The sequence below is a fragment of the Sphingomonas ginsenosidimutans genome (assembly GCF_002374835.1).
GTDB lineage: Bacteria > Pseudomonadota > Alphaproteobacteria > Sphingomonadales > Sphingomonadaceae > Sphingomonas > Sphingomonas ginsenosidimutans.
This window is the reverse complement of the sequence record NZ_NWVD01000001.1, coordinates 57,672-115,342: the sequence shown is the minus strand read 5'-3', so window position 1 is coordinate 115,342 and position 57,671 is coordinate 57,672. Positions and strand designations below refer to the sequence as shown.

The window sequence follows — 57,671 nt, the reverse complement described above, 5'->3', positions numbered from 1 at the left end:
TATTATGCGTCGGCGGCTCGCGCAATCGCTATCTGACGCACCGCGCCGTCATGCCTGCCTGTTGCAGGCGCCAGATGAGCTGGTCCAGCCGGTCTTGTCCGAAAAAAGGTTCGTCTTGAAACGCCATCAGCGGCACCCCGTAATGGCCGGCGGCACGCTGATCGACCTCGTTCGCGACGATCGCCGCCGCCAGCCGCTCGCCTTCCGTCGCAACCACGGCGTCCATCTCCGCCAGATCGAAACCCAGCGGCGCGACCGCGCGTGCCAGATGGTCGCCGACATGCCAGTCGTCGGTGCCGCCGTCCCACAACAGCCGGCTGACCGCCGCGGCGAAGGCGACGCCGGCCCCGCGCTCGCACGCCAGTTGCCCCAGCCGGCTGAGACGGTGGATGTACGGCTGTTCGGCCAGATAGGTGCGCGTGGCGCGATCCATCACCACCGGGTCCGGGCGCGGCCAGCGGAACGGCATCCCCAGGAACTCGGCGGTGCGCAGCGTGTCGCGCAGCAGATAGCCGGTCCACAGCGGATCGGCGTTGCTGAAGAACGACGCCTGCCGCACCGCGATCGGGCGCACGATCCGCATCCGACACGCCACGTCGTGATCGCGCAGCAACGCCTCCAGCCGCGGCATCAGGAGATAACTGTAGGGCGAACGGAACGACCAGAAGCAATCGAACGACAGCATCGCGGCACCTCTCCTGTTTGGCATCAGCGGTCACCGCAATCGGCGGCGCTGTCAATGACGGCGCATGCGGGTCAGGCAGCCAGCAAACGGGCGGCACACATCTGGACATGTTCGGCGATCAGCTTGAACGCGGTGTGCATCGGCGATTGCCGGCGCCACGCGATCGCGATCGAACGATAGGCCTGCCACCCCTGCACGTCGAGGACCTGCACCCCCGTCGCCCCACCGATCGTGGAGCGCAGGTACAGGCCCGGCAGCAGCGCCAACCCCAGGCCGCTTGCCACCATCTGGTGCAGGCTGCCCAGGCTGGTGCCGGTATAGTCGGGGGCGATTGTCATCCCATAGGCTGCGGCGATATCGCCCGCCTGCCGCGCCAGATGGTGGCGCGGATCCAGCGTCAGCAGCGGACTGCCCGCCAGACCGTCGCGCGTCACGACATCGTCCGCCCCCAGCGGATGGTCCAGCGCCGCGACTAGGTGCAGCGGTTCGCGGAACAGCGGCTCGATCACCAGATCGTCCCCCGCCATGGGCAGGGGGCCCAGCACGACGTCGATGTTCCCGCGCGACAGCTCCAGCATCTGTTCGTCGGGAATGCCTTCTCGCACATGCAGGCGCAGCCGGGGGGCGTTGCGATGCAGGTCGGCGATGATCGGCGACAGCAGATACGGGCCGAGCGTGGGCGTCGTGCCCAGTTTCAGCGTCCCGGTCAGGCTGTCCGACGATCCCGACGCCAGCGCAACGATATCGCGTGCGTCGGTGAGCATCCGGCGCGCGGTGGACACGATGCTGCGACCGACCGGGGTCAGCACAGCGCCCGCGGTGCTGCGTTCCAGCAGCGTGATTCCCAGCCGCTCCTCCAGCGCGCGGACCTGCTGGCTCAGCGTCGGCTGCGACACGTTGGCGACACGCGCGGCCATCGCGAAGGAGCCAGTATCGGCAACCGTGACGAGATACTCGAGCTGACGCAGCGTAGGCATAATGGGATATAGCCCCTGCCTATAGCCAGGACGCAAGCATTCCGATTGGCCTTGTCACGCGGAACGCTGTAGCGCTTCGGTATCGCTACGATACCGGAACGCCGGCCCGCGGCAGGCGGGCGGCGCGGATTGCGGTAGCGGCGGCGATGATCGAGGCGGATTGGGAGCACGCGGTGGCGGCGAAGCGACTGGGTTTTCGGGACGCGGCGGCGTGGCTGTCGCAGATCATCGGTCCTGACGCCGCCTATGTGCGGCTCGGCATCGTCTATACCGTCGCGATCAGCCTTCTGTCGCTGGCCACGCCGATCTCCGTTCAGTTGCTGATCAACAGCGTCGCGAACACCGCGATGCCGGCGCCGTTATGGGCGTTGTCCGCGGTGCTGCTGCTCCTGCTGCTGCTGGTCGCGGGGCTGAGCGCGCTGCGCGTCTGGATCATGGCAGCGTTCGAACGGCGTGTCTTCGCGCGCGTCGTCGCCGAAGTGACCGTGCGGGCGGTCCATGCGCAGGATCCGTTCTTCACCGATGCCAAGCGCGGCGACCTGTTCAACCGCTATTTCGATCTGGTGGTGATCCAGAAGGCGGTGCCCAGCCTGGTCATCGGCGGCTTTACGATCGTGTTGCAGGCCGTCGTCGGGCTGACGATCACCAGTTTCTACCACCCGTTCTTCCTGGCCTTCAACGTCGTGCTGGTGGCGGCGGTGCTGCTGGTGTGGCTGATCTGGCAACCGGGCGCGATCACCGGAGCCGTGGCGATGAGCCATGCCAAGCACAACGCCGCCCGCTGGCTGGAAAGCGTTGGCGGGTCGAACGGTTTCTACAAATCGTCGCGCCATCTCGACTTCGCGATGGACCGGTCGGAGGCGATGACCGCCACCTATGTCGGCGCTCACCGGCGCTACTTCCGCTACCAGTTCGCGCAGACGGTGACGTTCCTGCTGATCTACGCTTTTGCCGGCGCTGCGCTGCTGCTGCTGGGCGGGACACTGATCCTGCGCGGGCAATTGTCGCTGGGACAGCTGGTCGCGGCCGAGCTTATCCTGTCGGGCGTGTTCTACGGCATCTCGCAGCTGGGCTGGTATCTCGACACCTTCTACGATCTGGTCGCCAGTGCGGAGGAAATGTCGCTGCTGTTCGCGATCCCGCAGGAACCGAACGTGCGCGGCGAAGGCGGGCCGCGTGACGGCGCGGTGGCGTTGACCGATCTGGTGCTTGACGGCGCGCGCTACAATCTGACGCTGGCGGCGGGCGAGCAGCTGGTCACCGTCGCGGAACCGGGCGCCGAGCATCGGCTGGCACGCCTGCTGAAACGGCATGTCCATCCCGAACGCGGGCTGATCCGGATCGGCGGTGCCGATCTGGGCGCGCTGGACATGTATCACCTGCGCTCGGACGTGATGGTGCTCGAACGCTCGACCATCGTCGAGGTGACGATCCGCGAGTATCTCAGCCTCGCCTCGGGAAGCCGCTCGGGCGAGGCGATGGACGCCCTCGCCGCGGTCGGGCTGGAACGCCGGCTCGCCAGCCTGCCCCTCGGCCTCGACACGCCGCTCGGCTCGTCCGGCTATCCGCTCAGCATCGGCGAGACGATGGCGTTGAAACTCGCCAATGCGTTGCTGGTACGCCCCAAATTGCTGCTGCTGGGCCAGGTTTTCGACCTGTTGCCGGCCCATCGGCTGCGCGATGCGCTGCGCCTGCTGAAGGCGCATGGCACCACGACACTGCTGTTCACCGGACGTCCCGAAGATCTCGAACTGGACGGTTTCCTTCACCTCGGCCTGGCCGAGCAGCGCCGCTTCACGAACCTGGCCGATCTGACGGCGGCCGTCCGCCAGGGGAGCACCGATGTCGTATCAGCCTGAACATCTGACGCATTTTCGCACCCTCGCCACGCTGCGCCCGCCGCGCGTCGGCGTCGCGATCGCGTGGCTGGTGACGGTCGGCATCGCCGCTGCGGCCGCCATCCTGTTCCTGGTCCCGTGGCTGCAGACCGCGCAGGGGCGCGGACAGGTCGTCGCGCTCGATCCGGGCGACCGCGCGCAGGACGTCACCGCATTGGTGCCGGGGCGCGTCGAACGCTGGTACGTCCATGACGGCCAGCATGTGAACCGCGGCGATCCGATCGCGCGCGTCGTCGATCTCGACCCCAATCTGCTCTCCCGTCTCGCCGCCGAACGCGCGCAGGTGGAGGCGGAGATCGCCGCGGTGCGCCAGTCGCAGGCGGTCGCCGCGATCGACGTCGGCCGTACCCGCCAGCTGCTTGCCGAGGGGCTGGCGGCGCGCCGCGATTTCGAACAGGCGCAGATCAAGGTCGCGGACGCCAGTGCCAAGCTGGCGGAATCGCGCGCGAAGCTGAACCGCATCGACGTGCAGCTCAACCGTCAGTCCGCTCAGCTGGTCCGCGCGCCACGCGACGGCCGCATCCAGAACCTGAACGCCGCCGCCGGCGGTGCGCTGGTTTCCGCCGGCACCACGCTGGCGGTGATCGCCCCCGAACGGGTCGAACGCGCGGTGGAGCTGCTGATCGATGGCCGCGACGTGCCGCTGCTGCGCCCGGGCCGCCCGGTGCGGCTGGAATTCGAGGGCTGGCCCGCCATCCAGTTCAGCGGCTGGCCTTCGGTCGCCTATGGCTTCTTCGACGGGCGGGTCCGCACGATCGACCCCAATGCCAATGCGCAGGGACTGTTCCGCATCCTGGTCGAGCCGATGCCCGGCAAGCCCGCCTGGCCCGGCCCGCGCTACGTCCGGCTGGGCGGCAAGGTCTATGGCTGGGTGCAGGGGGAGACGGTGACGGTCGGCTACGAACTGTGGCGCCAGCTGAACGACTTCCCGCTCGAATTCGGGCAGGTAACCACCGACAAGGCGTCGGGCGGGGCCGCCGGCGCGAAGGAAGAGGACAGCGGCAAGATCGCGGCGAAGGCGGGCAAGCCGAAATGATCCGCGCGCTCCTCCTCGCCTCCGCGCTGCTCGCCGCTCCGGCGGTCGCCGGCCCCGCGGGCGCGCAAACGCCGGCGGCCGCGCCGTTGACGCTTGACGAAGTGTTGCGCTCGTCCGCCCGCGCCGCACCGCAGATCGTCGAGGCGCTGGCCAAGGTCCGCTCGGCCGAGGGACGCGCGCTGACCGCCGACGGCGCGTTCGATACCGTATTCGACGTGGAAGGCCGATCGCGGGCGCTGGGCTATTACGACGGCACCGTTGCCAGCGCCCGCGCGACGCGCCCACTGACGGGCAACGGCGGCTATGTCTATGGCGGCTATCGCGTCAGCCGCGGCGGCTTTCCGGTGTACGAGGACGAGAATTACACCAATCGGCTGGGCGAGGTGAAGGTCGGCGCGCTCTATTCGCTGCTACGCGACCGGCTGGTGGACGAACGCCGCACCCGCCGCACGCTGGCGTCGGGCGATATCGACATCGCGCGCTTCGAACGCGAGGCGGTGGCGATCGGGGTGCAGCGGCGCGCGATCGACGCCTACCAGACCTGGGTCGCCGCCGGGCTGCGGCTGCGCGCCTATCGCGACCTGCTGGAATTATCGGAAAGCCGCCGCGGCGGGCTGTCGCGGCAGGTGCAGCTGGGCGCGCGGCCCGACATCCTGCTGGCGGAAAACGACCAGAATCTCGTCCGCCGCCGTGCGCTGGTGGTGCGTGCCGAGGGCGATTTCGCGGCGGCGGCCAATGCCCTGTCGCTCTACTTCCGCGACGATGCAGGGGAGCCGGTGATCGTCGGGCCGGAACGGCTGCCGCGCGATGCCGGCGCGCTGTCGGGCGTAATGGTGGCCAATGTCGCTGACTATGCGCAGCGCCGCCCCGATCTTCAGGTGCTGCTGGCGCGGATCGACCAGGGTTCGGCGCGGCTGGCGCTGGCGCAGAACGACCTGCGCCCGCGGTTCGACCTGCGCGGGGAACTGGGCAAGGACGTCGGCCCGGTCGGGCTGGGGGGCCCGTCGCGCACCCCGTTGGAAGGGGCGATCGGCTTCCGCTTCTCCATGCCCCTGCAGAACCGCGCCGCGAAAGGCCGGATGGCGGAAGCCCGGGCGGAGATGGATGCGCTGTCGGCGCGCAGCCGCTTTCTGCGCGACCAGATCGCCGTCGAGGTGGAGGGGATCAGCATCAATGTCGGTGCGGCCGAGCGGCTGGCCGAGATCGCCGAACAGGAACGCCAGCTGGCCGAACGTCTCGCCGCCGCGGAACGCCGCCGCTTCGAACTCGGCTCCAGCGACTTCTTCCTGGTGAACCAGCGCGAGGAAACCGCCAACGACGCGCGCGTACGGCTGATCGACGCGCAGACCCGCATCGCCGCGGCACGCGCCGAACTGGCCGCCGCGACCGCGGATCGCGCGGCTCTGGGCCTGGACCGCTAGCGGCGTCAGTCCACCGGCGCGAGCACGCGCACGGCGCGGTGCGGCGTGCCAGGGTCGATCGCACGGCACGTCGCCGGGCTGACATGGACGGTGCAAAGCACCGCCACCGCGTCGCGGTGTGTGACCGCGATCAGGCCCTGGCCAGTGCGAGCCAGCCGCTGCGTCAGCCGCTCGACCACCGCGCGTTCGGTCGGCGCGTCCAGCGCCTCGGTCGGCTCGTCCAGCAACAGCCACGGCGCGCGCGACAGATAGGCGCGCGCCAGCGACAGCCGCCGCCGCTCCCCGCCGGACAGCTGCTCGCCATTCTCGCCGATCCAGCTGTCCAGCCCGTGCGGCAGCGCGCGCACCACGCCCGCCAGACACGCAGCGTCCAGTGCGTCCCACAACGCACGCTCGGCGGCGTCGGGGTCGGCCAGCAGCAGGTTGTCGCGCACCGTGCCCGCCAGCAATTGCGCATCCTGCGGCGCCCAGGCGAAGATCGCGCGCAGCGTCGCCGCCGGCAGCGCCGCCAGCGGCATATCGCCCAGCCGGATACCCGGCGCGTCATGGTGGCGCAGCCCGATCATCGCCTCGACAAGGCTGGTCTTGCCCGTGCCGGTCGCGCCGGTGATCGCGATCCGCGCACCCGCGGGGACCAGCGTGCCGACGCCCGGCAGCGTCAGGGCGGCCGAACGGGGCTTGGGGAAAGGTGGCGGGTCGGGCATGAACAGCGCGCCAAGTCGTGCAGCGGCCTCCCGCGTTGCGGACCGTGCCGCGCGCTCGCGCAGCGCCGGCATGATCCCGTCCATCGCCGCCGCCGCGGTCAGCGCGCCGAGCGCCGCCAGCGCCGTGCCGGCGGGCATGGCCAGCAGGAACACGCCGACCGCGGCCGCGCCCGTCGCGAGCGCGCCGATCGCCTCGATCGCGCCGCCGGCCGCCGCCTGCCGCCGCCGCGCATCCGCCAGCGCCGCGTCAGCCGCGGCGATGCGGGCGATCGCGGCATCCTCCATGCGGTAGCAGCGCAACTCAGGTGCGGCGGCCAGTTGCAGACCAAGCAGTTCCCGCAACGCGCCCTGCCGGCGCTGCACCTCCTGCCCCGCTTCGTCGAGACGCCGGCACGACCAGCCCGTCAGCCCCACCGCCATCCCCGCCAGAAGGAGGAACAACAGCGCGGCGACAGGCCGGACGCTCAGGATCAGCAATCCGCCGGCGGCGATCGCTGCCGCCGCGCCGGCGCGCGCGGGCCGGCGCGCGATCGCCATTTCGATGGCACCGACGTCCTGGACCAGCCGCGCGCTCGCCTCGCCACTGGTCAATGCCAGCGCAGCGGCGGGAGGCGAGCCGGCAATGGCGCGGTAAAGCGCCGGGCGGACCTGCGCGAGCACGGCGAAGGCGGCAGCATGTCCGGCCAGCCGCTCCCCGTATCTCGCGCCCGTCCGCACGATCGCGAGCAAACGGATCGTCGCGCTGGGCAGCAGATAGTTGAATCCCGCCGCCGCCCCGGCCAGCCCCGCCGCCCCTGCCGCGGTGATGAACCAGCCGGACAGCCCCAGCAGCATCGCCGTCGCCGCGGCCACCGCGGCCGCAAGCAGGGCGGCGCGCAGCAACCCCGCGCGTTCCCGCCGGATTTCCGCCGCGAGCAGGTCGGCAAACCCGCTCACAACCGCACCACTCGATCGGCGATGGCCGCCAGGCGCGACGAATGCGTCGCGATCAGCGCGGTGCGCCCGGCGCAGGCGACCGCGATGGCATGGATCATCTCCTCCTCCGCCGCTGTATCCAGATGTGCGGTCGGTTCATCGAGCAACAGCAGCGGCGCGTCGTTCAACAGCGCCCGCGCGATCCCGATCCGCCGCCGCTCTCCGCCGGACAGCCCCCCGCCCCGCGCGTCGAGCGGCGCGTCGAGCCCGCCCGGGCGCCGCGACAGCGCCGCTTCCAGCCCCGCCGCAGCTGCAGCGGCGGCGATCCGCTCACGCGGCGCCGCCGGATCGGCGATCGCGATCGCCTCCGCGATGGTGCCGGGCAGCAGCAACGGGTCCTGCCCCGCCCACGCCGCCGCGACGCCCGCACCGGGCGGCAGCCGTGCCTCGCCCACGAAGATCGCGCCGGCCCTCACGGGTGCCAGTCCCAGCAGCGTGCGCAGCAGGCTCGACTTGCCGCTGCCCGATGCGCCGACCAGCGCGACCGTCTCCCCCGGCATGACCGTCAGGCAGAAGTCCGCCACCGCCGCGCGATCGGCATCGGGATAGCGGATCGTCACCCGGTCGAAGACCAGCCGCGGCGGATGCCGGACGACAACCGGCGCGGGCGGCACCGGCCGGTCGAGCATCGGCCGCAGCCGCGCCGCCGCGGTCTCCGCCGCCTGCCGTTCGTGATAGGCGGCGGCAAGTCGCCGCATCGGGGCATAGAATTCGGGCGCCAGTGCCAGCGCGAAGAAGGCGCGCCCCAGCGTCAGCCGCTCGGGAATCGCAACGGGCAACAGCCCCAGCAGCGCGAACCCGCAATAGACCGCCACCAGCGCGACCGACAGCGCCGCGAAGAATTCCAGCGCCCCCGACGACAGGAACGCGACCCGCAGCACCGCCATGGTTCGCGAGGCCAGATCCTGTGAGGCCGTGCCGATCCGCGCCGCCTCGCGCTCCTCCGCGCGAAACGCCAGCACCACGGGCAGCGCGCGCACGCGGTCGGCGAAGAGCGACGACAGCCGCGCGAGCGCGACGAACTGCCGCCGCGACCGGTCGGCGGCCGCTCCCCCCGCGAGCGCCATGGCCGCGACGAAGGGGATCAGCGTCGCGAACAGGATCGCCGCGCTGACCGGGCTGGCGAACGCGATCGCGGTCAGTACCGCTAGCGGGCCGATCACCGCCGCGCCGCGGGCCGGCAGGAACCGCGCGGCATAGCCGTCGAGCGCATCGACATCGTCCACCGCCGTGCCGACCCATGCCGAGGAGGTCGGGCGCGCTTCTGGACCGGCATGGAACGCCGCGCGGACGATCCGTATCCGGGCGGCGGCGACGGTGCCTCGTCCCGCCGCAGCGGCGCAGCCGGACAACACCCATGCGATACCCGCGCGGGCGGCGGCGGCGGCGAGCGCCAGCGTCAGCCACCATGCCGCCCCGCTCACCGCGCCGGCAAGCCCGCCGGCAAAGCCGATCGCCGCCACCGTATCGCCGACCATCAGCGCCGCCGCCGCGCGCGACGGACGGGCCAGGTCGCCCAGCGGAGCGCGGCCAGGGCGGCGGGGAGCGGCGATCGGCGTCATGTCGACCGCCTAGTCCGCGCCTGCCGCCCGCCGAATACGGAGTTTCCCGTATATCGACGGCGCCCCGCGAAGCCGATGAGGCTGATCGAGCCGGCGCCCGATGGCCCGGCATGGAGGAGACTTCAGCGGTGGACCCTAGCGTCATCGACCTGTCGCGGCTGCAATTCGCGCTGACCGCGCTCTACCATTTCCTGTTCGTGCCGCTGACGCTGGGGCTCAGCTTCATGCTGGTCATCATGGAATCGGTCTATGTCATGACGGGGCGGCCGGTGTGGCGACAGGTGACGCGCTTCTGGGGAAAGATCTTCGGGATCAATTTCGTGCTCGGTGTCGCCACCGGGCTGACGATGGAGTTCGAGTTCGGCACCAACTGGTCGTATTTCTCGCATTATGTCGGCGACATCTTCGGCGCGCCGCTCGCCATCGAAGGGTTGATGGCGTTCTTCCTGGAGGCGACGTTCGTCGGGCTGATGTTCTTCGGCTGGGACCGGCTGTCGAAACTGGGGCATCTCATCGTCACCTTCATGGTGGCGCTGGGGACCAACCTGTCGGCGCTGTGGATCCTGATCGCCAATGGCTGGATGCAGAATCCGGTCGGCGCGGCGTTCAATCCGGAAACGATGCGGATGGAGGTGACCGATTTCGGCGCGGTGGTGTTCAACCCCGTCGCGCAGGCCAAGTTCGTCCACACCGTCAGCGCCGGCTATGTCACCGCGTCGGTCGTGGTGCTGGGTATCTCCGCCTTCTGGCTGCTGAAGGGGCGGTGGCTGCCAGTCGCACGCCGATCGATGACCGTCGCAGCGGCGTTCGGGCTGGCCTCATCCCTGTCGGTCGTCGTGCTGGGTGACGAAAGCGGCTACGCGCTGACCGACAACCAGAAGATGAAGCTCGCCGCGATCGAGGCCGCTTGGCACACCGCGCCCGCGCCCGCCGGCCTCACGATCTTCGGCATACCCAGCATGGCGACCCGCGAAACCCGCTACGAAGTGCAGGTGCCGTGGGTGCTTGGGCTGATCGCGACGCGCAGCCTGGGCGGCACGGTCACCGGCATGTCCGAACTGGTGTTGCAGGCGCAGGAGCGGATCGCCTCCGGGCAGGTCGCCTATGCCGCGGTCCAGCGGCTGAAGGCCGATGCGAAGGATGCCCCCGCCCGCGCCGCGTTCGAGGCGCACAAGCGCGATCTCGGCTATGCGCTGCTTCTGAAGCGATACGTCGCCGATCCCGCCGCCGCCACTCCGGCCGAGGTCGAGCGCGCGGCCTGGGACACGGTGCCCAGCGTGCCGGTGATGTTCTGGGCGTTCCGCGTCATGGCCGCGATCGGCTTTGCGATGATCGCGCTGTTCGCCACCGCCTTCGTCCTCTGTTCGCTCAGGCTGCACATGAGCGTGCGCTGGTTCCTGCGCGCGGCGGTCGTCGCGATCCCGCTGCCGTGGGTGGCGATCGAGCTGGGCTGGATCGTCGCCGAACTGGGGCGCCAGCCGTGGGCGATCGACGGCGTGCTGCCGACCTTCCTAGCCGCGTCCAGCCTGACCCCGGCGATGCTGCTGACGACCATCGCGGGCTTCACCCTCCTCTACGGTACGCTGGCGGTGATCGAGGTGCGGCTGATCCTGGCCGCGGTCCGCCACGGCCCGATCGAGGACGAGCCGGCGCTGCCCGCCGACACGCATGCGCCGATCTCCGCGCAACCGCTCGCCGTCTGAAAGGAGCGTCACGATGTTCGACTATGAGATGTTGCGCCTGATCTGGTGGGTGCTGCTGGGCGTGCTGCTGATCGGCTTCGCGCTGACCGACGGGTTCGACCTGGGCGTCGCGGCGCTGCTGCCCTTTGTCGCCCGCAAAGATGCGGAGCGGCGGATGGTCATCAACACGATCGGCCCGACGTGGGAGGGGAACCAAGTGTGGTTCATCCTGGGTGGCGGCGCGATCTTCGCCGCATGGCCGCTCGTCTATGCCGCGAGCTTTTCCGGCTTCTACCTCGCGATGTTCGTGGTGCTCGCCGCGCTGATCCTGCGCCCGGTCGGGTTCAAATATCGCAGCAAGCGTCCCGATCCGGCGTGGCGGAGCCGCTGGGACTGGGCGCTATTCGTCGGCGGGCTGGTGCCGGCACTGGTGTTCGGCGTCGCGGTCGGCAACGTGCTGACCGGCGCGCCCTTCCGCTTCGACGGCGACCTGCGGGTTTTCTACGACGGCAACTTCCTTGCGCTGTTCAGCCCGTTCGCGTTGCTGGCGGGCGTGCTGTCGGTGGCGATGCTGGTGCTGCACGGCGCGGCGTGGCTGTCGATCAAGGTCGAGCACGGCCCGGTGCACGACCGCGCGACCGCCTATGGCTTTGCCGCGGGAACGCTGGCGCTGCTGCTGTTCGCGGTCGGCGGACTGATGGTGGCGGCGATGCCGGGGTTCGAGATCGTCGGGACGGTCGATCCTGCCGGCGCCTCCAACCCGCTCCACACCACCGCGCGCATCGTCACGGGCGGGTGGCTGGCGAATTTCGCACGGCACCCGTGGATGGCGATCGCGCCGGCGCTGGGCTTTGCGGGAACGGCGCTGGCGATGATCGGCATCTACCGGCAGCGGGCGGCGCTGGCGTTCGGCGGGTCGAGCGCGGGGGCGGCGGGGATCATCGCCACGGTGGGCTGCGCGATGTTCCCGTTCATCCTGCCGTCCAGCATCGACGCGCATTCCAGCCTGACGGTCTGGAACGCCTCGTCCAGCGCGCGGACGCTGGGGATCATGCTGGTCGTCACCATCGTCTTCCTGCCGATCGTGCTGGCCTACACCGCCTGGGCATATCGCGTGATGTTCGGGCGGGTCACCACCGCCGCCGTCACCGCCGGCCCCGACTTCTACTGAGGGGAAGCAGTCATGTGGTATTTCACCTGGGTCCTGGGCCTCGGCCTGGCGGTCGGTTTTGGCATCCTCAACGGCATCTGGCACGAGTTCCATCTGCCCGCCGACGAACAGGAATAAGCCGGTGGCGACCTATCACCCCGATCTCGCCAGGCAGGCGATCCCGCGCTACACCAGCTATCCCACCGCGGTCGATTTCACCCCCGCGGTGGGGCCGGAGCGACAGGCCCTGGCGCTGCTGGGCGTCGCGCCCGACACGCCCGTATCGCTCTACATCCACGTGCCCTATTGCCGGGAGATATGCTGGTATTGCGGCTGCAACACCGGCGCGACCGGCCGGCCGGCACGGCTCGACGCCTATGTCGACGCGCTGCTGGCGGAGATCGGGCTGGTCGCCGGGCTGCTGGATGGCCGCGTCCGCTCCATCCACTTCGGCGGCGGCAGCCCGAACGCGCTGTCGCCGGCGCAGTTGCTGCGCCTTGCGGAGGCGATCCGCGACCAGTTCGGCGTCGACACCGCGGCGGAATGGGCGATGGAGATCGACCCGCGCGGCTTCGACACTGCTTATGCCGATACGCTGGCGGCGATCGGCATCCGCCGGGTGAGCATCGGCGTGCAGACATTCGCGCCCGCGATCCAGCGCGCGATCAACCGGGTGCAGCCGTACGAAGCGATCGCGCTAGTCGCCGAGCGGTTGCACGGCGTCGGCATCTGGCACCTCAACTTCGACCTGATGTACGGACTGCCGGGCCAGCGCGCCGAGGATATCGCGGAAACGATCGCCGCGGCGCTGACGCTCCATCCGGCGCGCGTGGCGATGTTCGGCTATGCGCATCTGCCCGCGATGATCCCGCGCCAGCGGATGATCGACGCGGCCGACCTGCCAGATCCGCAGCAACGCTTCGCGCACAGCGCGCTGACGCACGACCTGCTGGTCGGCGCGGGCTATGCGCCGATCGGCTTCGATCATTTCGCGCGCGCCGACGATCCGCTCGCTATCGCCGCGGTCACCGGGCGCCTGCGCCGCAACTTTCAGGGGTTCACCGATGACGAAGCCGAGGCGGTGATCGGCATCGGCGCCTCCGCGATCAGCCAGTTCGACGGGCTGATCGTCCAGAACGAAAAGCATGTCGGCCGATATCGCGCGGCGATCGCCGGTGGCCATCTGGCCACCACGCGCGGTGTGGTGCGCAATGCCGAGGATCGCCTGCGCGGCGCGATCATCGAGCGGCTGCTGTGCGATGGCCAGGTCGATCTGGCCGCGCTGTGCGGCGCCCACCGGCTGGCGCTGACGTCGCTGCTCGATGCGCTGGTCGCGCTGGCGCCGCTGGAGCAGCGCGGGATCGCGCGCTGGTGCGGCGGCCGACTGTATCTCGACGACGGCGATCGCGCCTATCGGCGGGTGGTGGCCGCGGCGTTCGATGCGCGGCGTCGGCGCGCCGCCGCGCCGGCAAGCCTCGCGGTCTGACACGGAACGTGTCACGTAGGTGCCGATGAGCAGCATGGACAGCCGCGAAACGGAGAGGACGGCCGAACAACTCGCGCGCTTCGTCGAGGGGTTGGCGGACCGCGCCGTCCTGCTGCTGACGCCGGACGGCACGGTCGCCAGCGGCACGAAGGGGGCGCGACGGTTGCTGGGTTGGTCCCCCGACGCTCTGGCCGGTCACCCCGCCGCGGTGCTGTATCCCGGCGAGAATGCCGCGCGGCAGTGCGGTGCGGCGCTCCACGCCGCCACGACGCAATCGCCGCTCCGCCGCGAACAATGGCTGGTGCGGCGCAACGGCAGCGAATTCCTAGCCGATGTCACGATCGTGGCGCTGCGCGGCGATGACGCAACGCTGACCGGGTTCGGCATGGAGATCGCCGACGTCACCTCCGGGCGGGCACGCGAACAGGCGCTGCGGCAGAGCGAGCTGCACGTCCGGTCGATCCTGGCCACCGTGCCGGATGCGATGGTGGTGATCGACGATGCCGGATCGATCCTGTCGTTCAGCGCCGCCGCCGAACGGCTGTTCGGCTATGCCGAGATGGAGGTGGTGGGACGGAACGTCAGCGTGCTGATGCCCTCCCCCTATCGCGAACAGCATGACGGCTATATCGCCCGCTACGAAACCACGGGCGAGCGGCGGATCATCGGGATCGGCCGCGTCGTCACCGGGCTGAAGCGCGACGGGACGCAATTCCCGATGGAATTGTCGGTCGGGGAGGCGCGTGACGAGGGGCACCGCATCTTCACCGGCTTCATCCGCGACCTGACGACGCAGCAGTTGGCGGAGCTGCGGATGAAGGAGCTTCAGGCGGAGCTGATCCACGTCTCGCGCGTCAGCGCGATGGGCACGATGGCCTCGACGCTGGCGCACGAACTGAACCAGCCGCTGACCGCGATCGCCAACTACCTCGAGGCGGGCCGCGACCTGATCGACAGCGACGCGCCCGATGCGCAGCCGTTCCTGCGCGAGGCGATGGATGAGGCATCGCGCGAGGCACTGCGCGCCGGGCAGATCGTGCGGCGGCTGCGCCAGTTCGTCGCGCGCGGCGACACCGACAAGGCGGTGCACGATTTGCCGGAGATGATCGAGGAGGCGACCCGGCTGGGGCTGCTCGGCGCGACCGAACGCGGCATCCGGCTGTTCACCGATCTCGATCCTGCCGCCGCGCATGTGCTGGCCGATCGCGTCCAGATCCAGCAGGTGCTGGTCAACCTGCTGCGCAACGCCGCCGAGGCGGTCGGCGACACGGCGCATCGCGACATCCGCATCACCACCCGCCGCAACGGCGGGATGATCGACGTGGCGGTCGCGGATACCGGGCCGGGCATCGACCCCGCGGTGGCCCCGCGCCTGTTCGAGGCATTCGCCAGCGGAAAGGAACAGGGCATGGGACTGGGCCTGTCGATCTCCCGCACGATCGTCGAGGCGCATGGCGGCCGCATCTGGGCCGAGCCGGCGGTCGGTGGTGGCGCGATATTCCATTTCACGGTGTGGAGCGCCGAACCGGGGGACGGCCATGACTGACCGACGCATGGTGCATGTCGTCGATGACGAGGATGCGGTGCGCCGCTCGATCGCGTTCATGCTGAAGACGTCGGGCTTCGCGGTCACGCCCTGGGACAGCGGCGTGGCGTTCCTGCGCGCGGCGCGGCACGAGCGGCCCGGCTGCGTGCTGCTCGACATCCGTATGCCGGAAATGGACGGCCTCCAGGTCCAGCAGGAACTCGCCGTGCACGGCATCGGCTTTCCGGTGATCGTCCTGACCGGCCACGGCGATGTCGCGACGGCGGTGGCGGCGATGCGTGCGGGCGCGGTCGATTTCCTGGAGAAGCCGTTCGAGAAGACCGCGCTGCTCGCCGCGCTCGATCGCGGCTTCGCCCATCTGGAACGGCGCGACACGGCCGCCGCCAGCGCGCGCGACGCGGCGGTGCGGATCGCCGCGCTGACACCGCGGGAGCAGGATATCCTGCGCGGGCTGGTGCGCGGGCATCCCAACAAGACGATCGCCTTCGACCTCGGCATCAGCCCGCGGACGGTCGAGGTGCATCGCGCCAATGTCATGACGAAACTGGGGGTGCACAGCCTGTCGGACGCGCTGCGCCTCGCCTTCGCGGCGGGGCTGGCCGACACTGTGGACAACACGTAGCGACCCGGCGCGCGGCGTTCGTCATCATCACGCTCCCATGATGGACTGGAGCTGCCATGACGACCGATCCGCCCCCCGAACACAGGCGAGCCGCGCTGGTGGTGGAGGACGACGACGGCGTGCGCCGATCGCTTCAGCTGCTGCTGCACTGGCGGGGATATGAGGTGCGCTCGTTCGCGTCGGCGGGGGCGTTGCTGGCGGGCGCCGATCTGGACGACGCCGCGGTGCTGATCGCCGATTTCCGCCTGCCCGACGCGACCGGATGCGACGTGCGCCGCGCATTGGGCGATCGCGGCTGGACGGGGCGCTCGGTGCTCATCACCGGCTATCCCAGCGCGGCGCTCGATGCACTGGCCCGGGACAGCGGCTTCGATGCGGTACTCAGCAAGCCGTTGCGGCAGCAGGCGCTGTTTTCGGCGCTGCGTGAGGATGAGGCCTCGGCACGTCGCTGACATCGGAGTATAACCGTCGGCGACAGGAGGCAGGATGCGATGAGAGGAGCCGTCGTCCGACACGGGGATGCCGTCCATGAGGCGGTCCGGTCAGCCAGCCGTGCCGCGACGTCGGCGATCGCCGCATCATGGTGCCGGTCGGCGCTGAACCATGGGCTCGATCCCGATGGCGCGCCGCTGCGCGACCGGATCGACGATGCGGCACTGGCCGCCGTCCGCGCCGAGAACGACCTGATGCTCGCAGTCGCCGCGCCGGTGCTGGACGAGATGTTCCGGGCGGTGGGGCGGACGGGCTGCGCGGTGATCCTGAGCGACCGGCGCGGCGTCATCCTGGAACGGCGCGCCGGCGCAGGCGACGCTGACGCCTTTTCCGCAGCGGGGTTGGTCGAGGGCGCCTTGTGGGGCGAGGAGGATCAGGGCACCAACGGCATCGGCACCTGCCTGTTCGAAGGCAAGCCGGTGGTCATTCACCGCGACCAGCATTTCGCCAGCCGCAACGTCAACATCAGCTGCATGGACGCGCCCGTCCACGATCCGCACGGCCGGTTGGCCGCGGCGATCGACGTGTCGAGCTGTCGCGACGATCACGGCACCGCGATGGCGGAGATGGTCGCCGCGCTGGTCCGCGATGCCGCGCGCCGGATCGAACGCGACCTGTTCTGCCGCCATTTCGCCGACCGCCGCATCATCTTCCTGCCCGAACAGGCGGTCAGCGGCAGCGCGTTGCTGGCGGTCGATCGCGACGATCTGGTCGTCGGGGCGAGCCGCGCCGCGCGGCTGCGACTGGGGCTGAACGACGCGGCGCTGGCCACGCCGCGGTCGCTGTCGCAGGTGCTGGGCGAGGAGGCGCCGCCCTCGTTCGAGAACGCCGATCGCGCGGTGCTGCGCCAAGCGCTGGCGCAGGCGGACGGCAACGCCAGCCGGGCGGCGCGGCTGCTGGGGATCGGGCGCGCGACGCTGTACCGCCGCATGGCACGCGCCGGCCTGACCGGCTGACGATCGCCGCCGCCAGCTGTCTCGACGGCGAGACACAGCGGCGGTCCCACCTCGGCCCCTCCCCTTCCGCGCTTGCCGACCGGGGGCGATAACGGGGGACAGACGCCGTCACGGCGCCCCACCTCGTAAAGGAGAGGACCATGAGCACCCTTACCCTCGATCGCACGGCCACGACGCTGCGCGCACCGTTCGCGCCGCGCTACGACAATTTCATCGGCGGCACCTGGGTCGCGCCCAAGGCGGGCCGCTATTTCCAGAACATCTCGCCGCTGACCGGCCAGCCCGTGGGCGAGATCGCGCGGTCGCAGGCCGAGGATGTCGAGGCCGCGCTGGACGCCGCGCATAGCGCGAAGGACGCCTGGGGCCGCACCTCGGTCGCCGAACGGGCGCTTATCCTCAATCGCATCGCCGACCGGATGGAACAGCATCTGGAACAGCTGGCGATCGCCGAGACATGGGACAACGGCAAGCCGATCCGCGAGACGATGGCCGCCGACATCCCGCTGGCGATCGACCATTTCCGCTATTTCGCCGGCGTCGTCCGCGCACAGGAAGGATCGATCGGGGAGATCGACCACGACACCGTCGCCTATCATTTCCACGAGCCGCTGGGCGTCGTCGGGCAGATCATCCCGTGGAACTTCCCGCTGCTGATGGCGGCGTGGAAGCTCGCCCCCGCACTCGCCGCCGGCAATTGCATCGTGCTGAAACCCGCCGAACAGACCCCCGCCTCGATCATGGTGTGGATCGACCTGGTCGGCGACATCCTGCCGCCGGGCGTGCTCAACATCGTCAACGGCTTCGGGCTGGAGGCGGGCAAGCCGCTGGCCACCTCGCGCCGGATCGCCAAGATCGCGTTCACCGGGGAGACCTCGACCGGTCGCCTGATCATGCAATATGCCAGCGAAAACCTGATCCCGGTGACGCTGGAACTGGGTGGCAAGTCGCCGAACATCTTCTTCGAGGATGTCACGCGCGAAGATGACGATTTCCTCGACAAGGCGCTGGAAGGGTTCACGATGTTCGCGCTGAACCAGGGCGAGGTGTGCACCTGCCCCAGCCGCGCGCTGGTGCACGAATCGATCTACGATCGCTTCATGGAGCGCGCGCTGAAGCGGGTCGCCGCGATCGTCCAGGGCAATCCGCTGGATGCCGCGACGATGATCGGCGCGCAGGCGTCGGCCGAACAGCGCGACAAGATCCTCTCCTATGTCGATATCGGCCGGCAGGAGGGCGCGGAACTGCTGATCGGCGGCGGCACGGCCGATCCCGGCGGGGCGTTGTCGGGCGGCTATTACGTGCAGCCGACCGTGTTCCGCGGCCATAACAGGATGCGCATCTTCCAGGAGGAGATCTTCGGCCCGGTGCTTTCGGTGACGACGTTCAGCGATGCGGAGGAGGCGCTGACGATCGCCAACGACACCGCCTACGGCCTGGGTGCCGGGGTATGGAGCCGCGACGCCAACACCTGCTACCGCTTCGGCCGGGCGATCCAGGCCGGACGGGTGTGGACCAATTGCTACCACGCCTATCCCGCGCACGCGGCGTTCGGCGGCTACAAGCAATCCGGCATCGGGCGTGAGAACCACAAGATGATGCTGGATCATTATCAGCAGACCAAGAACATGCTGGTCAGCTACAGCCCGAAGAAGCTCGGCTTCTTCTGACGACATGACGCCCCGCCCGGCCGGGCGGGGCGGTTTCCCCCCGAAGGAAGGAAGAACTTTATGGCGAAGACCATGAAGGCCGCGGTCGTGCGCGCGTTCGGCCAGCCGCTCAGCATCGACGAAGTCCCCGTGCCGCAGGTCGGCCCCGGCCAGATCCAGGTCGCGATCCAGGCATCGGGCGTATGCCACACCGATCTGCACGCCGCGCAGGGCGACTGGCCGGTCAAGCCCGAGCCGCCGTTCATCCCCGGCCACGAAGGCGTCGGCTTCGTCAGCCAGGTCGGCGCCGGGGTGAAGAACGTGAAGGAGGGCGACCGCGTCGGCGTGCCGTGGCTGTACAGCGCCTGCGGCCATTGCGTGCACTGCCTGGGCGGGTGGGAAACGTTGTGCGAGGCGCAGCTCAACACCGGCTATTCGGTCAACGGCGGGTTCGCCGATTACGTCCTCGCCGATCCCGATTATGTCGGTCACCTGCCCGCCGCGATCGGCTTTACGGAGATCGCACCGGTCCTGTGTGCCGGCGTCACCGTCTACAAGGGGCTGAAGATGACCGACACCCGGCCGGGTGACACCGTCGTCATCTCGGGCATCGGCGGGCTGGGGCATATGGCCGTGCAATATGCGGTCGCGATGGGCCTGAACGTCGCGGCGGTCGACGTCGACGATGCCAAGCTGGCGCTCGCCCGCCGGCTGGGCGCGACCGTCACCGTCAACGCGCGGACCGACCCCGATCCGGCCGCCACGATCAAGCGCGAGACCGGCGGCGGTGCGCAGGGCGCGCTGGTCACCGCCGTCAGCGAAAGGGCGTTCGCGCAGGCGATCGGGATGATGGCGCGCGGCGGGACGGTGGCGCTCAACGGTCTGCCGCCCGGCGACTTCCCGCTCAACATCTTCGGCCTCGTCCTCAACGGCATCACCGTGCGCGGATCGATCGTCGGCACGCGCCTCGATCTGCAGGAATCGATCGACTTCGCCGCGCACGGCAAAGTGCGCGCCACGGTGGAGGTCGCGCGGCTGGCGGACATCAACACCGTCTTCGATCGGATGCACAGGGGCCAGATCGAAGGGCGTGTCGTCATGGATCTGACCGCCTGACGACGAACGCGGGCGGCGGCAGGGCGATATGCCGCCGCCCGATCACGGGCGACTGATGACGCCTGTGCATCTGAACATGACATAATGTCACTTCCCGTGACGGGCGGAATTCGGGAAACTGCCCCGCGCATCCGCGCCACGATGCCGTCACTGGGGGGTGAACGATATGAATTTCGCTGCAAAATGCCGCTCGGCCACATGCCGGATCGGAATGGCTGCCTTGCTGCTCGGGATTGCACAGCCCTTCCTTGGCGCCTCCGCGCAGGGCCAGACGACGGACCGGATCGACGGTTCGCCGGTGATCGAGCGGCTCGATTCGGCATCCCTGCCGGTCGGCAAGACGCGGCTGTGGCTCCGCGTCGACGACAATGACGTCGGCCAGGGCTATTATGTCCCGGTCATCGTCGTGAAAGGGCCGCGCCCCGGACCGCGCCTGTTGCTGACCGCGGGCATCCATGGCGACGAGTTGAACGGCATCGGCGTGATCCAGCGCCTGGTCGAAGGGCTCGACCCGGCGACGCTGTCCGGCACGCTGATCGCGGTGCCCGGCCTCAACGCCCCCGGGCTGCGCAATTCGACCCGCGCCTTCACCGGCGGGCATACCGGCGCGGGCGACAATCTGAACCGACTGATCCCGCAGGACACGACCGACCATGGCGACGAAGGCGGCGGCGGGAAACGCTTTGCCGCACGGCTGTGGTCGCGACTGATGGTCCACAATGCCGATCTCGGGATCGACCTGCATACGCAATCGCGTGGCGGCACCTATCCCGCCTATGTGTTCGTCAACACGCCCGCCGCCAAGCGGCTGGCCGATATGCTGCGCCCCGACAGCATCTATATCCAGGCCGGTCTGGACGGCGCGGTGGAGGATATGCTCAACGCCAACGGCATCCCCGCTGTCACCTATGAGCTGGGCGCGCCGGAGGTGTTCGACGAAGCGATGATCGCCCGCGCGCTGCGCGGGGTTCGCAATGTCATGATCGATCGCAAGATGCTGCCGGGGACGCCCGATCTGAGCGATCCCGAACCGTTTCTGGGCAATCTTGTCACCAATGTCGACAGTCCGCGCGGCGGCTGGGCGCATGTGCGCGTGACGCTGAACCAGTTCGTGAAGAAGGGCGACGTGCTTGCGGTTGTGACCGACCCGTTCGGCCGCCCCGTCGCGACGCTGACCGCCTCGCTCGATGCGCGCGTGGCGGGTATGGGCACCGATCCGCGCACCCAGCCGGGCGACATGGTGGTCCGCCTGATCTCCTGGGACCCCAGCCTGCCATGCCTGCGCACGGGCTGCCCGCCCCTGCCGCGCAAGAAGGACAATTAACGACGTGTAGGCGCATTCCGCCTACATTCCATTTCCGCATCAGCAGATGAGGCCAATACGTTTGGCCCGTCGCCGATCCTGTCCGATAAAGCGGGTGGCCCGTGGCATGCGCGGGCCGCCACGGCCCGATATCGCCCCCTCCCCAGAATAGGAACCGTCATGACCGATCCCCTGATGAACCTGTACAATCGGGCGCCGATCGCGGTCGCGTCGGGTGAGGGCGTGTGGCTGACCGACACCGCCGGCCGGCGCTATCTGGATTGCGTCGCCGGTATCGCCACCGACGCGCTGGGCCATGCGCATCCCGCGCTGGTGGCGGCGCTGACCGAACAGGCCGGCAAGCTGTGGCACGTGTCGAACATCTTCCGCATTCCGGGGCAGGAGGCGCTGGCGCAGCGGCTGGTCGATGCCTCGTTCGCCGATTGCGTGTTCTTCGCCAATACCGGCACCGAAGCGGTCGAGTGCGCGATCAAGACCGCTCGCCGCTACCATCACGTCAACGGCCAGCCGGAACGGATCGACATCGTCGGCTTCGCCGGGTCGTTCCACGGGCGCACCTATGCTGCGATCAACGCCTCGGGCAACGCCGGTTATATGGAGGGCTGCGGTCCGCGCCTGCCGGGGTTCGTCCAGCTGTCGGTCGACGACGACGCCGCGATCGAGGAGGCGATCGCGCGCCCGACCACTGCGGCGGTGATCGTCGAGCCGGTACAGGGCGAAGGCGGCGCGCGGGCGCTGTCGGGCGACTGGTTGCTGCGACTGCGCGCGCTGACGCGCAAGCATGGCGTGCTGCTAATCCATGACGAGGTGCAAAGCGGCATGGGGCGCACCGGCAGACTGTTCGCCCACCAGTGGTTCGACGGTGCGGCGCCTGACATCATGGCGCTGGCCAAGGCGCTGGGATCGGGCTTCCCGGTCGGCGCGTGCCTTGCCACCACGGAGGCGGCGAAGGGCATGACCCCGGGGGTCCACGGCACCACCTTCGGCGGCAATCCGCTGGCGATGGCGGTCGGCATCGCCGCGTTCGACACGATCGCGGACGAGGCGACGCTGGCCAATGCCCGCGCCGCCAGCGCCGATTTTTTCGACCGGCTTGAGGAGCTGCGCGGGCGCTTCCCCGACGTCATCGCCGAGGTGCGCGGCAAGGGGCTGCTGATCGGGTTGAAGATGATCCCCAACAATCGTGCGTTCATGGGCGTCGCGCGCGATCACGGCCTGCTGGTCGCGGGCGGCGGCGAGAATTGCGTGCGGTTGCTGCCCTCGCTGCTCATCACCCCCGCCGAAGTGGCCGAGGCGGTGACCCGGCTGGAGTCCGCCTGCGTCACGGCACGCGGTGCGATGGCGCAGGCCGCGTGATGACGATGCTGACATCCACCTGCCCGGCGACCGGCGAAACCGTCTGGTCCGCGCCGGCCGCCACCGCAGCGGACGTGACGGCGGCGGTGGCGCGCGCCCGCGCGGCGTTCCGCGACTGGCGCGCCACCGCGCTGGACGATCGGATCGCGGTAGTGCGCGCCTATGCCGGTGTCCTCAAGCAGCGCAGCGATGACTTGGCACGGGTGATCGCCCGCGAAACCGGCAAGCCGCTGTGGGAATCGGCGCAGGAAGTCGCGACGATGATCGGCAAGGTCGAACTGTCGATCGCGGCGCAGGCGGAGCGCGCCGGCCATCGCGAGACGCCGATGCCGTTCGGCGCGTCCATCCTGCGTCACCGCCCGCACGGCGTGATGGCGGTGCTGGGGCCGTACAATTTTCCCGGCCATCTGCCCAACGGGCATATCGTCCCGGCGTTGCTGGCGGGCAACACGATTGTGTTCAAGCCATCCGAACTGACCCCCGCGGTCGGCGCGGCGATGCGCGATGCCTGGCACGCGGCGGGCCTGCCGGACGATGTGCTGCAGGTGGTACAGGGCGGGCGCGACACCGGCGCGGCGCTGGTCGATGGGCGGATCGACGGCCTGCTGTTCACCGGATCGGCGGCAACCGGCGCGCACTTCCGCCGCCGGTTCGCCGAGCGGCCCGACGTCATCCTGGCGCTGGAACTGGGCGGCAACAATCCGCTGGTGGTGTGGGACGGCGACGTTCGGGAAGCCACCGCGCTGGTGGTGCAATCGGCCTATGTTACCACCGGGCAACGCTGTTCGTGCGCCCGGCGGCTGATCCTGCCGGCCGGCACATTCGGCGATGCGGTGGCAGATGCGGTCGCGGCGCTGATCCCGCGGCTGACGATCGGTCGCTGGGACGACGCGCCGGCCCCCTATATGGGGCCGCTGATCTCCGACCAGGCGGCGGCGGCGGCCCGCGGGCAGGTCGACCGGCTGGTCGCGCTGGGGGGGCGGACGATCGTGCCCCTGGGCACGGTCGCGGGGCAAAGGCCCGCCTTCGTCACCCCCGCGCTGATCGACATGACGGGCCTCGACGCGCCGGATGACGAGATTTTCGCCCCCGTACTGCAGGTGCATCGCGCGGCATCGTTCGACGACGCGATCGCGCTGGCCAACGCCACCCGCTTCGGCCTGTCCGCGGGACTGGTGACCGCCGACGACGCGCTGTGGCGGCATTTCCTGACCGAGGCGCGCGCCGGCATCGTCAACCGCAACCGCCCGACGACGGGTGCCGCGGGGGCGCAGCCGTTCGGCGGGATCGGCGATTCCGGCAACCACCGCCCCAGCGCCTTCTACGCCGCCGATTATTGCGCCTATCCGATGGCCAGTTTCGAGGCGGACGGCGCCACCGGCCAGTGGGACGCGCTGCAACCGTTGCTGGGCGAGGCCGAGGGTCTGGCCCGCCCATGACGATGGTAGTGCGCGCGGCAGGCCTCGACGACCTGCCCGCCCTGGATGCGATGGCCCGGAGCACGGGCGGCGGGTTCGTGAACCTGCCGCCCGATCGCGACAAATTGCGTGACCGGCTGACCGCGGCGATCGCCGCTTTCGGCCACGAACAGGGCCAGCCGGATGACGACCGGTTCCTGTTCGTGCTGGAAGACGGCACCGCTGCCTGCGGCACTTGCCAGATTTTCGCACGGGTCGGCGGCAACACCCCCTTCTACAGCTATCGCATCGACCGGCGCAGCGCATGGTGCGCCGGGCTGGCCCGCGCGATCGAGACCGACGAGCTGACGGTCTGCACCGACCATCATGGATGCAGCGAGGTCGGCGGCCTGTTCCTGCGCGCGGACGCCCGCGCCGCCGGGGCCGGCGCACTGCTGGCGCGCAGCCGCTACCTCTTCATGGCGATGCACCGCGCCCGCTTCGCGGCTACGACCATCGCCGAACTGCGCGGTGTGGTGGACGCCGACGGCGGCGCACCCTTCTGGGACGGGATCGCAGGGCGTTTCTTCGGCATCGGCTTCGCCGAGGCGGATGCGTTCAACGCCGCCAACGGCACCCATGTCCTGGCAGACATGATGCCGCGGACCCCGGTACTGCTGGCGATGCTCGATGCGCGGGCACGCGACGTGGTCGGCGTGCCGCATCCGTCGGGGCGTCCGGCGATGCGATTGCTGGAAAAGGAAGGCTTTCGCCACGATCGCCACATCGACCTGTTCGACGGCGGCCCGACCATGACCGCCGCCACCGACCGGATCGAGACGCTCCGCCGGGCGCGCACCGCCTCGGTCTGCGCGATCGCGGCGACCGGCGGAGCGCCCGTAGTCGTGGCGAGCGGCCGGTTGGCGGCGTTCCGATGCTGTTTCGGCACGGTGGCGCCGCATGGCGACGGCATCGCGATCGACCCGGCCGCCGCCGCCGCGCTGGGCGTCGCGACCGGCGACATCCTCACCTATTCGCCTCGATAATCCTTCTGGGAGCTGCCCGCATGTCCGTCCCGGTTTGTGCCGACACGATCCGTACCCGTTTCTCCCACGCCATGTCGGCGATGTATCGCGACGAGGTGCCGCTGTACGGTGATCTGCTGTCGATCGTTGCCGACGTGAACCGGCGGGTGCTGGCGGATCGCCCCGCGCTGGCGGCCGAACTGCGCGCGCGCGGCGAACTCGACCGGCTCGATGTCGAGCGGCACGGCGCCATCCGGCTGGGCACCGCCGCGGAACTGGCGATGATGCGCCGCGCCTTCGCCGTCATGGGGATGTGGCCGGTCGGCTATTATGATCTGTCGGTCGCCGGCGTGCCGGTCCATTCGACCGCGTTCCGCCCGGTCAACGAAGCCGCGCTGGCCGCCAATCCGTTCCGCATCTTCACCTCGCTGCTGCGGATCGAACTGATCGAGGATGCAGGCTTGCGTGCCGAGGCGGAAGCGATCCTGGCGAACCGCCGGATCTTCACCGACGAGGCGGTGTGCCTGATCGAACGCGCGGAGGCACAGGGCGGGCTGGACGAGGACGACGCCGACCGGTTCGTCGCTGAGCTGCTCGAAACCTTCCGCTGGCACGGCGATGCGCGCGTCGGTGCCGATGCCTACGCCCGGCTGAGCGCCGCGCACCGGCTGATCGCCGATATCGTCTCGTTTCGGGGGCCGCATATCAACCACCTGACCCCGCGAACGCTCGATATCGACGCCGCGCAGGCCGAGATGCAGGCGCGCGGAATCGACGCGAAGGCGGTGGTCGAGGGGCCGCCGCCGCGCGCGGTTCCGATCCTGCTACGCCAGACCAGCTTCAAGGCGATCGAAGAGGATGTGGTCTTCCCCGGCGACCAGCCGGGCCAGCACACCGCCCGCTTCGGCGAGATCGAACAGCGCGGCGCCGCACTGACCCCCGCCGGTCGCGCGCTATACGACCGGCTGCTGGAACAGGCGCGCACCGGCACAGACGGCAGCTATGCCGAGCGCCTGGCGACCGCCTTCGCCGACTTCCCTGATACGGAGGATGCGTTGCGCGACCGCGGGCTGGCCTATTTCCGCTATGAGCCGGTCGGTGGCGTCGGCACCGTCCCCGCCGGCGATCCGGCCGACTGGATCGCGGCGGGCCAGGTCCGCGCCACGCCGATCGTCTATGAGGATTTCCTGCCGGTCAGCGCGGCCGGCATCTTCCAGTCGAACCTCGGCGACGACGAACAGCGCAGCTATGCCGCCTCCGCCGCCCAGGCGGCGTTCGAGGCGGCGCTGGGCGCATCGGTGCGCGATCCGTTCGCGCTCTATGCCGAGCTGGAGGCGCAATCCATCGCACGGATCCGCGACCTGCCGGGCCGGGCGGCGGCGTAGATGGCGGAGGCCACCGGAGCGGCGGTCGCGCGGCTGTTCGCCGAACTGGGCGCGGCCGGTTTCGGCGGCGATCGGGAAAGCGGGGTCGGCGCACGGCACGTCGCGTCGACCGACAATTCCATCTACCAACTGCTGCCCGCCGCGATCGTCTATCCGCGCAGCGGCGACGACGTGACCACGCTGGTGCAGGCGCTGCGGCGATCGGGCGCGCCACTGTCGCTGACCGCGCGGGGCGGCGACACGGGCACCAACGGCCAGTCGCTGAACACCGGGGTGATCGTCGATTTCGGCCGCCACATGCGCGGCATCGGCGCATTCGATCCGGTCGCGAACACCGTCGTGGTCGAACCCGGCGTGGTGCTGGACCAGCTGAATGCCTTCCTGGCCCCGCACGGCCGCTTCTTCCCGCCGATGGTGTCGACCGCCAGCCGCGCGACGATCGGCGGAATGGTCGCGACCGATGCGTCGGGCAAGGGATCGCGCCGCTGGGGCAAGACGTCCGACTATATTGCCGCGATCGACCTGACGCTGGCGGACGGGACGTCATGGCGCGCCGAGCCGATGACCCGCGCCGCGGCGGAGGAGATCGCGCGCGGCACCGGGATCGTCGCCGACATTCACCGGGAAGTGCTGCGCATCGTCACCACCCGCGCCGATGAGATCGCGGCGATCTTCCCGCGGATGAACCGCGGGCTGACCGGCTACAACCTGCAACGAACGTGGGACGCGGGCTCCGACCGGTTCTTCCTCGGCTATCTGCTGGCCGGGTCGGAAGGGACGCTGGCGCTGACCCGCTCGATCACGCTGAACGTCGCAGCGCGGCCGCGGCGGCGCGCGCTGGCGGTCATCCGCTACGACACATTTGATGGCGCGATGCGCGACGTCCAGCGCCTGATCGCCGCCGGGCCGGATGCGATCGAGATCATCGACGACAAGATCCTGGGCGTGGCGCGGTCCGACATCATCTGGACCGGGGTCGAAGCGCTGCTGGGCGGCACGGGCGACCGGCCGGTCGCGGCGATGAACTTCGTCGAATTCACCGGCGACGACGATGCGGCCATCGCGGCGGGGCTGGACCGGCTGGCCGTGATCGGGCCGGCGGGCGACTGCCGGATCGTGCGCGACGCCGCACAGATCCGGCAATTATGGTCGCTGCGCGAAAAGTCGGTCGGGCTGCTCGCACGGCTCGGCGGCGCGCGACAGGGCATCCCCTTTGTAGAGGATACCGCCGTCCCGCCCGAACGGCTCGCCGATTACGTCGCGGAGTTCCGCGCGCTGCTCGACCGTCACAACCTGCAATATGGCATGTTCGGCCATGCCGACGTGGGGTGCCTGCACGTCCGCCCGTTCCTCGACCTGCGCGATCCCGCCCAGGCGGCGCTGATCCGCCCGATCTCCGATGCGGTCGCGCAACTGACCAAGTCCTATGGCGGGTTGCTGTGGGGCGAGCATGGTCGCGGGTTCCGCGGGGAATATTCGCCGCTGTTCTTCGGCGATCTCTACCCCGAACTGGTGCAACTGAAGACCGTCTTCGATCCCGACAACCGGCTCAATCCCGGCAAGCTGGCCGCGCCGGCGGGACATGCGGTCGACCGCATCGACGGCGTGCCGCTCCGCGCCGATGCCGACCGGGACATTGCCGACGCCAACGCCCAGGCATTCGACCGCGCGGTCGCGTGTAACGGCAACGGCGCCTGCCACGCCTGGGATGCGCTCGACGTGATGTGCCCGTCGTACAAGGCGACACGCGATCGCGCGCAGTCGCCCAAGGGCCGCGCCGCCCTGCTGCGCAGCTGGGCGCGCCTCGATTCCATCGCGGATCCGACGCCGGCGGAACGTGCCGAGCGTGACGCGATCGCCGCCGACACGCGCCGATCGCTGTCGACCTGCCTGTCGTGCAAGGCGTGCACCACGCTTTGCCCGGTCAAGGTCGACATCCCGACGATGAAGTCGCGTTTCGCCGCGCGTACCACCAGACGCCGGCCGCTGCGCCACCACGTCCTCGCGCGGATGGAACCGATGCTGGCCGTTGCGCGGCGGATGCCCGCGGTCGCCAACCTGATGCTGGGCACCCGCGCCGCGCGCGCGGCATTGGCACGGCTCGGCTATGTCGACCTGCCACGCTTCGCCGTCGCGGACACCCGCACGCTGCCGCCGGTCGCCACCACCGCGGCGGTCGCGGCGCTGCCGCCGGAACGACGGGCGACCACCGTCGTGCTGGTCGAGGACAGTTTTACCGCCAGCTTCGACGGTAGCGTCCTGCCGGCCGCCGCGCGCGTCCTTTCCGCCTGCGGCTTTACCGTCATGCGGCTGCCGGCGCGCAGCAACGGCAAGGCGCTGCACCTGATCGGGATGCGCGATCGCTTCGCCCGCATCGCCCGCGCCCGTGTCGCGGAGGCGCGGGAGCTGGCCGCCACCGGGGTGCGGCTGGTTGGCCTGGACGCCGCGACGGCGCTGATGTTCTCGCAGGAATTCACCGAACTGACCGGCGAAAGCGTCGACGTCGCAGGACTGGAATCGGTGCTGGCGCACGGCAACCCCGTGCGCCAGGTTGACAGCGGCGTCGAGCCCTGTCGCCTGCTCGGCCCCTATCGCCTGCTCGGCCATTGCACCGAACAGGCGCTACGCCCGCTGGCGCTGGCGGGCTGGGCGACCGCGCTGGCTCGCTTCGGCATCGCGGCGCAACCGGTCAGGACCGGCTGCTGCGGGATGGCCGGCCTGTTCGGCCACGAAACCGCGCAGCAACGCCTGTCCAAAGAGATCTTCGCGCTGAGCTGGGCGGAGGCGACACGCGACGACTGGGTGCTGGCGACGGGCTTTTCGTGCCGATGCCAGACCGCACGGATGACCGGCCGACGACCGTTGCACCCGGTCGAACTGATCGACCGGATCCTGGCCTAGCGCCGCAACCGGGTGGCGAGGATCACCGCGGAGGTGGTGCGGTCGATCCCCGGCATCATGCCGATCGCGTCAATCACATCGTTCAGCCGCTCCAGGCTGGACGCCTCGACGATCGCGATCATGTCATACTCGCCCGCGATGGCGTGCAGCCCGGTCAGCTCCGGGATCGCCGCCAGCGCCTCCTGCGTTTCGACCATCAGCTTGGGATGCGACGTCATCATGACGTGCGCGCGCACGGTGCGCCGTTCATAGGCCTCGCCGAGGCGCACGGTGTACCCGTCGATCGTCCCGTCCTGCTCCATGCGTGAGATGCTGGCATAGACGTGCGCGCGCGACACATTCAGCACATGCGCCAGTTCCGACACCGGAACGCGCGAATCCTGCCGCAACAGTGCCAGCAATCGAGCGTCCAGTTCGCGCTTCGAGCTGCTGGGATTACTCGGGGCGTCGGCCGACATCCGTTTCTCCCGCATAGATGGCGGTACGTGGGGATTGGTCATCCGATACGCTACCACGATACATGCCGTCGCTGTTCATCGCAAAGGCGATGTGGCCGTCACCGTCCATCGCGATCAGCCCGCCGTCGCCTCCGATCTCGCCCACCTCGCCGATCGTGGCGCTTGCGGCGGTGGCGACGTCCTGCGCCCTCCACTGTATCCGGTCGCAGACCTGGCGCGCGGCGACCTGGCGGATGAAGAATTCGCCGGTGCCGGTGGCCGACACCGCGCAGGTCTTGTCCATCGCATAGGTGCCCGCGCCGATGATCGGCGTATCGCCGATCCGTCCCCAGCGCTTGCCGGTCAGCCCGCCGGTCGAGGTCGCGGCCGCCAGATGCCCGCGCTGGTCGCGTGCCACCGCGCCGACCGTGCCGTAACGGTGCGTCGGATCGAGCGCGGCGTGCTCCTCATCGCGCTTCCATGACAGATATTCCTGCCACCGCTTGTCGGTACGGAAATAGGCAGGGTCGACCTGCTCCACCCCCTGTTCGCGCGCGAACTGATCGGCGCCCGCCCCGCTCAGCAGAACGTGGCGGCTGTGTTCCATCACCGCGCGGGCCAGCATGACCGGGTTCTTCGTCGTGCCGACCCCCGCGACCGCGCCCGCGCGCAACGTCGCGCCGTCCATGATCGCGGCGTCCAGCTGGTTCTTTCCCTCCGCGTCGAACACCGCACCGCGCCCGGCGTTGAAATGCGGATCGTCCTCCAGCACGCGCACCGCCGCCTCGACTGCGTCCAGGCTGGTGCCACCCTTCGCCAGCACCGCCGATCCGGCGGCGAGCGCGGCGTTCAGCCCCGCGCGATAGGCGCGCTCCCGTTCGGGCGTCAGCGCCCCCCGGGGGATCACCCCCGCCCCGCCATGGATCGCCAGCGACCAATGCCCGCCCGGCGGCAGCGGCGCGTCGATTAGCTTGCCCGCCACCACCTTCGCCGTGCCGACGAACGCGGGCCGCGGCACCGCCAGCGTATCGAGGTCGATCGTGCCGCCCGGGGCGATGCCGGTGATGCGGATGTTCGCCCAGTCGAGCGGCTTGCCCGGCACCAGCGCGGGCACGCCCTGCGGCTGGACCAGCCAGGCATGGGTGTTCGCCGGCCCGCGATAGACCGCCTGCCCATCGGCATCGACGCACAACGCGCCCTTTTCATCGACCCCCAGCCCGATCGCCTGCGGATCGCCCGATGCCCGCGCCTTCGCGACAAACGCGATCAACCGGCCCAGCCGGTCGCGCTGGTTGAAATGCGTATCGGTGACGACATGGGCCAGGTGCGGCATGTGCAGGAAATCGCGCACCAGTGTCACCGCATCGCCCATCGGGTCGGACAGCGCCCTGAACGAATCGATGCTGCCGCCGTCCATCGCGCCATAAGCGGTGCCGCCCAGCACCGCGAGGCCGGCGCTGGTGCCGGCGATCGGCTTGCCCGCCGCGACATGCGCGTCCAGCGCGCGCGCAACCGGCGTCCCCTGCCAGAAGCGGACGTACTTCGCCTGGTCGCCACCGGCCAGGAAGATGCCGTCGGCCTTCGCGATGGCGGCCAGCACGCGCGGATCGGTGGAGGCGGCGCGATCGGTGAACAGGATCGTCGATACCGACGCGACCCCCGCCATCTCGGCGAACATCTCGCGCCCGCCCTCCCCATCGCCCGACGCGCGCAGGATCAGGATATGGCCATATCCGGCCTTCTTCGCGAACCATTGGAACGCCTGGCTGTCCCAGTCGCCGCCGCCCAGCAGCATCAGCGCCTGCGACGGAGCGGCGCGGCGCGGTTTCGCCGGATCGCCGGTCACGAAGAAGCGCGCGCCCGCGACCGCCGCCGGCTGCTGCGTGCCCCGCGGCTCCGCCATCGCCGGAACAGCCGATGCGGTTCCCGCACATATCAATGCGATGCCTAACACGCCGTGCCGCAAGGCCACACTCCCATCAAAACAACAGATCGCACGCTCAATGTGCTATTTTTATATTCCAATTTGACGAAAGTCCATGCCATTATGATTGCGTAACGGGGTATGATTGGGGAGTATTATAATGCGGGGCTATGGGGTCGCACGCTGGCTGGCGGGCGCTGGGATGATGGCGATGGCGGGCAGCGCGATGGCGCAGGAACTGCCCGGCAGCGCCCCGGCGGACACCGCATCGGAAGAGATCGTGATCCTCGGCTCGCGCATCCCGCGCGTGCAGAAGGAAGGCCCGGCGCCAGTCACCGTCATTACGGCCGACGACATCCTTCGCGGCGGCTTCCAGAGCGTCCCCGATGTGCTGCGCGGCGTGACGCAGAACGGCGGCGAGACACAGGGACAGCAGAGCGCGTCCGGCGCCAGCTTCAGCCCCGGCGCGCAGCAGGTCGACCTGCGCGGGCTCGGCCCGAACCACACACTGGTGCTGGTCAACGGGCGGCGCATCGCCGATTTCCCGCTGCCGTTCCAGGGCAACAGCAACTTCACCGACATCTCGAACATCCCGGTCGGCCTGATCGAACGGGTCGAGGTGCTGAGCGGCAGCGCCTCGGCGATCTACGGGTCCGATGCGATCGCCGGCGTCGTCAATTTCCAGCTGAAGACCAAGGCGGACGGCACGCGCATCGACCTGCGCTACAACGACACCCAGCATGGCGGGGCTGAGGCGTACCGCTTGATGGCGACGACCGGCTGGGACACCGGCCGGTTCCATGGTGTCGTGGGCATCGAGCTGCTGAACCAGCGTCCGCTGTGGCAGTATCAGCGCGAGCGCCAGGATTCGACCGCCGACAATCCCACCACCGCGACGCCGCTGGCGCAGCGCACGTTCCTGCGGTCGGACGAAGACTCCAACTATATCGATCCGGGGCAGGCCACGTGCAGCGCGCTGTCGTCGCTCAACCAGGGCACGATCTACTACGCCAATCGCCGCCGCTACGGGCAGTTCTGCGGCAGCAACGAATCGGTCGCCTACGGCACGATGATTTCGGACCGCAAATCGGTCACCGCGTACAGCTCGATGGGCTACGACCTGGGCGGCGGGGCCGAGCTGTTTGCCGACCTTCAGTTCAGCTATTCGAAGCTGAAACTGTTTCGCCGGGTCAAGAGCTGGTATTACGTGTCTCCTGACGGGAATGAGGAAGGCACCTTCTTCAACCCCAATCTCGCACCCGACGCGACCGACAGCGGGTTGCAACTCGACAACTGGACGCGCCAGTTCACGCCGGAGGAAATCGGCGGGTTCGAAAACGGCATGACCCGCAACCGGTCGATCACCTTCAACATCACGCCGGGCATCCGCGGCGAGTTCGGCGACAAGGGTCGCTGGAAGTACGAGGTGTCGTTCAACCACGCGCAATATGATTCGCGCGTCACCTTCCCCGAAATCGTCATCTCGAAATCGAACGCGCTGTTCCTGGGGCAGCAGCAGGGCGTCGATCCGGCCACTGGCTATGCGATCTTCAACGCCGACGTGCGCCGCCTCTACAAGCCGCTGACGCCGGAGGAGTATCGCTCGATCTCGGTCGACTCGCTCTATCGCCCGCGGTCGTGGACCGACACGCTGGCCGGCTCGCTCAACACGACCAACCTGTTCCAGCTGCCCGCCGGCCCGGTCGGCGCCGCCTTCATCGCGGAGGTGGGCAAACAGGGTTACGACCTTCGCCCCGATCCGCTGACGCTGACCAATTACTACGTCGGGCTGGTCGATTCGGACGGTAGCGGATCGCGCAGCCGCTGGGGCCTGGGCTACGAATTCCGCGTGCCGGTGCTGTCGTTCCTGCAGCTGAGCACCGCCGGCCGGTACGATTCCTTCCACATCGCGGACAACACCTTCGGCCGGTTCACCTACAATATCGGCAGCGAACTGCGCCCGACCAAGCGGCTGCTGCTGCGCGCCGCCTATGGCACCGGCTTCCGCGCGCCCGATCTGAACTATGTCTTCCGCGGCCCGGGCAACACCCACCCGTCGGCCACCGATTACTATCTGTGCCGGGTGGAGGAGCCGGACGAGACGATCGGCGACTGCAGCTATTCCGACCAGACGATCATCGCCCGCAAGACCGGCAATCGTCAGCTCAAGCCCGAAACCTCGACGTCGCTCAACGCCGGTGTCGTGTGGCAGCCGTCGAACCGGCTCGACCTGTCGGTCGATTACTTCCGGGTGAAGATGAAGGATCAGGTCCGCGACCTCAGCATCGACGCGCTGCTGCGCGCGGAATCGACCTGTCGCGCCGGCGGCGGGGCCGATCCGTCGTCGCCGACCTGCCAGGATGCCATCGCCCGCGTCCAGCGCTACACCAGCGGCGCGCTGGCCGGGCAGTTGCAGGCGGTGCGGGTCAACCCGATCAACGTCGCGGAGGAAACCACCGACGGCATCGACGTGGCCGCCAATTTCCGCCTGCCGACCGCCGCGATCGGCGAATTCACGCTGTCAGGCGGCTACACCTATGTCTTCAACCACACGGTGCGTCAGTACCCCGGCGATCCGGTCATCAACCAGTTCGCGGTCGACAGCAATTACGACATCCCGCGTGAGAAGGGCACCGCCAGCCTGACGTGGAGCCTGGGCGACTTCTCGACGACGCTCACCGGAATGCGGCTGGGCAAGCTGCCCAATTACGATCAGGACGCGTATATCAAGGCCAGCTACCTGTTCAATCTGTCGGCGCGCTACGACCTGAACGAGCGGCTGCGCGTCACCGGGACCGTCACCAACCTGTTCGACCAGGCGCCGGTGTTCGACCCGACCTATGCCTCCTACCCCTATTACGACATTTCGTGGTTTGACGGCGTCGGACGGGCGTTCGCGCTGCAACTGACGTGGAAGACCGGCGGCAGGCCGCTGTAACCCTCACGCTTCCGCCGCGGCTTCGTGCAGCAGCCAGCGGCGGAAGCGGTCGAACAGCGGGCCGTCGCCGTGATCGCGCGGCCAGACGAGGTAATAGGCCTCCGGCCCGCGCATGGTGACGTCCATCGGCATCACCAGCGCGCCCGACGCCAGTTCGGGCCGGATCAGGAATGTCGGGATCAGTGCCATGCCCATGCCCGCTGCCGCGGCATGCGCCAGCATCAGGAAATGTTCGTAGACCGGCCCCTGACCGATCGCCGCGTCGGCCAGCCCGGCGGCGGCGAACCAGTCGGCCCAGGCCGCCGGCCGCGACTGTAGCGACAGAAGCGTGTGCGCCAGCAGGTCGGCCGGCTGAACCACCGGATGGCGTGCCAACCAATCGGGCGAACAGACGGGCGCGACATCTTCGTGGAACAGCAGCGCATGTTCGGCGCCCGGCCAGTCCGGCAGACCGAAGTGGATCGCGGCGTCGAACCGCTCCTCCGCAAAGTCGAAGGGGTGGGATCGCGCCGCGATATTTACCAGCAGGTCCGGGTGGCGAGCGCTCAAGCCGGGCAGGCGCGGCGCGAGCCATCGCATCCCGAAACTGGGCAATGTCGCGATGGTCAGCGCCCGATCCGCCACCGGGGTCAGCAGCCGTCGGGTGGCGCTGCGCAACTGCTCGACCGCCGGCGCCACCGCTTCGGCGTAAGCGATCGCCGCCGGGGTCGGAGCGACCCGCCGCCCCCGGCGCTCGAACAGGGCGACGCCGAGCCACCCCTCCAGCAGGGCGATCTGCCGGCTGATCGCGCTCTGGGTCAACGACATGCGCTGCGCCGCACGGGAAAAGCTGCTCGTCTCGACCGCCGCAAGAAAGCTGACCAGCGCCGTCAGCGGCGGCAGTTCGCGGCGGTGGACGTCGTTGGGATCGGCTTGCATGACCTGGACGAGTTACGGTGGAAGGACGGCTGACGCGCCCCCTTCTCATAGGCGTTTCGGCGCGGCTCCACAAAGAGCGTCATTCGCACCGGCCGCGGCGCGGGTTCGGGCGGTATCTCTCTCGACGATGGCCACGCCGTTGTCGTTCAGGCGGCCAGTTCCTTGCGGACGATCGCCGCACCCGCACCCAGGGCCTTCAGCTTGCCACGGGCGACCTCGCGCGACAGCGGCGCCATGCCGCAATTGGTGGCCGGGTAGAGCTTGTCGGCATCGACGAAGCGCAGCGCATGGCGCAGCGTTTCGGCGACCTGCTCCGGTGTCTCGATCGTACCCGTCGCGACGTCGATCGCGCCGACCATCACCTTCTTTCCGCGGATGAGCTCGATCAGGTCCATCGGCACGCGCGAATTCTGGCACTCCAGCGAGATGATATCGATCTTCGACCTCTGGAGGTTCGGGAAGGTTCCCTCATACTGGCGCCATTCGGAACCTAGGGTCTTCTTCCAGTCGGTATTGGCCTTGATGCCATAGCCGTAGCAGATGTGGACCGCGGTCTCGGCCTTCAGCCCCTCGGCCGCGCGCTCCAGCGTCGCGATGCCCCAGTCGTTCGCCTCGTCGAAGAAGACGTTGAAGGCGGGTTCGTCGAACTGGATGATATCGACCCCGGCCGCCTCCAGCTCGCGCGCTTCCTCGTTGAGGATTCGGGCAAACTCCCAGGCCAGCTTCTCTCGGCTCCGGTAATGTCCGTCGTACAGGGTGTCGATCATCGTCATCGGCCCGGGCAGCGTCCACTTGATCGGTCGATCGGTCTGCGCACGCAGGAAGCGCGCGTCGTCGACAAACACCGGCTTCGGGCGCGAGACGGCGCCGACGACCGTCGGCACGCTGGCATCGTAGCGATTGCGGATACGCACCGTCTCGCGCTTCTCGAAGTCGACGCCGTCGAGATGCTCGATGAAGGTCGTCACGAAATGCTGGCGGGTCTGCTCCCCGTCGCCCAGAATATCGATACCCGCCTGCCGCTGGTCGTCGACCGCCAGGCGCAGCGCGTCCCGCTTGCCCGCGACCAGTTCCTCGCCCTCCAGTTTCCACGGCGACCACAGGGTCTCGGGCTGGGCAAGCCAGGATGGCTTGGGCAGGCTGCCCGCGGTCGTCGTCGGCAACACTATCGTCATGATGCAAATTCCTTCGTGTCGTGGGGATTAGAGGCCGCAGGTCGCGGACCAGCGCTTCAGCGCCGCGCCGTACGGTCTGATGATGTTCTCTTCGGCGAATTTGCCCTGCTCGACGGCAAGCCGGCTGCGCTCCTCGCGGTCGTAGATGATGCGGGTCAGCGAATAGTCCTGATACGTCAGGCTCGGCCGGTACTGCTCCGCCGCTACGGAATTGGCATTGTAGATTTCGGGACGGTAGATCTTCTGGAAGGTCTCCATCGTGGCGATCGTGCTGGCGAGTTCGAGGTTGGTATAGTCGCTGACCAGATCGCCGATATGGTAGAAGGCGAGTGGCGCCACGCTGTGCGGCGGCATGAAGTAGCGAGCCTTCATACCCATCTTCGCGAAATACTGGTCAGTCGGGGACGGCCGGTCGTCGCGGTACTCGACGCCGAGGATCGGATGCACGTTGGCGGTCCGGTGATAGACGTGCCTGCTCGATACGCTCAGGCAGATCACCGGGGCTTTGCGGAAGGTGTCGCGATAGGCGCTGGACTCCAGGAAGCGCTTGAACAGCTTGCCGTGCAGGTCGCCGAAATCCTCCGGCGCGCCGCCCCCTGCGGCCTTGACGTGATCGAGCAGCACGACGCTGAAGTCGTAGTCCCGCAGGTAGGACGAGAAATTGTTGCCGACCATGCCGTCGGTGCGCTCGCCGCTCGTCCTGTCCGTGACCGTCGCGTGCAGCATCTCGATCAGCGGGACGGCTTCGTCGCCCCCGCCACCCGCGGTGCGGAGCGCGACAGAGATGATCTTCAGCTCTACCGCGTGGCGATCGCCCGTGGGGTTGTCCCAATGCATCAGCGCGTTGAACCGGCGGTCGATCATCACCAGCGTATTGCGCAAATTCTCGCGGCGGCTTTCGCCCCGCGCGAGATTGGCGAAGTTCGTGGTGATGCGCGTGTTGTCGGCCGGACGATAATCCTCGTCGAACGGGATACTGCTGATCGAGAATGTGAAGCCGCTATTCGTCATGACTCACCCAGCTTTGCGGGCGGAAGGTCAGGCGAAAGCGCGCAAGGCATGAACAGGCCCGGATGGCGGCAAACCACGGACTGCAAGCATCAAGCGCGATCCACCGGAGGAACCCCCGTCCGAGGAACGTTATGGCGTCGAAAGGCAGGTTTCCTGGCTTGCGGGTCAACGCGGCGGCTCCGGCCTTCCCAGGCCCCTTGCGAGAACCCAGTGACACGAAATGGAGCCGCTACTCGCCGCTTACAGTTGCGGGGGCAGCGCCGGATTCTGCCCTGAAGGACACCACCGGCTTCCCGTCTTAGCCCCATCGCCATGCCTGGGATGGGGAACCTCGACACGCTGATTGAATATCATCGAACCATCGGCGTCAAGCGATATATAAAGATATCTTTATATCTTGATGCCTGATGACGGGTTCGCTCGACGCGCCGGCCTGCCTTGAAGCGCGAGACCTGACCTGCTGCCGGGCGCGAACAGCAACGGGGCGTAACTCCGCCGGTTGCTTCACCTGCGCTCATGCGCGACGACACCGGTCGGTCTCCGGTTGCGATAGATGAATGATCGGGGTCACGTCACACCGGAAACCTGTTTCGCGCTCAAAAAATGGCATGCTCTGGCAGAAGCTGCCTTCGGATGCTTGGCCGTCGAACGGCGCTTGTTGGCCGGTACCTGCTGCGACAGTCAGACCCACAATCGGCCGCTCTGCACCCCCAGCCCGCTTACGCGGTTTTGCCGTTCGTTCATCTGGCCAAGTGCGACCGGGAATCTAGGCCAATCGTCGCATCGTGGTCGATCACGACGCGGGGTGGTCCGGCCGCCACCCGCCGCCGAGTGCGCGGAACGTCGCAATCGTCGCTTCGGTGCGCGCGGCGTCTGCCTGCGCCCGGGCGTCGCGCGTTGCGAGCAGACGCGCATCAGCGTCGAGTCTCTCGAACAGACTTATCACGCCGCCGCGATAGGCCGCCTGAGACGCGTCGCGCGCACGCACGAGACTGGTTTCGCCGATCTCGAGCGTATGCGCCTGTGCCCCCCGTTCGACGACCGCAGACAGCGCGTCCTCCACATCCTTCGTCGCCCGCAGCACTGCCTGGCGATAAGCCGCGAGCGCCTCCGCATCGCGCCCGCGCGCCGCGGCTATCTCCGCGTCGATCCGCTTGAAGTCGAACAATCGCCACCGCAGCCCCGCAAAGCCCTGCCCCTGCACCGCGCTGCCGCCGACAAGCGCACGCGGTGCCGTTGCCGCGACGCCGAGAAGCGCCGAAAGCGAGATTTTCGGATAATATTCGGCCATCGCCTGCCCGATACGCGCATTTGCCGCGATCAACCGCTGTTCGGCGGCGATCACGTCGGGGCGGCGGCGCAGCAGGTCGGCCGGTGTGCCGACATTGCCGAGCGGTGGCGGGGCGGGAATAGCTGCTGGTTTCGCGAGTTCCGTCTGTGCAGTGCCGGGCGCCCGGCCGAGCAGCACGTCAAGCGAAGTCATTGCCGCAACCAGTCCCGCGCGCAGCACCGGAATGCCCGCGCGCACTTGCGCCAGCGCGCCTTCCGACTGGCGCCATTCGCGTTCCGCCGCCACGCCGCGTCGGTAGCGAAGGCCCACCACGTCGGTGAGTCGCGCCTGCGTCTTTTCCTGCTCCTCGGCTATCCCGATGCGCCGTTGCAGCGCACGGATCGCGACATAGGCGTCAGCCGTCTCGGCGGCGACGGCGACCTGCGCCGCCGCAAGTCCCGCACGGGACGCGAACCAGTCCGCGCGCGCCGCCTCGCGTCCGCGACGCAGTCCGCCGAAGAAATCGATTTCCCAGCTCGCGCCCAATCCGGCATCGTAGAGGTCGGTGCCACGCTGAAACGCCGGGAAGGCGCCGAGCGCGCGGCCTGTCGGCGTCTCCAGCGACTGATAGGCATACCCGGCATTTGCGCTCACTTGTCCCGATGGCAGCAGCGCCGCCTCGCTCATACGCAGGCCGGCGCGGGCCTGCGCTACGCGTGCGGCAGCCTGCGCGATGTCCTGATTATCGCGCAGGGCCTGTTCGACGAGGCGGGTCAATTGCGGGTCGCCGAACCCGTTCCACCAATCGGCCGAGATCGCCTGCGAGCCAACCACGACGCGGGACGTTGCAAGATAGGTGGGCGCGAGCGCAACCGTTGGCGCGTGATAGTCCGGACCGGTAGTGCATCCCACGAGCGCGGCGATAGCGGCGAACGTTCCGCCAGCGGTTATTGCTCGCATTATTTACCCCCACCCATTAGGGGAGTGACCTATATCTTGAGCAGTCACCAATTGTCAAACGGCGGTTCGCCTCGTAGTCATGGCGCATGACCGATCCGATACAGCAAGCGGTGTCCTCCGCCCGCGGCCCGCAGGATCACGCCGTCCGCGACCAGATCCTCGGCGCAGCGCACGGCCATTTCCGTCGCCACGGTTATGGCAAGACGACCGTATCCGACCTGGCGCGCGATATCGGCGTGTCGAAGGCGTACATCTACAAATTCTTCGATTCGAAGCAGGGAATCGGCCAGGCGATCTGTGCCAGTCTGCTCGACCAGATCCTGGCCGAGGTGAAGAAGGCGGTGGATGACGGCGGAAGTGCCACGCAGAAATTGCGTAGCCTTGTCGAGACAATGACAAGTTCAACGCTTACCGTATGCTTTGCGGATCGTAAGCTGTTCGACCTGGCCGTCTATTCCTGTGCCGAAAAGTGGCCGTCATCGCAGGCCTATATCGCGCAGATCCATGTCATCCTGGCGGAGATCATCGCCGAGGGACGCAAGACCGGAGAGTTCGAGCGCAAGACTCCGCTCGACGAAACATGCCGCGCCATCGCCGGCGCGATGCAGCCGTTTGTCAACCCGGTCATGCTGCAGCACAATCTCGACGATCTGGCCCGCGGCGTGAACGAAGCGACGAGCCTCATCCTGCGCAGTCTGGCGCCGTGACGCGCTGCCAGGTACTTTCAACGTCGTGACCGATTGACAGTATCGTCACTTCACTGCATCTCGGCGGGGTACTGGCCGGGGACAGCGGAATGGGACGGACGACAGTCTTGGGCGTGATCGCGGCGGCGACCGCTCTTGCCGGATGCGGCAACGCAGAGCGCGATCCGCGCACCCTGCCACCCGTCGTTCGTATCGCCACCGCAGGTCAGGCGACCGATGGAGAGCGCAGCTTCTCGGGCGTCGTCGCGTCGCGCGTCCAGTCCGATCTGGGCTTTCGTGTCGGCGGGCGGATCACGCAGCGGCTCGTCGACGTCGGCGATACGGTGCGTGCAGGGCAGGACCTACTGCGGCTCGATTCAAACGACCTCGGGCTCGCCGCCGCGGCGCAGGGGCAGGCCGTTGCGGCGGCGCGCGCACGCGCGATGCAAGCGGCGTCGGAGGAGCGGCGCTACCGCGATCTGGTCGACGCCGGCGCGATTTCCGCGCTTACCTACGATCAGGCAAAGACCGCCGCCGCCGCGGCTGCGGCGCAACTACGCGCCGCCGAGGCGCAGGCAGGGGTGGCGCGCAACGAGACGCGCTATGCCGTGCTGCGCGCCGGACACGCCGGGGTGGTCGTCGCGACGCTGGCCGAGCCGGGACAGATCGTCGCCGCCGGGCAGCCGGTACTGCGCCTCGCCGAGGCGGGGCCACGCGAGGCGGTGGTGAGCCTGCCCGAGACGATTCGGCCCGCGATCGGCTCGCTCGCCACCGCGACGCTTTATGACGGCGGCCGCCAAAGTCCCGCGCGCCTGCGGCAATTATCGGATGCCGCCGATCCGCGCACCCGCACGTTCGAAGCCCGATACGTGCTGCTCGGCAGCGCCGCGGTGGCAGCGCTCGGCTCGACCGTGACGATCGCGATTCCCAGTGCCGGTACCAACGCGGCCGAAGGTGGCGTGCGCGTGCCGATCGCGGCATTACATGACGCGGGCAAGGGGCCGGGGGTGTGGATCCTCAGCGCCGATCGCCGCCACGTACGGTGGCGCCCGGTGACGCTCGCGGCACTGGGCGATGAGGAGGCGACGGTCACGCGCGGGCTGCGCCCCGGCGAGGCCTTCGTCGCGGTGGGAGCGCATCTGTTGCGCGACGGACAGGCCGTCCGCCCCACCCGCGCTGCCGGCGGCCGGCTGTGAGCGGTATCAACATCTCCGCGCTGGCGGTGCGCGAGCGCGCCGTCACGCTGTTCCTGATCGTCGCGATCTCGGTCGCCGGGCTGTTCGCATTCCTCAATCTCGGTCGCGCGGAGGATCCGAGCTTCACGATCAAGGTCATCACCTTCGCCACCGCCTGGCCGGGCGCCACCGCGCAGGAGATGCAGGACCAGGTCGCCGAGCCGCTGGAAAAGCGGATGCAGGAACTGACCTATTATGATCGTGCCGAGACGTTCACCCGGCCAGGCTTCGCCTTCACCACATTGTGGCTAAAGGACACGATCCCGCCGAAGCTGGTGCCCGAGCAGATCTACCAGGCGCGCAAGAAGCTGACCGACGAGGCACCCAAATTGCCGCGCGGCGTCGCGGGGCCGTTCATCAACGACGAATTCGGTGACGTGACCTTCGCGCTTTACGCGCTCAAGGCGCGGGGCGTCCCGCCGCGCCGGCTGGCGCGCGAGGCGGAGCGCGTGCGCGATCGGCTGCTCGCCGTGCCGGGAGTGAAGAAGGTGCTGATCCTGGGCGAGCGGCCCGAGCGCATCTTCGTCGACTTCTCGAACGCCCGCCTCGCCGCGCTGGGCGTCGCACCACGCGACGTATTCGCCGCGCTCGCCGATCGCAACCTGCTGACCCCGGCCGGCGCGATAGAGACGAGCGGGCCGCAGGTGCAGGTGCGGATCGATGGCGCGATCGACGACCTCGAGACGATCCGCGCGACGCCGGTGGCGGCGGCCGGGCGAAGCCTGAAACTGGGCGACGTCGCCGACGTCCGGCGAGGCTACGAAGATCCGCCGACCTATCTGATCCGTCACCAAGGCGAGCCGGCGCTGGAACTGGGCGTGGTGATGCGCGAGCGCTACAATGGCCTGCAACTCGGACGCGATCTGAAGGTAACGGCGTCAAGAATCGCGGCCGAACTGCCGCTCGGTGTCAGCTTCGAGCAGGTGACCGACCAGTCGGTGAACATCGCCGAGGCCTATGGCGAATTTATGCTGAAGTTCGTCGTCGCGTTGGCGGTGGTGATCGCGATCAGCCTCATCAGCCTGGGCTGGCGGGTCGGTGTGGTGGTCGCCGCGGCGGTGCCGCTGACACTGGCGGCGGTGTTCGTCACCATGCAGGCGACGGGCCGTGATTTCGATCGGATCACGCTGGGCGCGTTGATCCTCTCGCTCGGCCTGCTCGTCGACGATGCGATCATCATCATCGAGGCGATGGTGGTGAAGATGGAGGAGGGCGTCGACCGGATCGCCGCCTCGACCTGGGCCTGGGGCCACACCGCCGCACCGATGCTGGCCGGCACGCTGGTCACGGCGATCGGGCTGATGCCGGTCGGCTTCGCGCAGTCGGGCGCGGGCGAATATGCCGGCAACATCTTCTGGGTGGTGACCTTCGCGCTGCTCGCGTCCTGGATCGTGGCGGTCGCGTTCACTCCGTATATCGGGGTGAAGCTGCTGCCAAATATCCAGCGCGTCGCCGGCGGCCATGATCACATCTACGGTACACCCGCGTACCAAAGGTTGCGCCGAGCCATCGCCACCATCGTGGCACGCAAGAAGCTGGTCACCGGCGCAGTTGCCGGATTGTTCGTCGTCGCGCTTCTCGGTGTCGGGCTGATCGATCAGCAGTTCTTCCCGAACTCGGACCGACCCGAAGTGCTGGTCGAGGTCCAGATGCCCGAGGGCACGGCGATTGAGGCGACCAGCCGCGCCACCGCGAAGGTAGAGGCCTGGCTTCGCCGCCAGCCCGAAGCGCGCATCGTCACTGCCTATGTCGGGCAAGGCGCTCCGCGCTTCGTCCTCAATATCTCGCCGGAGCTGCCCGACCCGTCGTTCGCTAAGATCGTGGTACTTACGCCGAACGAAGAAACGCGCGACAGCCTGAAGCTGCGCATCCGCCAGGCGGCAGCCGACGGGCTCGTGCCGGAGGCCCGCATCCGCGTGTCGCAGGTCGTCTTCGGCCCGCCGTTCCCGTGGCCGGTCACCTTCCGTGTCATCGGGCCGGACGCGGCGCGCGTCCGCGCGATCGCGGCGGACGTGGAACGCTTGATGGTGGCTACGCCCGACGCGCGTACGGTCAACACCGACTGGGGGGAGCGCGTGCCCGTCCTGCGGCTGCGCGTGGACCAGGACCGGATCACTGCGCTGGGCCTCAGCTCGCGCGAGGTGGCTGAACAGCTTCAGAGCGCGCTCAGCGGCACCATCGTGACCGAGGTGCGCGAGGATATCCGCTCGGTCGCGATCGTCGTGCGGAGCGACGGGCCGGCGCGGCTCGATCCGCGGCGGATCGGCGACCTGACGCTGGCGACGCGCGCCGGCGATCGCGTCCCGCTCGAACAGGCGGGTCGGTTGGAAATCGCGATGGAGGAACCGATCCTGCGCCGCTGGGACCGCCAGCCGACCATCACCGTGCGTGCCGATGCGGCCGACGGCCGCCAGCCGCCGGCAGTGACGAAGGAGGTGCTGGCGAAGCTCGAACCCCTGATCGCCAGCCTCCCGCCGGGCTATGCGATCGAGCCGGGCGCGGCGTATGAGGAATCGAGCAAGGCGAATGCCGCGCTCGCCAAGGTCTTCCCGGTCATGCTCATCCTGATGATGATCGTCATCATGCTGCAGGTCCGCTCGTTCGCGGCACTTGCGATGGTGTTGCTGACGGCGCCACTATCGCTCGTGGGCGTGGTGCCGACGTTGCTGCTGTTCGGGCAATCTTTCGGCTTCAACGCGATCCTGGGGCTGATCGGCCTCGCCGGAATCATCATGCGCAACACGCTGATCTTGATCGGGCAGATCCACACCAACGAGGCGGAAGGGATGGCGCCGTACGACGCGCTGGTCGAAGCCACGATCCAGCGCGCGCGTCCCGTGGTGCTCACCGCGCTGGCCGCGGTATTCGCGTTCGTGCCGCTGACCTTCTCGGTCTTCTGGGGCTCGCTCGCGTACACGCTGATCGGCGGCACGATAGGCGGCACGATCCTGACGCTCGTGTTCCTGCCGGCGCTCTATTCGCTGTGGTTCCGCATCCGGCCGCCTTCGTCGCCGGCCGCAAGCGAAGCCCTGCCGCAACCGGCGCTCGCATGACGCCGTATCGCTGGAGAACTACATGACCGATGATACCGACGAACCCTACGGACTCATGCTGCTTCGCGACTGGATAGCGCACGATCGCCAGCCGCCGATGGGACGCACGCTAGGCATCCGGCTGGTCGAAGCGGAACGCGGGCGGGTGGTGTTCGAGGGGACGCCCGACCGCAGCGTCTACAATCCGCTGGGCGGGGTGCACGGCGGCTATGCGGCCACGATGCTCGACAGCGCCTGCGGCGTCGCGGTCGCCTCCGCTCTCGGTGAGGGGATGGGCCACACGACGCTTGAACTGAAGGTCTCGTATCAGCGCGGCCTGACCGAGCGAAGCGGCACGGTGCGTGCCGAGGGGCGTCTGATCTCGCTCGGCCGGCGCGTCGCCTTTTCGGAGGCGAATTTGGTTGACGGCGACGGCCGGCTGTGTGCGACCGCTACCTCGACATTGCTGGTGTTCGAGGCGGCAAGCGGGCAACGCGGAGCCTTCCAGCAATAAGCGGAGGATCGGGCGTCATGACACGGGCTCTGCCGAAGGTGCTGGCATTCGACGTGTTCGGCACGGTGGTCGACTGGCGCGGGAGTGTGGCGCGGGAATCGATCAGCTTCCTCGCGGCGATCGGCCGGGCCGACGTCGATCCCGCGCAGTTCGCCGACGTCTGGCGGATGCAATATCTGCGTACAATGCAAGACTATGCCGTGTCGGGGCGCGCGTTCGTGCCGCTCGACGTGCTTCACCGCGAGATGCTGGAGGCGGCGTTGCGCGGCATCGATGTCGATCCGGCCGTGCTCGACCAAGAACTGCTCACCGACTGGAACCGCGCGTGGCACCGGCTCGATCCGTGGCCCGACGCAGTCGCCGGGCTGACGCGGCTTAAGGCGCGCTTTCCGATCGTGACGCTCAGCAACGGCAATGTCGCGCTGATGCTTGCGATGGCGCGCCGCGGGGGCTTGCCGTGGGATGCTATCCTCGGAGCGGAAGTGACCGGCTTTTACAAGCCCGATCCGCGTGCATACGAGGCAACTGCGCGGATACTCGACGTTGCGCCCGCTGATCTGTGTCTCGTCGCCGCGCACCACAGCGATCTGGCCGCCGCGCGCGCCTGCGGTCTGGCGACTGCTTTTGTCGGGCGCCCGCTGGAATATGGCGGCCGCGAGGCCCCGGATGCAGCGGCGCGGCAGGACTGGGACTGGGTTGCCGGCGACTTCGGCGAACTGGCCGAGCGCCTGGGCTGCTAGGTATCGCCGGGCGCGTCGAGACGCCCGGCGATCCAGGCCTTCGCGTCGGCGAGGATGCGGTCCGATAGCGGAGCGTCGGCGGCACGCGCAAGCACCAGTGCTCCAACCATCGCCGCCCATATGCCCGTGGCCGCCACACGATTGTGGCCGCCTGCCTCGTCGCCGAGGCGCGCCGCCATCCGCGCGATCTGCGCTTCGATCCCGGCTGACAGCGAGCGGCGAGCGGCCTCGGTTTGACGGGCCGCGTCGACCGACAGCGCCGCGGTGGGACATCCGGTCCCCGGCGAATCCCGGTGTTCTGGCGAAAGATAGACGTCGAGGAAGTCCGTCATCGCCGGATCGGAAGCGGCATCGCGCGGCGCGAAAAGCTGGGTCAGCGTCTGCATCACCAGATCGTCCTTCGACGCGAAATGACCGTAGAAGCCGCCGTGCGTCATGCCGGCCGCGCGCATGACCTCGGCAACGCCGACGTTCTCGAACCCTCTTTCGCGGAACAGCCGTCCCGCCTCGCTCAGGATCCGTTCCCGGTTCGCGCGCATCTGCTCGCGATTGACCCTCATCCGAACCTCCACATGTTCATTGACATATATGATGCGCGTCATATTTAGCAAATATCATGATGATCGTCATGATAATGATCGTGGAGTCCTTTTGATGCCCGACCTTCCCACCGCGCTCGTCACCGGGGCTTCCTCGGGAATAGGTGCGACTTACGCCGATAGGCTCGCCCGGCGCGGCCACGATATTGTCCTCGTCGCGCGCGATGCGCCGAAGATGGAGGCATTGGCGGGCCGGCTACGCGCCGAATTCGGAGTTTCGATCGACATCCTGCGTGCGGATCTGGCCGAAGAAGCGGACATCGCGGCGGTCGAGGCCCGGCTTCGGGACGATGCGGGGATCGGGCTGCTCGTCAACAACGCCGGTATCTCCAAGGCCGGGCGGTTCGACCGGCAGGAGGCGGCGGATCTCGCGCGGCTCGTCGCGGTCAACGCCACCGCGGTGATGCGGCTCGCCCATGCCATCGCGCCGCGTCTGGTGGAGAATGGCACCGGCGCGATCATCAACATCGGTTCGGTCGTCGGGCTGGCCCCGGAGTTCGGCCAGACCGTCTACGGAGCCACCAAGGCGTTCGTCCTGTCCCTGTCGCAGGGGCTGGCGCACGAACTCGGGCCGAAGGGTATCTACGTTCAGGCCGTGCTGCCCGCCGCGACGGCGACCGACATCTGGAGCCGTGCGGGGGCCGATCCCGCCGCATTGCCGCCGATGATGGAGGTCGGTGCGCTGGTCGACGCCGCGCTCGCCGGGTTCGATCAGCGCGAGCCGGTCACCATTCCGCCGCTTCACGACGCTGGGCAGTGGGACGCGTATCAAGCCGCAAGGCTGGCGATGCTGCCCGGGTTCGCGCAGACCATGCCCGCGCCGCGCTATACAAGTCACGGCGCGTGAGGGGCTGGGTCGTCCAGCGGTACGGCAAGGGCACGCCGCTGCGCCTCGTCGACCTGCCCGATCCGGTCGTCGGCGACGGAGACGTCCTGATCGAGGTGCATGCCGCAGCCCTCAATCCGCTCGACAGCAAAATCCGCGACGGGGCCTTCAAGCTTTTGCTGCCGTACAAGCCGCCGTTCGTCCTCGGTCACGATGTTGCCGGCCGCGTCTTCGCGGTGGGCCGTTCCGTGCGCGGTTTCGCCATCGGTGACGAAGTCTACGCGCGGCCGCGCGACGGCCGGATCGGCACGTTGGCGGAGCGGATCGCGGTGCCGGCCGAAGACGTGGCTCCCGCGCCGGCGAACGTGTCGCTGGTGGAGGCGGCGTCGCTGCCGCTGGTCGCGCTGACCGCGTCGCAGGCGCTGGTCGACATCGGCCGCGTCGGCGCGGGCAGCAGGTTGCTGATCCACGCGGGCGCGGGCGGCGTCGGGACGATCGCGATCCAGCTGGCCAAACACCTCGGCGCGACAGTCGCCACGACTGCGAGCAGCGCCGGCGAGGCGCTGGTCCGCAGCCTCGGCGCCGATACTGTCATTGATTACCGCACGCAGGACTTTACTGATCAGCTACGCGATCAGGACTTCGTCCTCGCCAACCAGGATGCGAAGACGCTTGTCCGCTCGCTCAACGTAATGGCGCCGGGCGGGACGCTGGTTTCGCTCTCCGGCCCGCCGGACCCCGCCTTCGCTCGCGCGCAGGGCATGAACCCCGTCATGCGTTTCATCATGGGTTTGTTGAGCCTGGGTGTCCGGCGCAAGGCACGGGCACGCGGGGTGGATTACCGGTTTCTGTTCATGCGCGCGGATGGCGCGCAGCTTGCCCGGATCACGACACTTGTCGAAGCCGGGACGATCAAGCCGGTGATCGACCGACGCTTCGGCTTCGATGCCGTCAACGACGCGATGGCCTATCTCGATAGCGGACATGCAAAGGGCAAGGTGGTGATCGACGTGGCCACCACGCGATGACGCCGCAGGCTGTCGCCCCGGGGCATCGCTGCCAGCTCGATCGGTCCTCGGCGGCTCGCGATGCTGGCCGGCTTGGCCGCACTTGGCGCGCTGGCGACCAACATCATGCTGCCGGCCTTTGCGGCGATGGCGCGCGACCTTTCGGTCGGGCAGTCAGCACTGGCGTGGACGTTCAGCGCATTCTTCGTGACCTTTGCGCTGGGTCAGCTCATCGTCGGTCCGGTGACCGATGCGACCGGGCATACGCGACCGGTGTTCATCGGACTGGCTCTCTTCGCAGTCGGCAGCGCGATCGGTGCTATCGCTGATACGTTGCGCTCGTTGCGCCCGAACATCCCCCGGTCGCCGGTAGCAAAATGCCGCTTGCCCTTCTCGACCTGCAGGGCGGCGTCGTCACCGAGTTCTGCTCGTGCCCGCACTCGGCTACGCGCCGCTTGGTTGAGCCGCGCCACCTCGTCATTGATGTGAGTGAGGATGATGCGACTGGCACCGGACTCCGCTTGACGTTGCCGGTCCCGGTTGTCGATGAGATCGACCCGCGCCGCCTCGCGCGTCTCGGCAACATAGATCGGGTCATGCTGCTGGTATGCCGCAAGTGCTTCTCCGGTTCGCTCGGTAGCGAGCTGGTGTGTCGCGACATGTCGCCAGTCCTCACGCCGGCGGCGGATGTCGGTGATCTCGACACTGCCATGGCGCTCAGCCACGTTACGGAATCCCGCGCCTGCTTCGATCGCTTGGAGCTGTTCGGGGTCGCCGACCAACACGACCTGGCGCCGCACCTCTCGGCATCCGCAATCACCCGCTCGCGCTGGCGGGTGCAGATCATCCCGGCCTCGTCGACGACGAGGATGGAGTTGTCGGTCAGCAGCTCACGCCCCTGCCCCCATTGATGCTCGAGGCTGCCGATGCGTTGCCGTACACGGCGCGCCGTTTGGGGCTTCGTCAGCCAGATGGGAGCCAGCACGTCCCGTATCCGGGGGCCTTCGATTTCGCTGACCAGGCGGTCGTCCATCTTGGGGAAGGCGTAGCTCTTCAACGTCGCGATCCACTGATCCTGATACTTGCCGTTTTTCCAGGCTTTCTGGTGTTCCTCGTGGACCATCTCGGCGGCCTTGCGGAACGTCGGAGTGACCTGCCGCTCGGCGACAGGGTCGATGCCTTGTGCAATCTTCTTCCGGATCAGGAGCGCTGCCTCGCAGGCATCAGCGAGAGAAACGGCTTTCAACAAGCCCAGGCCTTATGTCCCTGCGCCGCCCCCCAGATTGCACTCGCAGCAGCCCACGGCCCGACTCCTTGCTGTTCATTTCCCAAAAAAGGCCGTCGCCGTCGGAATATCGCCCCGGCTCGTTCAATGCCCGGACCTTGGTTGCAGTGAGATTTCCCATCGCACCACACTCCAAATTACCCCCACACATTTGGCGGGATGGTGTCGGACCACGTGAAATTCCGCGTGACGAAAAAACCGCTGATTTCTGCGGTTTCATAGCAAATTTCTGTGGATTTTGCGAGGCCAGCAGGGGGCGAGAATGGCGGAGCGGGAGGGATTCGAACCCTCGATACGGTTTTGCCGTATACTCACTTTCCAGGCGAGCGCCTTCGACCACTCGGCCACCGCTCCGCATGCACTGGAAGCGACACGCCCTAGTGGAGGCGTCGCGCGCGCGCAAGCGGGTTGGATTGCAGGTCGGCGCGAGGACGGGCACGGTGGGGCCATGACGATTCTTCTCGCTCTGGCCGCGATCGTGGCACCTGGTCAGGCGGCGGCCGCGCCGGCTCCTCCCCCGCCGCCGCCGGCCGCGCATGACGCATTGGCGGGCGACTGGCGGGTCATTCCCGACGACGAGCTGCTGGTAATGCGGCTGGCGGGCGGGCGAACGGTGACGATCCGCCTGGCCGCCTGGGCGGCGCCGCAGCACGTCGCGCAGATCCGCCGGCTGGCGGCGGCGCATTGGTGGGATGCCGCCAGCGTCTATCGCGTCCAGGAAAACTGGGTGGCGCAATGGGGCGATGCCAGCGAGCAGAAGCCGCTGCCGGCCGGCGTTGCGACGCAGGTCGATCCGGAGTTCGAGGTCGCGCGCGTCGCCCCTGCGGCGCTGTTGGCCCGTGGTGATCCCCATGCGCGCACGTCAGGCATCACCGCGGACGGGTGGCCCGTGGCCAGCGACGGCGCGGGCCACGCCTGGCTGCCGCATTGCTATGCGATGGTGGGCGTTGCCCGCGATGCCGATCCGCGATCCGGATCCGGGGCTGAGTTGTTCACCCCGATCGGCCAGTCGGCACGGCGGCTGGATCGCAACTATACCGTCGTCGGCCGGATCATCGACGGGATGGCGAACCTGTCGGGACTGCCGCGCAGCGATGCGCCGATGGGCGTCTATGCCAATCCGGCGCAGCGCGCACCGATCGAATGGGTGCGGCTCGCCAGCGAGTTGCCCGCTGCCGAGCGGCCGCGCTTCGCCTATCGCGCGGCCGACAACCCGCGCTTTGCCGCGGCAGTGCGGCGGCGCGAGAACCCGCCGCCCCCGACGATCGGATCCGGCGCGATCGACATATGCGAAATGCCGCTGGAGGTGAAGCGCCTCGACACGCGCTGACTGGGCAGACGCCGACGTCGCTCAGCCGCCGCTGCGCACCCAGTCGGCGACCTGCCCGGCCACGTCGTTGGCGGCGCGCCCCAGCGCCTCGGCTGCCGCGGTCGGCTCGATCGCCGCGACCGGGACGCGCGCTTCGAAACGGCGCTTCTCGATCGCCGACTGGCCGGCCCGCGTCAGCGACGCATCGTAGATCACCACCGCCTGTCGCTGCGACGCATCGACGCCGAAGCTGCGCAGGTCGCCCGACAGGTCTGCGCTGGGCGCGCCGAACGACTGCGCCGGGGCGAGCACCACCATGCCCGCGCGCGCGGTCAGCGTATCGCCCAGCACCCGAGCGAACAGCCGCGCGGGCGGTTCGGACCATTGCGCATCCTTGATATAGGCGACCGCGACGTCGCTCTGCTGCACTGGGATGCGCGTATTGGCGATCGTCTGCGGCACCGCGGGCACCTGCACCACGATCGCGCGCGTTGCCGATGCAATCTGTGCCGCGCCCGGTTGCGGTTGGGCGGTGGACGCGATCGTCAGCAATTGCTTGGGCGGCTTGCCGCCGAAGCTGAGACAGCCGGCCAGCGGGACGATCGCCGCGGCAAGGACGAGGTTTCGAGTGAAGCGCACGCTCAGTTCCCCTTGTATTCCGGCAGCTTCTGTTGACCGATCAGCGAGCTGGCGCCGCCCTGTTCGACGCGTTCCGAGATCGCCGAGAGCGACGCCGCCGTGACGCGCAGGTCGCGCACCAACTGGTTGATCTGCGGCACCGTCTGTTTCGAGAAGGTCGTGAGGCCCGGCCGCGCGTCGCCGATCGCCGCGTTGAGCGTGTCGGTGCTCTCCCGCGCCGACTTTATGGTGGCGTTCAGATTGGCCAGGGTCGGCTTGACGTCCTCGGTCATCACGCCGTTGGTCGTCTTGGCCAGTTCGCCGATTTGCTGGGCGGCATCGCCCGCCTGCGCGATCGCGACGCGGGTCTGCGCCAGCGTGGCGGCGATTTCGGGCCCGCGATCAGCTAGCGCATCGGTCAGGCGGTTGGTGTTGTCCAGAATGCCCGCAATCGACGCCTGGTTGCGGTCGCTCAGCATCCCGGTCAGCCGCTCGGTCAGCGTCGACAGCCGTTCCAGAAGCTGCGGTGCGGAATTGAGGATCGCGCCGATGCCGCCGGTCTTGGTCGGGATCACCGGCACGCCCAGCGGGCATACCGATCGCGCGTCGCCGGCGGGGCAGGTGATCGGCGCCTGGCCCTTGATCGCGCCGTCCAGGCTGACTGTGCTGGTGCCCGTGAAGCTGCCCTGGATGGTCGCGGTGGTCCCGCGCAGGATCGGCGTGTCGTCGTTCACGCTGATGCGCACGCGGACGTATTGCGGATCGGGCTTCCACAGCGAGATCGTCTTCACCTGCCCCGACGGCACGCCGGAGAAGGTAACCGTCGACCCCTTCGCCAGCCCGTCGACCGACTGGCGGAAGAAGATGTCATATTCCCGTTCGGCCCCGCCGCTCACCCGTGCGATCCACACGGTGAAGATCGCGACGATCGCCAGCAGGATCAGCACGACGGCCCCGACCAGGACGTGGTTCGATCGCGTTTCCATCACTCAGCCCCTGATAGCCGGCGGTCGTCGGCGGCGGCGGTCGCGCCATCGCCTGTCCGGCCCGCCGCCGGTTCGTGTTCCGCAGCCCGCTTCTGGGAAGCGACCGCAGCGCGGCCGCGCGGGCCGTTGAAATATTCCTGGATCCACGGGTGATCGAGCGCGAGCAGCTCCGGGATCGTCCCCACCGCGATCACGCGTCTGTCGGCCAGCACCGCGACACGGTCGCAAATGGCGTAGAGCGTGTCGAGATCGTGGGTGATGAGGAACACCGTCAGCCCCAGCGTCTTCTGGAGCGAGGCGGTCAGTTCGTCGAACGCCGCCGCACCGATCGGGTCCAGGCCGGCGGTCGGCTCGTCCAGGAACAACAGATCGGGGTCGAGCGCCAGCGCGCGCGCCAGCCCGGCACGCTTCTTCATTCCGCCGGACAGTTCGGCGGGAAACTTGGGCCCCGCATCCGCCGGCAGGCCGGTCATCACCACCTTGTACGACGCGATTTCGTCGAGCAGCGACAGCGACAGGTCCGGATAGAATTCGCGCAGCGGGACCTGGACGTTCTCCGCCACCGTCAGCGTGGAGAACAGCGCGCCGCCCTGGAACAGCACGCCCCACCGCTTGCGGATATCGACGGTTTCGGCCTCGCTGCGCCCCAGCGTCGGCTCGCCGAACACCCGCACCTCGCCCGCATCGGGGGTCTGCAATCCAATGATCGAGCGCATCAGCACCGACTTGCCGGTGCCCGATCCGCCGACGACGCCCAAAATCTCGCCGCGACGCACCTCCAGGTCGAGGTCCTCGTGGATCACCTGCTCGCCGAAGCTGTTGCGCAGGCCGGTCACACGGATCACCGGCTCCGCCCCGTCGGCACCCGTGTCATTGCTGGCGAAATGGGGCATCAGATCCAGCCGATCTGTTCGAAGAAGACGGCGAAGAACGCGTCGAGGACGATCACCATGAAGATCGCCTGCACCACCGCGGAGGTGGTCTTCAGACCGACCTGCTCCGCATCGCCCTTCACCTGCATCCCCTGGAAACAGCCCGCCACCGCGATGATCGCACCGAACACCGGTGCCTTGATCAGGCCGACGAACAGGTCGGTGATCGGCACGACCTCGCGAATGCGCGCGATATAGGCGACCGGCGGGATATCCAGCGTCATCCAGCACAGCAGCCCGCCGCCGATGATCGCGACGATCGAGGAGTAGAAGCCCAGCAGCGGCATCAGCACGATCGCCGCGATCGTGCGCGGCAGCACCAATGCCTCCATCGGCGATACGCCGATCGTGCGCATCGCGTCGATTTCCTCGGTCAGCTGCATCGTGCCGAGCTGCGCCGCGAAGGCCGAGCCGGACCGTCCCGCCACCATGATCGCGGTCATCAGCACGCCCAGTTCGCGCAAGGTGATGCGCCCGACGAGGTTGATCGTGAACGATTCCGCGCCGAACTGGCGCAGCTGCACCGCGCCCTGCTGCGCGATGACGATGCCGATCAGGAAGCTCATCAGCCCGACGATGCCCAGTGCGGACACGCCAACCACCTCGAACCGCTGCACGGTGGCGTTGAAGCGGAAGCGGCTGGGATGGCGGATCACGCCGCCGAACGCGATGATCGTCGCACCCATGAAGCCCAGCAGCCCCACCGCAGTATGGGCAGCGTGCGCGGTCGCATCGCCGATCTCCGCCAGGACGCGCCGGAACGACGATCCGCTGCCGGGGCGCATCTGTACCGGCTGGTCGGCGGCGACCACCTGTTCCAGCAGGTTGTTCGCATCGCCGCTCAGCCCGCGGATCTCCGCCTTGTGCTCGCGCGCGAAGCGGTGGACGACCCAGGCGCCGATCGTGTCGATCCGCTCGATCCCCGACAGGTCGATGCAGGCGACATCGCCGCCGTGACTGTCGAGCCGTTCGGGAAGATTGCCCAGACGCGCCAGCGACAGGTCGCCGGTGAAGCGCAGCGTCGATCCGCCGGACTCCCCGCGATCCTCGTTGAAATCGGCCGCAGTGCTCATCGAAGGGTCCTTGCGGCACGTCGCATCACGCGACAAGCGATCGGGCGCGCCATTCGTTCCGCGGGCGAATCCATTCGAACGGGCTGCGATACGGCGTGCGTCACAGCGCGACGTCTACGGTATGGATCAGAACGCCGACAAGCCCCCCGACCAGCGTTCCGTTGATGCGGATGAACTGCAGGTCCTTGCCCACCGCATGTTCCAGCCGCATTGTGATCGTCCCCGCATCCCAGCCGCGCACCGTTTCGGACACCAGCCGCACGATCGAATCGCCGTAATCCGCGGCCGCACCCACCGTCGCGCGCCGCACGAAGCGATTGATGGTGCGCCCCAGCCGCGCGTCGTCCTGCAACGTCGCACCCAATTGCCGCAGCGCCTCCCCCAGCTTGCCGCGCAATACCGCCTCCGGATCGCGCGCGGCACGCAGCATCGCCAATCGCGCCTGTTCCCACAGGCCGTTGATCCAGTCCTGCATCGCCGGGTTTTCCAAAAGCTCGATCTTCATCGTCTCGACGCGCACGCGCATCGCCGGATCGTGCTGCAACCGCCGCGCCAGCGACCGTAGCCCCTCCTCCGCCTTCTGGCGCAGCGGATGGTCGCGATCCTCGGCCATCTCCGCCACCAGCCGGTCCAGCCCGTCGACGATCTTGGTCGCCAGCGTCTCGTCCAGCCCTGTCCAGCGCAGGATCGAGCCGGCACGGTCGTGCACCATCGCCCGCACCAGATGTTCGTTCGCCGCCAGCGCGCCGCGCGCCCAGCGCACGCCATGGTCGATGATCGGCAGGTGGCGATCCTCCGCGATCGCGGCGTCGAGCGCGCGGCCCAGCATCGGCGACAGCTCGGTCTCGCGCACCCGCGTCACCAGCATCGCGCGCACCATCCCGCCCAGCCGGTCCTGGTCGAGCGCGTTGAGCACCTCCTGCGCCAGCCGCGACGTGCCGCGCGCCAGCCGCCCGCCGCCCGCACCCTGCGGATTGGCGAGCCAGCGCCCCGCGGCACCTGCGACGTCCATCCGCCCCATCCGCCGCGCGACCACCGACGGGATCAGGAAGTTCTCGCGCAGGAAGTTCGCCAGCTGATCGCCGATCCGGTCCTTGTTGCGCGGAATGATCGCGGTATGCGGGATCGGTAGGTGGAGCGGATGGCGGAACAGCGCGGTCACCGCGAACCAGTCCGCCAGCCCGCCGACCATCGCAGCCTCGGCAAAGGCGCGGACGAAGCCCCACGCACTATGCTGATCCGCCAGCGCGCGCGCGGCGAGGAACAAGGCTGCCATCGCCAGCAGCAATCCCGTCGCCACCCGGCGCATGCGCACCAGCGCAGCGGGCGGGACGGGGGTGCGGCGCGTGGCGATCATCGTTCGGACAATCCCCGATCGCGCCGATTGTTCAAGTCCCCGCCGGCGCGACAGCAGGTCGCATGCCGCTTATTCGGCGGGATCGGTCCCGTCGCGAAAGCCGATCCGGCCATGCGGCGCGGCAATCGCATCCTTGGGCGGGCCCTGTTCGATCAGCGGCCCACCGTCATCGCCCGGGCGATAGGTGAGCAGCCGCCGCCCCAGCCACGGCCCGACGCGCCGCTCGATCCCGATCGCCAGCGAAAAGGCGGCCGGCACGATCAGCAGCGTCAGCAACGTCGACATCGTCAGCCCGCCGATCACCACGATTCCCATCGGCGCCCGCCACGCACCGTCGCCCGACAGCGACAAGGCGGTGGGCACCATGCCGGCCACCATCGCGACGGTCGTCATCACGATCGGTTGCGCGCGCTTGTGCCCTGCGTCGACGATCGCGGCATGGGGCGTCACGCCCGCCGCCATCTCCTCCAGCGCAAAATCGATCAGCAGGATCGAATTCTTGGCGACGATCCCCAGCAGCATCAGCAAGCCGATGAACACCGGCATCGACAGCGGCTGCCCCGCGATCTTCAGCGCCAGCAGGCCACCCAGCGGCGCCAGCAGCAGCGAACCCATGTTGACCAGCGGCGGCAGCAGGCGGCGATACAGCAGCACCAGCACGGAGAAGACCAGGAACACCCCCGCCACCACCGCGACGACGAAGTTGATCAGCATCTCCATCTGCCACTTCGCCTGGCCGACGGTCAGTTGCTGGACGCCCACCGGCAGGTTCTTCATCACCGGCAGCTGGTTGATCTGCTTCATCGCATTGCTGGTGACCAGCCCCGGCGACAGATCGGCACCGATGGTCAGCTGGCGCTGTTGGTTCAGGCGCGTGATCTTGGTCGGGCCGGACCCGAAGCCGATCTCAGCGACCAGGCTCAGCGGCACCGAACCGCCCGACTGCGTCTGCACCGGCAAGTTCTCGATCGTATCGAGCCGCGATCGCGCGCTTTCCTCTAGCGCGACGCGGATCGGCACCTGTCGATCCGACAGCGAGAAGCGCGCGCTGTTCTGATCGAGGTCGCCCAGCGTCGCGATACGGATCGCGTTGGACAGCGCCGCGGTCGTCACGCCCAGCTGCGCCGCCAGGTCGAGTCGCGGCTTGATGAGGATCTCGGGCCGATTGAGATCGCCGGCGATGCGCGGTGCGACCAATCCGGGCACCTTACCCATCTCGCTCACCAGGCGGTCGGCGGTCTTGCGCAGCAACACCGGATCGTCGCCGCCCAGCGTGATCGAGATGTCGCGATTGTTGTCGCCAAACCCGAACTGCGACTGGAAGTTGACGCGTGCGTCCGCGATCGTCGCCAGATCGGGCGCCAGCCGCCGCTCGAATTGGGTCGACGTAACGTCGCGCTTTTCCTTCAACGTCGCGACGACCCGTCCGGTGCCGACCAGGGTTCGCGTGTACAGGCTCTCAACCTCCGGCTGCTTCTTGAGCAGGGCGTAGACCTG

Annotated in this window: 46 protein-coding genes, 1 tRNA gene, 2 pseudogenes and 1 riboswitch (1 of these 50 only partly in view); of the genes and pseudogenes, 29 read left to right on the top strand and 20 right to left on the bottom strand. The window is 68.6% G+C overall.

The features are described from left to right. Window positions 1-28 precede the first annotated feature (28 nt). Both COA17_RS00480 and COA17_RS00475 read right to left on the bottom strand, forming a co-directional pair. Complete coding sequence (locus tag COA17_RS00480; protein ID WP_096609466.1) at window positions 29-685, bottom strand: 2-hydroxychromene-2-carboxylate isomerase; 657 nt, start codon at window positions 683-685, stop codon at window positions 29-31. A 71-nt stretch (window positions 686-756) separates the two neighbouring features. Continuing rightward, window positions 757-1,662, bottom strand: a complete 906-nt coding sequence (locus tag COA17_RS00475) for a LysR family transcriptional regulator (protein ID WP_096609464.1) — start codon at window positions 1,660-1,662, stop codon at window positions 757-759. 146 nt (window positions 1,663-1,808) lie between these two features. Here COA17_RS00475 and COA17_RS00470 point away from each other — a divergent pair, with 146 nt between their 5' ends. From COA17_RS00470 to COA17_RS00460, 3 genes are read left to right on the top strand one after another with little or no spacing between them, the layout of a single operon-like run. Continuing rightward, window positions 1,809-3,521 carry an ATP-binding cassette domain-containing protein gene (locus tag COA17_RS00470; protein WP_231792310.1) on the top strand — a complete coding sequence of 571 codons (1,713 nt, stop codon included), beginning with the start codon at window positions 1,809-1,811 and terminating at the stop codon, window positions 3,519-3,521. After that, complete coding sequence (locus COA17_RS00465) at window positions 3,505-4,596, top strand: efflux RND transporter periplasmic adaptor subunit (protein ID WP_066491574.1); 1,092 nt, start codon at window positions 3,505-3,507, stop codon at window positions 4,594-4,596. The genes COA17_RS00470 and COA17_RS00465 overlap by 17 nt, the downstream gene beginning before the upstream one ends. Further along, window positions 4,593-6,017 carry a TolC family protein gene (locus COA17_RS00460; protein WP_096609462.1) on the top strand — a complete coding sequence of 475 codons (1,425 nt, stop codon included), beginning with the start codon at window positions 4,593-4,595 and terminating at the stop codon, window positions 6,015-6,017. The genes COA17_RS00465 and COA17_RS00460 overlap by 4 nt, the downstream gene beginning before the upstream one ends. A gap of 5 nt (window positions 6,018-6,022) precedes the next feature. Here COA17_RS00460 and COA17_RS00455 read toward each other — a convergent pair whose 3' ends face one another. Continuing rightward, window positions 6,023-7,657 carry an ATP-binding cassette domain-containing protein gene (locus tag COA17_RS00455; protein ID WP_176484741.1) on the bottom strand — a complete coding sequence of 545 codons (1,635 nt, stop codon included), beginning with the start codon at window positions 7,655-7,657 and terminating at the stop codon, window positions 6,023-6,025. Beyond that, window positions 7,654-9,258 carry a thiol reductant ABC exporter subunit CydD gene (cydD, locus tag COA17_RS00450; RefSeq protein ID WP_096609460.1) on the bottom strand — a complete coding sequence of 535 codons (1,605 nt, stop codon included), beginning with the start codon at window positions 9,256-9,258 and terminating at the stop codon, window positions 7,654-7,656. Before cydD ends, COA17_RS00455 begins: the two co-directional genes overlap by 4 nt. A 128-nt stretch (window positions 9,259-9,386) precedes the next feature. Between cydD and COA17_RS00445 the strand changes: the two genes are divergently transcribed. The 16 genes from COA17_RS00445 (at window position 9,387) to COA17_RS00370 (ending at window position 29,342) form a co-directional block, all read left to right on the top strand. Further along, complete coding sequence (locus tag COA17_RS00445) at window positions 9,387-10,961, top strand: cytochrome ubiquinol oxidase subunit I (RefSeq protein ID WP_096609458.1); 1,575 nt, start codon at window positions 9,387-9,389, stop codon at window positions 10,959-10,961. 13 nt (window positions 10,962-10,974) lie between these two features. After that, on the top strand, window positions 10,975-12,111 hold the full coding sequence (gene cydB, locus COA17_RS00440; RefSeq protein ID WP_096609456.1) for a cytochrome d ubiquinol oxidase subunit II: 1,137 nt from the start codon (window positions 10,975-10,977) through the stop codon (window positions 12,109-12,111). A 12-nt stretch (window positions 12,112-12,123) separates the two neighbouring features. Further along, the gene (gene cydX / locus COA17_RS00435) at window positions 12,124-12,228 is read left to right on the top strand and encodes a cytochrome bd-I oxidase subunit CydX (protein ID WP_082740376.1); all 105 of its coding nucleotides are present in this window, start codon (window positions 12,124-12,126) and stop codon (window positions 12,226-12,228) included. A gap of 4 nt (window positions 12,229-12,232) precedes the next feature. Further along, window positions 12,233-13,576: an oxygen-independent coproporphyrinogen III oxidase gene (gene hemN / locus COA17_RS00430; protein ID WP_096609454.1), complete on the top strand. Its 1,344-nt coding sequence runs from the start codon at window positions 12,233-12,235 to the stop codon at window positions 13,574-13,576. Between the two features lie 25 nt (window positions 13,577-13,601). Then, entirely contained in the window at window positions 13,602-15,122 is a 1,521-nt protein-coding gene (locus COA17_RS00425; protein WP_245857314.1) for a PAS domain-containing sensor histidine kinase, read from the top strand. After that, window positions 15,115-15,744: a response regulator transcription factor gene (locus tag COA17_RS00420; RefSeq protein WP_096609450.1), complete on the top strand. Its 630-nt coding sequence runs from the start codon at window positions 15,115-15,117 to the stop codon at window positions 15,742-15,744. The genes COA17_RS00425 and COA17_RS00420 overlap by 8 nt, the downstream gene beginning before the upstream one ends. 56 nt (window positions 15,745-15,800) lie before the next feature. Further along, window positions 15,801-16,196, top strand: a complete 396-nt coding sequence (locus tag COA17_RS00415) for a response regulator (protein WP_096609448.1) — start codon at window positions 15,801-15,803, stop codon at window positions 16,194-16,196. Window positions 16,197-16,235: 39 nt separating this feature from the next. Further along, on the top strand, window positions 16,236-17,192 hold the full coding sequence (locus COA17_RS00410; protein WP_096609446.1) for a GAF domain-containing protein: 957 nt from the start codon (window positions 16,236-16,238) through the stop codon (window positions 17,190-17,192). A 140-nt stretch (window positions 17,193-17,332) separates the two neighbouring features. After that, window positions 17,333-18,859, top strand: a complete 1,527-nt coding sequence (gene adh / locus COA17_RS00405; RefSeq protein ID WP_096609444.1) for an aldehyde dehydrogenase — start codon at window positions 17,333-17,335, stop codon at window positions 18,857-18,859. A gap of 60 nt (window positions 18,860-18,919) precedes the next feature. Continuing rightward, window positions 18,920-19,954, top strand: a complete 1,035-nt coding sequence (adhP, locus tag COA17_RS00400) for an alcohol dehydrogenase AdhP (protein ID WP_096609442.1) — start codon at window positions 18,920-18,922, stop codon at window positions 19,952-19,954. 211 nt (window positions 19,955-20,165) lie between these two features. Next, window positions 20,166-21,278 (top strand): succinylglutamate desuccinylase/aspartoacylase family protein, encoded by a 1,113-nt coding sequence (locus COA17_RS00395; RefSeq protein WP_096609440.1) that lies wholly within the window; start codon window positions 20,166-20,168, stop codon window positions 21,276-21,278. 159 nt (window positions 21,279-21,437) lie between these two features. Continuing rightward, window positions 21,438-22,634, top strand: coding sequence for an aspartate aminotransferase family protein (locus tag COA17_RS00390; RefSeq protein WP_217990981.1), 1,197 nt, complete (start codon window positions 21,438-21,440; stop codon window positions 22,632-22,634). Beyond that, the gene (gene astD, locus COA17_RS00385) at window positions 22,634-24,073 is read left to right on the top strand and encodes a succinylglutamate-semialdehyde dehydrogenase (protein WP_245857312.1); all 1,440 of its coding nucleotides are present in this window, start codon (window positions 22,634-22,636) and stop codon (window positions 24,071-24,073) included. Before COA17_RS00390 ends, astD begins: the two co-directional genes overlap by 1 nt. Beyond that, the gene (locus COA17_RS00380; protein WP_096609436.1) at window positions 24,070-25,077 is read left to right on the top strand and encodes an arginine N-succinyltransferase; all 1,008 of its coding nucleotides are present in this window, start codon (window positions 24,070-24,072) and stop codon (window positions 25,075-25,077) included. The genes astD and COA17_RS00380 overlap by 4 nt, the downstream gene beginning before the upstream one ends. A gap of 20 nt (window positions 25,078-25,097) precedes the next feature. After that, window positions 25,098-26,441 carry a 2-oxoadipate dioxygenase/decarboxylase HglS gene (gene hglS, locus COA17_RS00375; RefSeq protein ID WP_096609434.1) on the top strand — a complete coding sequence of 448 codons (1,344 nt, stop codon included), beginning with the start codon at window positions 25,098-25,100 and terminating at the stop codon, window positions 26,439-26,441. Then, window positions 26,442-29,342 carry an FAD-binding and (Fe-S)-binding domain-containing protein gene (locus COA17_RS00370; RefSeq protein ID WP_096609432.1) on the top strand — a complete coding sequence of 967 codons (2,901 nt, stop codon included), beginning with the start codon at window positions 26,442-26,444 and terminating at the stop codon, window positions 29,340-29,342. On the opposite strand, the gene COA17_RS00365 is transcribed toward COA17_RS00370, so the two are convergent. Both COA17_RS00365 and COA17_RS00360 read right to left on the bottom strand, forming a co-directional pair. Next, a complete protein-coding gene (locus tag COA17_RS00365) occupies window positions 29,339-29,800 on the bottom strand; it encodes an Lrp/AsnC family transcriptional regulator (protein ID WP_066491228.1) in 462 nt (153 codons plus the stop codon). The genes COA17_RS00370 and COA17_RS00365 overlap by 4 nt on opposite strands. Further along, a complete protein-coding gene (locus COA17_RS00360; RefSeq protein WP_245857311.1) occupies window positions 29,778-31,682 on the bottom strand; it encodes an isoaspartyl peptidase/L-asparaginase in 1,905 nt (634 codons plus the stop codon). The genes COA17_RS00365 and COA17_RS00360 overlap by 23 nt, the downstream gene beginning before the upstream one ends. Window positions 31,683-31,863: 181 nt before the next feature. Between COA17_RS00360 and COA17_RS00355 the strand changes: the two genes are divergently transcribed. Continuing rightward, the gene (locus COA17_RS00355) at window positions 31,864-34,641 is read left to right on the top strand and encodes a TonB-dependent receptor plug domain-containing protein (RefSeq protein WP_096609430.1); all 2,778 of its coding nucleotides are present in this window, start codon (window positions 31,864-31,866) and stop codon (window positions 34,639-34,641) included. A gap of 3 nt (window positions 34,642-34,644) precedes the next feature. On the opposite strand, the gene COA17_RS00350 is transcribed toward COA17_RS00355, so the two are convergent. The 4 genes from COA17_RS00350 to COA17_RS00335 all read right to left on the bottom strand — a co-directional run bounded on the left by COA17_RS00350 (window position 34,645) and on the right by COA17_RS00335 (window position 39,975). Next, window positions 34,645-35,559, bottom strand: a complete 915-nt coding sequence (locus COA17_RS00350) for a LysR substrate-binding domain-containing protein (protein ID WP_096609428.1) — start codon at window positions 35,557-35,559, stop codon at window positions 34,645-34,647. Window positions 35,560-35,705: 146 nt separating this feature from the next. Further along, entirely contained in the window at window positions 35,706-36,734 is a 1,029-nt protein-coding gene (locus tag COA17_RS00345) for a methionine synthase (RefSeq protein WP_096609426.1), read from the bottom strand. A 27-nt stretch (window positions 36,735-36,761) separates the two neighbouring features. Further along, window positions 36,762-37,745 (bottom strand): putative oxygenase MesX, encoded by a 984-nt coding sequence (locus COA17_RS00340; protein WP_066491215.1) that lies wholly within the window; start codon window positions 37,743-37,745, stop codon window positions 36,762-36,764. Between the two features lie 126 nt (window positions 37,746-37,871). Further along, window positions 37,872-38,094, bottom strand: a riboswitch (cobalamin riboswitch). Between the two features lie 444 nt (window positions 38,095-38,538). Then, on the bottom strand, window positions 38,539-39,975 hold the full coding sequence (locus COA17_RS00335; RefSeq protein ID WP_096609424.1) for an efflux transporter outer membrane subunit: 1,437 nt from the start codon (window positions 39,973-39,975) through the stop codon (window positions 38,539-38,541). An 86-nt stretch (window positions 39,976-40,061) separates the two neighbouring features. Between COA17_RS00335 and COA17_RS00330 the strand changes: the two genes are divergently transcribed. The 5 genes from COA17_RS00330 (at window position 40,062) to COA17_RS00310 (ending at window position 46,182) form a co-directional block, all read left to right on the top strand. After that, window positions 40,062-40,682, top strand: a complete 621-nt coding sequence (locus COA17_RS00330) for a TetR/AcrR family transcriptional regulator (protein ID WP_096609422.1) — start codon at window positions 40,062-40,064, stop codon at window positions 40,680-40,682. Between the two features lie 89 nt (window positions 40,683-40,771). Continuing rightward, the gene (locus COA17_RS00325) at window positions 40,772-41,857 is read left to right on the top strand and encodes an efflux RND transporter periplasmic adaptor subunit (RefSeq protein ID WP_096609420.1); all 1,086 of its coding nucleotides are present in this window, start codon (window positions 40,772-40,774) and stop codon (window positions 41,855-41,857) included. Then, on the top strand, window positions 41,854-44,949 hold the full coding sequence (locus tag COA17_RS00320; protein ID WP_096609418.1) for an efflux RND transporter permease subunit: 3,096 nt from the start codon (window positions 41,854-41,856) through the stop codon (window positions 44,947-44,949). Before COA17_RS00325 ends, COA17_RS00320 begins: the two co-directional genes overlap by 4 nt. A gap of 22 nt (window positions 44,950-44,971) precedes the next feature. After that, window positions 44,972-45,442, top strand: coding sequence for a PaaI family thioesterase (locus COA17_RS00315; protein WP_096609416.1), 471 nt, complete (start codon window positions 44,972-44,974; stop codon window positions 45,440-45,442). Between the two features lie 17 nt (window positions 45,443-45,459). Then, the gene (locus tag COA17_RS00310) at window positions 45,460-46,182 is read left to right on the top strand and encodes a haloacid dehalogenase type II (protein ID WP_096609414.1); all 723 of its coding nucleotides are present in this window, start codon (window positions 45,460-45,462) and stop codon (window positions 46,180-46,182) included. Here the strand turns inward: COA17_RS00310 and COA17_RS00305 are convergent. Continuing rightward, complete coding sequence (locus tag COA17_RS00305) at window positions 46,179-46,742, bottom strand: TetR/AcrR family transcriptional regulator (RefSeq protein ID WP_096610651.1); 564 nt, start codon at window positions 46,740-46,742, stop codon at window positions 46,179-46,181. The genes COA17_RS00310 and COA17_RS00305 overlap by 4 nt on opposite strands. A 94-nt stretch (window positions 46,743-46,836) precedes the next feature. On the opposite strand from COA17_RS00305, the gene COA17_RS00300 reads away from it, so the two are divergent. From COA17_RS00300 to COA17_RS20135, 3 genes and pseudogenes are all read left to right on the top strand, one after another. Beyond that, the gene (locus COA17_RS00300) at window positions 46,837-47,628 is read left to right on the top strand and encodes an SDR family NAD(P)-dependent oxidoreductase (protein WP_096609412.1); all 792 of its coding nucleotides are present in this window, start codon (window positions 46,837-46,839) and stop codon (window positions 47,626-47,628) included. Beyond that, a complete protein-coding gene (locus tag COA17_RS00295) occupies window positions 47,625-48,635 on the top strand; it encodes an NADP-dependent oxidoreductase (protein ID WP_096609410.1) in 1,011 nt (336 codons plus the stop codon). Before COA17_RS00300 ends, COA17_RS00295 begins: the two co-directional genes overlap by 4 nt. Window positions 48,636-48,695: 60 nt before the next feature. Next, window positions 48,696-48,878 (top strand): annotated as a pseudogene (locus COA17_RS20135) (MFS transporter); the annotation flags it as partial. Here COA17_RS20135 and COA17_RS00285 read toward each other — a convergent pair. From COA17_RS00285 to COA17_RS00275, 3 genes and pseudogenes are all read right to left on the bottom strand, one after another. Then, entirely contained in the window at window positions 48,839-49,399 is a 561-nt protein-coding gene (locus tag COA17_RS00285) for an AAA family ATPase (RefSeq protein WP_425442668.1), read from the bottom strand. The pseudogene COA17_RS20135 and the gene COA17_RS00285 sit on opposite strands and share 40 nt — an antisense overlap. Before the next feature lie 194 nt (window positions 49,400-49,593). Beyond that, window positions 49,594-49,737, bottom strand: a pseudogene (locus tag COA17_RS20130) (phage integrase central domain-containing protein); the annotation flags it as partial. Window positions 49,738-50,162: 425 nt separating this feature from the next. Further along, window positions 50,163-50,253 (bottom strand) — tRNA-Ser (locus tag COA17_RS00275). A 94-nt stretch (window positions 50,254-50,347) separates the two neighbouring features. On the opposite strand from COA17_RS00275, the gene COA17_RS00270 reads away from it, so the two are divergent. Then, window positions 50,348-51,229 carry a peptidylprolyl isomerase gene (locus COA17_RS00270; RefSeq protein WP_096609406.1) on the top strand — a complete coding sequence of 294 codons (882 nt, stop codon included), beginning with the start codon at window positions 50,348-50,350 and terminating at the stop codon, window positions 51,227-51,229. Between the two features lie 21 nt (window positions 51,230-51,250). Here the strand turns inward: COA17_RS00270 and COA17_RS00265 are convergent, their stop codons facing one another. From COA17_RS00265 to COA17_RS00240, 6 genes are all read right to left on the bottom strand, one after another. After that, window positions 51,251-51,847 carry an ABC-type transport auxiliary lipoprotein family protein gene (locus COA17_RS00265; RefSeq protein WP_066488584.1) on the bottom strand — a complete coding sequence of 199 codons (597 nt, stop codon included), beginning with the start codon at window positions 51,845-51,847 and terminating at the stop codon, window positions 51,251-51,253. A gap of 2 nt (window positions 51,848-51,849) precedes the next feature. Further along, a complete protein-coding gene (locus COA17_RS00260; protein WP_066488582.1) occupies window positions 51,850-52,812 on the bottom strand; it encodes an MlaD family protein in 963 nt (320 codons plus the stop codon). Next, window positions 52,812-53,705 (bottom strand): ABC transporter ATP-binding protein, encoded by an 894-nt coding sequence (locus COA17_RS00255; protein WP_066488575.1) that lies wholly within the window; start codon window positions 53,703-53,705, stop codon window positions 52,812-52,814. Before COA17_RS00255 ends, COA17_RS00260 begins: the two co-directional genes overlap by 1 nt. Next, on the bottom strand, window positions 53,705-54,817 hold the full coding sequence (locus COA17_RS00250; protein WP_066488572.1) for an ABC transporter permease: 1,113 nt from the start codon (window positions 54,815-54,817) through the stop codon (window positions 53,705-53,707). Before COA17_RS00250 ends, COA17_RS00255 begins: the two co-directional genes overlap by 1 nt. A gap of 100 nt (window positions 54,818-54,917) precedes the next feature. Beyond that, entirely contained in the window at window positions 54,918-56,126 is a 1,209-nt protein-coding gene (locus COA17_RS00245) for a DUF445 domain-containing protein (RefSeq protein WP_096610647.1), read from the bottom strand. A 117-nt stretch (window positions 56,127-56,243) separates the two neighbouring features. Further along, window positions 56,244-57,671 carry the 3' portion of an efflux RND transporter permease subunit gene (locus tag COA17_RS00240; protein ID WP_096609404.1) on the bottom strand. The gene runs 1,782 nt beyond the window's last position, so 1,428 of the gene's 3,210 nt are visible here — the last part of the coding sequence; the start codon falls outside the window, past its right edge; it ends in the stop codon at window positions 56,244-56,246.

Excerpts from the sequence above, each read along its gene's own strand:
- COA17_RS00480 (WP_096609466.1), bottom strand. The coding sequence starts at position 685 with ATGCTGTCGTTCGATTGCTTCTGGTCGTTCCGTTCGCCCTACAGTTAT.
- COA17_RS00475 (WP_096609464.1), bottom strand. The coding sequence starts at position 1,662 with ATGCCTACGCTGCGTCAGCTCGAGTATCTCGTCACGGTTGCCGATACT.
- COA17_RS00470 (WP_231792310.1), top strand. The coding sequence starts at position 1,809 with ATGATCGAGGCGGATTGGGAGCACGCGGTGGCGGCGAAGCGACTGGGT.
- COA17_RS00465 (WP_066491574.1), top strand. The coding sequence starts at position 3,505 with ATGTCGTATCAGCCTGAACATCTGACGCATTTTCGCACCCTCGCCACG.
- COA17_RS00460 (WP_096609462.1), top strand. The coding sequence starts at position 4,593 with ATGATCCGCGCGCTCCTCCTCGCCTCCGCGCTGCTCGCCGCTCCGGCG.
- cydD (WP_096609460.1), bottom strand. The coding sequence starts at position 9,258 with ATGACGCCGATCGCCGCTCCCCGCCGCCCTGGCCGCGCTCCGCTGGGC.
- cydB (WP_096609456.1), top strand. The coding sequence starts at position 10,975 with ATGTTCGACTATGAGATGTTGCGCCTGATCTGGTGGGTGCTGCTGGGC.
- cydX (WP_082740376.1), top strand. The coding sequence starts at position 12,124 with ATGTGGTATTTCACCTGGGTCCTGGGCCTCGGCCTGGCGGTCGGTTTT.
- COA17_RS00425 (WP_245857314.1), top strand. The coding sequence starts at position 13,602 with ATGAGCAGCATGGACAGCCGCGAAACGGAGAGGACGGCCGAACAACTC.
- COA17_RS00420 (WP_096609450.1), top strand. The coding sequence starts at position 15,115 with ATGACTGACCGACGCATGGTGCATGTCGTCGATGACGAGGATGCGGTG.
- COA17_RS00415 (WP_096609448.1), top strand. The coding sequence starts at position 15,801 with ATGACGACCGATCCGCCCCCCGAACACAGGCGAGCCGCGCTGGTGGTG.
- COA17_RS00410 (WP_096609446.1), top strand. The coding sequence starts at position 16,236 with ATGAGAGGAGCCGTCGTCCGACACGGGGATGCCGTCCATGAGGCGGTC.
- adh (WP_096609444.1), top strand. The coding sequence starts at position 17,333 with ATGAGCACCCTTACCCTCGATCGCACGGCCACGACGCTGCGCGCACCG.
- adhP (WP_096609442.1), top strand. The coding sequence starts at position 18,920 with ATGGCGAAGACCATGAAGGCCGCGGTCGTGCGCGCGTTCGGCCAGCCG.
- COA17_RS00395 (WP_096609440.1), top strand. The coding sequence starts at position 20,166 with ATGGCTGCCTTGCTGCTCGGGATTGCACAGCCCTTCCTTGGCGCCTCC.
- COA17_RS00390 (WP_217990981.1), top strand. The coding sequence starts at position 21,438 with ATGACCGATCCCCTGATGAACCTGTACAATCGGGCGCCGATCGCGGTC.
- astD (WP_245857312.1), top strand. The coding sequence starts at position 22,634 with ATGACGATGCTGACATCCACCTGCCCGGCGACCGGCGAAACCGTCTGG.
- COA17_RS00380 (WP_096609436.1), top strand. The coding sequence starts at position 24,070 with ATGACGATGGTAGTGCGCGCGGCAGGCCTCGACGACCTGCCCGCCCTG.
- hglS (WP_096609434.1), top strand. The coding sequence starts at position 25,098 with ATGTCCGTCCCGGTTTGTGCCGACACGATCCGTACCCGTTTCTCCCAC.
- COA17_RS00370 (WP_096609432.1), top strand. The coding sequence starts at position 26,442 with ATGGCGGAGGCCACCGGAGCGGCGGTCGCGCGGCTGTTCGCCGAACTG.
- COA17_RS00365 (WP_066491228.1), bottom strand. The coding sequence starts at position 29,800 with ATGTCGGCCGACGCCCCGAGTAATCCCAGCAGCTCGAAGCGCGAACTG.
- COA17_RS00360 (WP_245857311.1), bottom strand. The coding sequence starts at position 31,682 with ATGGCGGAGCCGCGGGGCACGCAGCAGCCGGCGGCGGTCGCGGGCGCG.
- COA17_RS00355 (WP_096609430.1), top strand. The coding sequence starts at position 31,864 with ATGCGGGGCTATGGGGTCGCACGCTGGCTGGCGGGCGCTGGGATGATG.
- COA17_RS00350 (WP_096609428.1), bottom strand. The coding sequence starts at position 35,559 with ATGCAAGCCGATCCCAACGACGTCCACCGCCGCGAACTGCCGCCGCTG.
- COA17_RS00345 (WP_096609426.1), bottom strand. The coding sequence starts at position 36,734 with ATGACGATAGTGTTGCCGACGACGACCGCGGGCAGCCTGCCCAAGCCA.
- COA17_RS00340 (WP_066491215.1), bottom strand. The coding sequence starts at position 37,745 with ATGACGAATAGCGGCTTCACATTCTCGATCAGCAGTATCCCGTTCGAC.
- COA17_RS00335 (WP_096609424.1), bottom strand. The coding sequence starts at position 39,975 with ATGCGAGCAATAACCGCTGGCGGAACGTTCGCCGCTATCGCCGCGCTC.
- COA17_RS00330 (WP_096609422.1), top strand. The coding sequence starts at position 40,062 with ATGACCGATCCGATACAGCAAGCGGTGTCCTCCGCCCGCGGCCCGCAG.
- COA17_RS00325 (WP_096609420.1), top strand. The coding sequence starts at position 40,772 with ATGGGACGGACGACAGTCTTGGGCGTGATCGCGGCGGCGACCGCTCTT.
- COA17_RS00315 (WP_096609416.1), top strand. The coding sequence starts at position 44,972 with ATGACCGATGATACCGACGAACCCTACGGACTCATGCTGCTTCGCGAC.
- COA17_RS00310 (WP_096609414.1), top strand. The coding sequence starts at position 45,460 with ATGACACGGGCTCTGCCGAAGGTGCTGGCATTCGACGTGTTCGGCACG.
- COA17_RS00305 (WP_096610651.1), bottom strand. The coding sequence starts at position 46,742 with ATGAGGGTCAATCGCGAGCAGATGCGCGCGAACCGGGAACGGATCCTG.
- COA17_RS00300 (WP_096609412.1), top strand. The coding sequence starts at position 46,837 with ATGCCCGACCTTCCCACCGCGCTCGTCACCGGGGCTTCCTCGGGAATA.
- COA17_RS00270 (WP_096609406.1), top strand. The coding sequence starts at position 50,348 with ATGACGATTCTTCTCGCTCTGGCCGCGATCGTGGCACCTGGTCAGGCG.
- COA17_RS00260 (WP_066488582.1), bottom strand. The coding sequence starts at position 52,812 with ATGGAAACGCGATCGAACCACGTCCTGGTCGGGGCCGTCGTGCTGATC.
- COA17_RS00255 (WP_066488575.1), bottom strand. The coding sequence starts at position 53,705 with ATGCCCCATTTCGCCAGCAATGACACGGGTGCCGACGGGGCGGAGCCG.
- COA17_RS00250 (WP_066488572.1), bottom strand. The coding sequence starts at position 54,817 with ATGAGCACTGCGGCCGATTTCAACGAGGATCGCGGGGAGTCCGGCGGA.
- COA17_RS00245 (WP_096610647.1), bottom strand. The coding sequence starts at position 56,126 with ATGCGCCGGGTGGCGACGGGATTGCTGCTGGCGATGGCAGCCTTGTTC.